This window comes from Vibrio sp. YYF0003 (assembly GCF_036350715.1).
Taxonomy (GTDB): Bacteria; Pseudomonadota; Gammaproteobacteria; order Enterobacterales; family Vibrionaceae; genus Vibrio; species Vibrio natriegens.
The window spans coordinates 345,885-403,555 of sequence record NZ_JAZDWA010000004.1; the positions used below are offsets into that span (position 1 = coordinate 345,885).

The following is a 57,671-nucleotide window of genomic DNA, read 5'->3' on the forward strand; positions in this document are numbered from 1 at the left end:
TGGATTACGTTCAGACTCTTCCATCGCATCTACCTCATCCTGAGTTAAGATAGAATTTCTGAATATAAAGCGATTCATCTTCTGCTGCTCGATATATTCGACATGGGTTTCGTTGGTCTCACCGTATGGTGCTGCATTCATGGTATCAATAAGCATCATGCCGACTTTCTCTTCGAGAGTCATACGACTTACGAGATCAGAAATTCTTTCGGAAGTTGATTTACGCCAATCCTCATACGGATCAAGTTCGCCATTTTTGTTTAGGTCTTTGAACTGATAGCCGTCTTTCTCGAGTACTGTCGCTACTCGTGTCCCTAATATTGGTTGATCATATTTGTCATTGGAGTTGCAGCCACTCAATAAAATAGCTAGCGCCAGAGGAGTAAGGCAGAAGTAAGATTTTTTCATTTGTTGTTTTCCTGTTGTAGGGTTCAGTTAAAAGTTAACAGGGATTAAATATTGCTCAACCAAATTGTTTTGATATTGAGATATTGATCGTCCAATTTATTAATTTGGTAAACCAAAGTATTTTAAGACAACGAAATGAAATTTTGAAGAGATGCGAAAAAGACCTAATTTAACTTAGCTTAACTGGACTTAAATTAAGCCAGCATTTTTCAATGGGTTTAGTACGCTGAAATATATTCAGAATATGGCACCGTAATGAGTTATGTAATAAGGTGTTAGTCTGTAGTAACGACCTGATTTATAGGTTGTTTTTTTCTTATTTCGTACAGCCTGTATATAGTGATTAAATTCGTAATAATAAAACATCCTTCAACCATCGAACCTCCGATAGAACCCAACCAAATATTATGTGTTATCCAACAGAAGGAATTGATTAAAATAAATAGCCTGAGCTTAATACCTTGTTTTGTAAATAGTGCCCAAGTCGCGATAGAGGATCCGAATACTGTAATAAATTCAAAAATACTATCGACATTAGGCAATGTCATCGCCCACATCGATAGAATGAAAAACCACATGACCTTTTTAGATTGAGTTTTAATAGAGGCTAAACTTCTCAAGCCATTAAATATCACTCCAATAGTAGCCACTAATGCACCCATGAGGAAAAAATGAATGGCCATAAAAAAGCAAAATATAACCATTTGAATCCGAAAGCGGCGGTCATTTTTCTGCAAAAATGCGGCTAAGCCTATGATAAAAGCTATGCCGCCAACACTTTGTGCTAGCCACGTTTCCATGTGACATCTCCACATTACGAACGACTTATCGCCTCTCTGACAATAAGTCGTAACAGTCAATACTTCATAATCATTCTGATTAAGGGCTAATCAAGAGTTTTTGCTAATGCTTAATGCATTCCTAAACACTATTAGTGTGCCTTATTAAAAACACTCTGTTTCGAGTTTTAGGATTGAATCAACGCAACTGCTTCACGGGTGAGCCGAGCTAATTCGTCCCAGTCTCCTTTTTCAATTAAGGATTTTTCTACCATCCAGGTACCGCCACAAGCGATTACTCGTGGGATAGCGAGGTAATCGTTGATATTAGAAGGTTTAATACCACCAGTCGGCATCAGTTCCAGATTGGTATAAGGCGCTAGCAAAGATTTGACCATGTTAATTCCGCCAGATGGCTCTGCTGGAAAGAACTTCATGGTGGTAAGACCCATTTCAAGAGCTGCTTCAACAGCGCTTGGGTTATTCACCCCAGGAATGATTTCGATATTGAGTTCTTGACAGGCGCGCACGGTGTTTGGATTAAAACCCGGAGAAACAATGAAGGTTGCGCCTGCTTCTTTTGCTGCAATAACCTGCTCACGGTTAAGTACTGTACCAGCGCCGATTAACATCTCTGGTTGCGACTCGCGCAGCAGGCGAATCGCTTTTTCTGCCGCTTCTGAACGAAAAGTAATTTCGGCGACTGGCAGCCCGTTTTCAACCAACACTTTACCTAAAGGAATGATGTCCTCAGCATTGTCGATGGCAATAACAGGAATAATTTTAAGATCTTTGATTTGTTGTTTAATGTCAGACATTTTTCTTCCTTATTGAGCTTTTAAAGCTGATTGAGTATAAATTTTGTCGATGATCGCGCCACGATGCTGAATTACGGTTCCGGCAAGTTGGTTACCTCTATGACATGACTCGACCAATCCGTTTCCGTCTAGGTATGCCGATAGAAAACCACCATTGAATGAATCACCGGCAGACGTTGTGTCCACCACTTGTTCGACAGGGGTAGTGGTGACGATGCGAGCTTCCTTTTCGGTCTCCTGAACCAAGCATCCATCCGGTCCGGTTTTGACTACACAACGGCGTACACCGAGGCTTATTAATCGGTCAAGTGTGCGTGCCGGTGTCGCATCCCCCCACAATTGTTGCTCGTCATCAAAGGTTACTAGTGCTAAGTCGGTTAACTGGTACATAGTTTCGTAGATGAATTTGACGGTAGCGTTATTGTCATTTGGCCAGAGCGCTTGGCGAAAATTGCTATCAAAGGCTATTTCCACTCCATTCTGACGTAGTTCGGATAATAAGCTCAGAAGCTCGACTCGATCCTCTTCAGGAAGAATGGCAAGGCTAATACCACTGACGAAAACCATGTCGACTTTTGTAAGTGCGGACTCGATATCGGCAATTTGGGGGTGCTGCATGATATAGCGCGCCGCAGATTGATTACGCCAGTATAAAAATGTTCGTTCTCCCTGATCGTCGAGTTGAATCAGATACAGGCCAGGCGAACGATGGTGATCGCGTAGTGTAAACGACGTATCTATCCCTTCTTGTTCCCAACGGTTAAGCATACCTTCGCTAAGAGGATCGGTACCCAGAGCAGTAACATAAGAGACTTTAATTTTTTCAGGGTGCAAATTGGCTTCACGCCCTCTACAAAGATACACGGCAGCATTAAGAGTGTCTCCGCCGTAAGTCTGTTGCATAGGGCCGAACGGCTTGCCGTTCAGCTCAATCATACACTCACCGATAATGGCGATGTGTTTCATTGCTTAAACCCTCTCTTCAAAATAACGTTTGGCATTACCAAAGCAAATATTCTCAACCATTGGGCCAAGCAGTGATAAGTCGTTCGGGACTTCGCCATTTTCAGCCCAGCGACCAATCATGTCACATAGAATACGGCGGAAATATTCGTGGCGGGTGTAGGATAAAAAGCTGCGAGAGTCCGTCAGCATACCGACAAACTGGCTTAGCAGGCCAAGTTGTGAGAGCTGTTCCATCTGACGTTGCATACCGTCTTTCTGATCGTTAAACCACCAACCAGAACCAAACTGAACTTTGCCAGCAATGCCACCGCTCTGGAAGTTACCAATCATGGTCGCCATCATTTCGTTGTCTCTTGGATTGAGGCAGTACAAAATAGTTCTAGGCAGCTCATTGGATTTATCCATCTCATCCAGCAGGTGGGCGAGTTCAAAAGCAAACGGACGATCTCCAATTGAATCGAAACCAGAATCTGCACCCAATAGTTGGAACATGCGGCTGTTGTTATTACGTTGTGCACCAATATGGAGTTGCATCACCCAACCCAATTGGGCATAGCGTTGGCCTAGCCAGACTTGAAGTGCAGTACTAAATTGAGCAACTTCTAGTTCGTTTAAAATGTGACCATTAAGACGACGAGCGAGAATATCGTCTAGGATGTTTTTTTCAGGGATCTTAGCGAAACGAACAACTTCTATACCATGATCTGCGGCTTTGCAGCCGTATTCGTTGAAATACTGTAAACGGATTTCTAATGCATCGCACAGTTCGTCAAAAGTGGCGATATCTACGTCCGCAACTTGAGACAGTTGAAGAATATAATCCGCGAAACCTTCTAGCTCGATCTTAAATGCTTTGTCAGGACGCCAGCTTGGTAATACAGCAATATCGAAACTAGGGTCTTGAGCGATAGTGAGATGGTGTTCAAGTGAATCAATTGGATCATCCGTAGTCCCGGCCATAACAACATTCATTTGCTGCATAATGCCACGCGCGCTGAACTCTGGGGAGGCGAGCATTTCATTACATTGTTGCCATATAGTGTCTGCATTTTCAGGTCCAAACAGCGTATTAGTAATGCCAAATGGGCGACGCAGTTCCAGGTGAGTCCAGTGATACAAAGGATTCCCAAGTGTCTGTGGTACGGTGTTGGCCCAGGCGAGGTACTTGTCGTAGTCGCTTGCATCGCCAGTAATCAGTTGCTCGTCAACTCCCGCGGAGCGCATGCCACGCCATTTGTAATGATCACCGGCCAACCAAATTTGAGTCAGGTTTTCGAAACTACGATCGTTTGCAACCTCGGCAGGATTAAGATGGCAATGGTAATCATAGATAGGTTGTTTACTGGCATGCTCATGGTAGAGGCGTCGAGCGGTTTCGGTTGACAGTAAAAAATCTTCGCACATAAAATCTTTCATCGTTGCGATCCTTATAAAGCTGCAACAGTCTTACGAGCACCGTTGTCCAATAGGGACTGGTAGGCACTACTTACTGCTTCAATTACTGAAGTATTTTGTCCGAGTTCAGGTGGGAAAATTGCTTCCACACTCAGTAAAGCGCGAACGACGGAGACATTGAGTCCATGACGATCGCAGATAGTACGAAGTTGCTCGGCCATAGGGTCGCGCACATCAATTGGTTGCTGGAGTTCATCAATGCCTGAAACGTAACGCATCCATCCGGCTATAGCAGTCGCTATCAATGAGAAATCAGTTCCATTTGCAAGATGGTATTTCAAGCTTCCACCCATTCTTTGAGGGATTTTTTGGCTACCATCCATAGCAATTTGCCATGTACGGTGCTTAAGGCTTGGGTTGGTGAAACGGTCAATGAGAAGCGTCGCGTATGAATGTAGATCCGTTCCTTCAGGCATGCTGAGAGACGGAGCCTGAGCTTTCATCATCATATTAAATGCCGCTCTGCGGTAGCCCTCATCAGTCATAGTATCTGAGATGTGTTCATAGCCACCAAGATAGCCAAGATACGCAAGGAATGAGTGGCTGCCGTTTAGCATTCTCAGTTTCATCTCTTCGTATGGCACCACATCTTCGACAAACTCTGCTCCTGCAATATCCCAATCAGGTCTTCCCGCGACGAAATTGTCTTCGATGACCCATTGACGGAATGGTTCACAGGCAATACCACAAGGGTCATCGCAACCAAGAAGAACTGAAATTTCGGCTAGAGTGTCTGGAGTTGCGGCTGGCACAATACGGTCAACCATAGTGCACGGAAAAGTCACGTTGGTTTCAATCCAATCGCGGAATTCAGGATCAAGTAATTGTGCGAATTCGAGAATCGCTGCTTTAGCAACGTGACCATTTTCCTGAACATTGTCACAAGACATGACGGTAAACGGTGTCAAACCACGATCACGACGAAGTTTAAGTGCTTGAACAATATAGCCAAGAGCAGACTTCGGTGTGTGAGGGCTTTTTAGGTCAGCTTGAACTAGTGAGTTATTCTTATCCAGCGTACCAGTTGCAGGATCAGCGCAGTAGCCTTTTTCTGTGATGGTCATAGATACAATAGCTACTTGCGGTTCGGCCATTTTTTCTAGAACGGTTTGAACACCGTCCAGTTCTGGGTGAAGTGATTCCGTCACTGAACCGATGACTTTAACATCGGTCTTATCTGCACCTTTTTCTGCCACCGTGTACAGATGATTTTGTGCGCGTAATAATTCAATCAAATCTTCGCCCCCAAAAAGGTTCACTTCGCAGATTCCCCAATCACTGCCTGTTTTTGCCAGCATTTCGTTGGTGAATAAAGCCTGATGAGCACGATGAAATGCACCGAACCCCAAATGGACTATGCGGCTTTTTAATGCATTGCGGTTATATTGAGGCAGAGAAACATCAGAATTAAGCGAGGTATTAGCAATATTTTTCATTTTTCGTCCTTTAAACTTCGTCGGATAGACCACCGACGAAGTGGTGTGTAATGAATGGGGAGTTAGTAGCCTAAAACAAGCTTAGGTAAGAATAAGCTCAGTTCAGGGATAAAGGTCACGGCAAGCAGTGCCGCAATTAAAGCACCATAAAAAGGGAGCAGTGGCTTAATGACTTTATCGATCGAAATATCAGCAACAGAACAACCGATAAATAGTGCACTACCTACTGGTGGTGTACAGATACCAATGGCCAGGTTGAATGTCATCATGATCCCGAAGTGCACGGGATCGATGCCCATATCTAATGCGATAGGAAGGAAAATTGGAGTAAAGATCAGTACAGCCGGCGTCATATCCATAAAGATTCCGACGATAAGCAAAATCAAATTGATTATTAATAGGATCATCATTGGGTTTTCAGAGATCGAAAGCAGGGCATCTGAGATCATGTATGGGATATCAGCATTAGCCATTGCCCAAGACATGCCCATTGAAGCCCCAACGAGCAATAAAACAATAGAGGTTGTGACCGCTGACTCAAGAACAATTTTTGGGAGCTGAGTCCACTTCACTTCACGGTAGACTAGAACCGCTAGCATAAAGGTATAAACAACGGCTATTGCTGAAGCCTCTGTTGCAGTAAAAATGCCGCCGATGATGCCTCCCATAATAACGATGATTAGCATTAAAGAAGGCGCAGCTTGTAAGAATGTATTCCACACCGTTGCTAGGGTTGGTTTCTCTGCAACAGGATATCCTCTGCGTTTTGCAATAAATCCTGCGATCAACATAATGCTCAAACCCATCAAAATTCCAGGGATGTAACCGGCTAGAAACAATGCTGCTATTGATGTGCCGCCTGATACCAGAGAGAACACGATTAATGTATTGCTCGGTGGAATCAACAAGCCAGACGGGCAAGAGGTGATGTTAACCGCCGCTGAAAAGTGCTCGTCGTAGCCGTCTTTCTTTTGCAGGGGAGACATCGTGCCACCTACAGCTGCAGCAGAAGCAACGGCTGAGCCGGATATTGAACCGAACATCATATTTGCCATGACGTTAACATGGGCCAGTGAACCTGGTAAGCGTCCACCAAGTACTTTAGCGAAGTTAATTAAACGCAGTGCGATTCCGCCCTGGTTCATAATATTTCCCGCCAGAATAAAAAACGGGATAGCCAGCAAAGCAAAGTTATCTAAACCTGCCGCCATGCGTTGTGCAACAACCGCAATAGCAGGTTCTAAAGGTAGCCCCATCAAAATTGTTGCTAAAGATGAAAGTCCGATTGCAAAAGACACGGGTATACCCAATGTCAATAGCACCGCAAATGTTCCAAATAGGGTCAGTATGACTTGCCAATCCATCGTAGGGTCCTTGTATTAATCAAGTTTAGATTCGGTAGCTAAATTGCGACCACATATAAGTTGCTTCAAATGCTCGTAAGAAAATACGGCAGAATAAAAAATCATCAGAGCGCCGCTGACAGGTAGGCAGAGATAGATATAGCCCATTTGTAGGTTCAACGCTGGAGTGACTTGGCCTGTTGCCAATGTTTTTGACGCCAACTGTATACCGCCGTGAACGAGCACTACGTATGAAAACACTGCAATCGCTATTTGGATAAATAGCTGGTTGATGAGCTTTCGTTTGCCGCTCAGTTTCATTGTTAGTAAGTCAATAGCGAGATGACGCTTGAGACCTGTTGTGTAAGCAGCTCCAATTAGAGCGACCCACATAAAGAGGTAACGTGCTAATTCATCAGTAATCGTACTGGGTTTGCCAACGATGTAACGTGATATGACTTGCCACACTACGCAGAAAACCAGGAAGGTGGATAGAGATATAGTAAAGGCAGCTAGTCCTCTGTTAATAAAACCGACCAGTTTGTTCATGTTCAATCCCTTTAATAAAAGATGCCCACGCTCTAATAATTGGTATACCAAAGTGGGCTCATAGTTACGTATCTTAAATGTAAAACACGTGCTGTAATCGGAAGTGATTATAAGATTGTCAATATATTTTTCACGTGAGCCGCTTCACACTTGGATTGGTTGACCAATATTAATGGTTTTTATGTGATATTGGTCATTTAATTTAATATTTTGGTTTGACGGTTTGTGTGAATGTACTGATTATTGGTTGCAGAACAAACAAACCCTACACAAATGGTAAACCAATAATAAAACGGAGAATGCAATGAACATGCGTAAAACTCTAGTCTTCAGCCTTGTTGGAGCAGCACTGAGTCTTGGTAGTGTTACTTCTGCTTTTGCAGAGACTACTATCAAGTTAAGTCACAACCATCCACGCGATCACGCGGTACATAAAGCGATGACTCAGTTCGCTAAGGAAGTTAAAGAGTTAACTGATGGCGAGGTGAAAATCCGCATTTATCCAGATGCTCAGTTGGGTACACAACGTGAATCTATGGAGTTGATGCAAAATGGTGCGTTGGATATGGTTAAGAGCAATGCCGCAGAACTAGAAGCTTTTTCTCCTGCCTATTCCGCTTTCAACCTACCTTATCTGTTCAGAGATAAAGCGCATTATTACAGTGTTACAGACGGTGAGTTAGGGCGAGAAATTCTTGATTCTTCGGATAAAAGTGGCTTTATAGGTGTAACTTACTACGATGCAGGTGCGCGTAGTTTCTATACCTCCAAACCAATTAAAACCCCCGAAGATTTGAAAGGGTTAAAAGTTCGTGTTCAGCCTAGTCCTACAGCTATAGCTATGGTTCAGTCTCTTGGTGGTAGCCCAACCCCTCTGGCATACGGTGAGCTTTATACCGCTTTGCAGCAAGGCGTAGTCGATGCGGCAGAAAACAATATTCCATCGTTTAGCCTAAGTCGCCATAGTGAAGTATCAAAATACTACAGTTTAGATGAGCATACTATGGTTCCTGATGTTCTTGTTATTTCAACTAAAACATATGACAAGTTGACCGTAGAGCAGCAGGAAGCACTAATGAAAGCAGCCAAAGATTCATCTGAATTTATGAAGGAGCTTTGGGCAGAATCAGAAGCGAAAGAGCGTTCAAAAGCAGAAAGTATGGGGGTAACCTTTGTTCAGCCTGACAAGGCTGCTTTTGTCGCTGCCGTTCAACCAATGTACGCAGAGCTAGAGACCAGCAATCCTGAACTCAGCCAGTTGGTTAAACGTATCCAAGATGTGAAGTAACTCGTTACTGAATATCTTTATTACCTAAGGTGTTGTACACAATTTGCATTTAAGTAGGTTGACCAATTTTATTTGGTCGCTATTATGGTGAAAATAGTTATGGACGTATTGAAAAAGATCATCATGATGCCTTTTGAACCCAAACGACCTTACCAAGAAATAGGGTTGGTACTTAGAAAACAGCTTATTAATGGCCAATATAAGGTCGGAGATAGGCTTCCTCCAGAACGTGATATTGCTGAGCAGTTAGATGTAAGTCGAACGGTGGTTCGTGAAGCTATCATCATGCTGGAACTGGAGAACTTAGTAGAGGTAAAAAAAGGCTCTGGTGTATATGTCCTTAACATTCCAACCGATTCTGGTTCTCGTGAGAATGTCATTACTGATGATGTTGGTCCATTTGAGATGCTGCAGGCTAGGCAGTTGCTGGAAAGTAACATTGCTGAGTTTGCTGCCACTCAAGTTACTCCGGGGGACATCCTGAGAATGCGTGCGGCGCTCGATCTCGAGCGCCAAGAATTCGAAAGTGGTGCCGCTGTGAGTGAAGGAGACGCTAAGTTTCATATGTGTATTGCCCAAGCAACGCAGAATTCTGTCTTGGTCGATATGTTGAAACACTCGTGGGAACGTCGCGAAAGTAGCCCGATGTGGAAAAAGCTCCATACTCGTATTAAAGGCATAGACTATCGCGCGGAGTGGGTGGAGGATCACGCCAAAATACTTTCTGCTCTCCAGCGGAAAGACCCAATATCTGCCAAAAATGCAATGTGGCAACACCTTGAAAATGTTAAACAGTGTTTATTAGAGCTGTCTGACGTTGATGACCCGAATTTCGATGGTTACTTATTTAGTTCTAACCCCGTTGTATCTTTAGGGAATGTAAAACGATAAATAAGTTCTATCGAATCGTGGTTCGGTTTGGGCAACTTAATTAAATAGTTGTCTTTAATAAGTCGTTATAGCATTTAACTTAAAGCTCATTAGCTTTGAGGTGGTTAAGTGCGTCTTAAAAAAGGTGAGTGTCATGGAACAAACTTGGCGTTGGTATGGCCCAAGCGACCCTGTGTCTTTGGACGATATTAAACAAGCAGGCGCAACGGGAATTGTAACCGCATTGCATCATATTCCAAATGGAGATGTGTGGAGCAAAGAAGAAATCTTAAAGCGCAAAGCTATTTTGGACGAAAAAGGTTTCAACTGGTCAGTGGTCGAAAGTGTGCCAGTCCACGAGGAAATTAAAACCCGTTCTGGGAATTATGTCCAATGGATCGAGAACTACAAACAGTCGCTTACTAACCTAGCTGAATGTGGTATTGATACGGTGTGTTATAACTTCATGCCCGTGCTTGATTGGACTCGAACTGATTTGGAATATCAACTTCCTGACGGTTCGAAAGCGTTACGTTTTGATCAAATAGAGTTTGCGGCATTTGAACTCTTTATACTGAAACGTCCAGGAGCTGAAGCTACATATACTGAACAAGAGCAAGCTCAAGCTAAAGCGTGTTTTGAAAACATGACTCAGGCACAAATTGATAAGTTAACATCAAATATCATCGCTGGTTTACCTGGTGCAGAAGAGGGTTATACGTTAGACGAATTCCAAGCTCGTTTGGATACTTACAATGGCATTGATAAAGATAAACTGCGGGAGCATATGGTATTATTCCTTCAGGAATTAATGCCAATTTGTGAACAATACGGCCTGAAATTAGCTGTTCATCCGGATGATCCTCCGCGCCCAATTCTTGGATTGCCTCGTATTGTTTCGACCATTGAAGACATTGAAGCGTTGACGACAGCGGTTCCAAGCATGATGAATGGCATTACGATGTGTACAGGTTCTTACGGTGTACGCGGAGACAACGATTTAGTGAATATGATTGAGACTTATGGCGATCGTATTTATTTTACTCACCTTCGTTCAACGCTTAGAGAAGAAAGTAATCCAATGAGTTTTCATGAAGCAGCGCATTTGGATGGCGATGTAGATATGTACAACGTCATAAACGCACTGCTCAAAGAGGAACATCGTCGTGAACAATCGGGAAATGTTCGCTTGATTCCAATGCGCCCCGACCATGGTCATCAAATGATTGATGATTTGAAAAAGCAAACTAACCCTGGGTATTCCTGTATTGGCCGTCTGAAAGGCTTAGCAGAAATTCGTGGCGTAGAATTAGCATTAAAACGAGCTTTTTATATGGATAAATAAGCTTTCCCCTAGCACTACTACTTTTAAATTTTATATATTTACTATCTATTTTGCCGCCATTAGGCGGCTTTTTTATTGCTAAATTTTAAATTAAGTACTTTATTTATTGGCTAGAAGGTGAATTTAAATTTTTCCAAAATAAGGAAGTGCAATAGATAAATAATCCTATTTACCTCGATATCTACAGTGTTATTACCAGTAACGGCAACATGATCAATCGATCCGAAATGTACTCCATAATTAAAGCTCTAAACAAGATTATGTAACGTGGTGGGGGAGCCAAGGCGATACTTCTTTCACTTTGCATTAGTAGTACGAAGCCCTCTACCAATTTTAACTTATATTCAATGGCTTATGTGTGGGGTTTGTGATTGTTTACTACTGCAATTTTGCACTTGATAATGGTGTGATAGAGGTCTCGGTTATAGATTTATTTATCAGTAATATTGGTTAACCAATTATGCCGAAAGAATAATGAAAGTACAGAATTTGAATAGGAGATTTTATGACTGCCTTTTTGTACCCGCAAGAAACAATGACTCGTCGTGTTAAAGATATAAGCGGCATCTGGCGCTTCAAGCTTGATAAAAGCAATGAAGGTCATCATTGTAATTGGAAAGATGGCTTAACAGATACCATAGATATGGCGGTGCCATCTAGCTATAACGATATCTTTACTGAAAAAGAGATGCGTGATCACTGTGGAGATGTGTGGTACGAAACCGATGTTTTTATCCCATCTGAATGGAAAAATAAAGATATCTTCGTTCGATTTGGCTCTGCTACGCATAAAGCTACGGTTTGGGTTAATGGTATTGAAGTCATTAGCCATGTTGGCGGATACATGCCGTTTGCAGGTTTATTAAATGACTGTGTTGATTTTGATAATAAGAACAAGATTGTTGTTGTAGTAAACAACGAATTATCACGCACTACTATTCCATGCGGGCATGTAGATGAATACGAAGATGGTGTCAGAGAGGTCAAACCTTGGTTTGACTTTTTCAACTACGCAGGTATTCATCGCCCTGTTAAACTAATGGCATTGCCGAAACATCGTTTGAGTGACATCACGGTGGTCACTGATTTTGAGGGTACATTAGGTAAAGTTGATTACACGTTAGAAGCCAGCCTACCTGAAGATGCTCAAATAATCGTAAAACTTTATGATGAAAACGGAACACAAGTTGCTGAAAATATCGGTGCGAAAGGTCAGCTTCGAGTGGAAAATGTACACTTGTGGCAACCAGGCAAAGGTTATCTGTACACATTAGAAACGTCAATCAAAATAGGCGGTGCAATAGTTGACCAATACCCTTTAGAGGTTGGTATCCGTACAGTGAAAGTTGAGGGTACCAAATTTCTAATCAATAATGAACCATTCTACTTTAAAGGCTTCGGTAAGCATGAAGACTCTGAACACAGAGGGCGAGGGTACGATCCGGTCGTTAACTTACGTGATATCGAGCTAATGGATTGGATTAACGCAAACTCAATGCGTACTTCACACTACCCCTACGCAGAAGAGTTTATGCAGTTAGCTAACCGACGTGGTTTGGTTGTAATTGATGAAACCCCAGCGGTCGGACAGTGGGATATGATGTTGGCTGGCGGCGGGATCGCAGGTGCGGGGGCTGGTGGTAAAGCAGCTGTGGAAAAGGTTGAATTCTTCTCTAATGAGGACGTCTTTACTGAAGGTATGGCCGCTCATAAGCATGCAATTGAAGAGTTGTTCAAACGTGACAAAAACCATCCTTGTGTTGTGCTTTGGTCACTATCTAACGAACCTGATACATCGCAAAAACGTTCTGACGAATACTTCCGAGAGATTTTTGATTTTGCCCGTACGCTTGATCCACAAAGTCGTCCACTGACGTTTGTCAATTTCATGAAAGCCCTTTATGGTGACTGCCATGCTCATAAACATGTTGATGTAATCTGTCTAAATCGTTACTACGGTTGGTACTTCATGTCAGGACTCGAGATGCGTGATTCTGGTAAAGCTTTTGCGAAAGAACTCGCTGGTTGGGCTACAGAGGGCAAACCAATCATAATTACTGAGTACGGTGCAGATACAACGGCGGGTGTACACAAACTACCAAGCGTTCAATGGTCTGAAGAATACCAAGTTGAATACTTAGATCAGCAGCACTTTGCGTTTGACAGTTGTGAAGCGGTAGTGGGAGAACAAATGTGGAACTTTGCCGATTTCCAAACTTGGGAAGGTATCATTCGTATGGATGGTAATAAAAAAGGTGCTTTCACCCGAAACCGCCAACCTAAGATGGCAGCCCACCATTTACGTAAACGTTGGGCAAATATTCCTGATTTCCAATTCAAGAAATAATCTAATACTTCAATGGGTGGTTATCATCCAGCTTGGCTTAGCTTGTAGTTAGATTCATGATCAATGCTCCCTTGATTATTAGCTAAGGCAAAAAGGATAAATAACATGAGTAGGTACAGCTAAGCTTCTCACGTATTTTGAAGTTGTCAAAATCATACTATTTCTATTAAGACGTTATAGAACAACGTGTTAAAGAAGTTGGACGGTGCGTTTATGCGCACTGTAGGTAGGGGCCAACTTCTTTAGAAATTGGCCGCTCATTCTTCTGGTTGACCAGTTGTTGTTTTTATAGCTTATTTCTTTTCGGGCGAATTATGAAAGGAGATTAATAGTGATGAACCTTAGAAAAAAATGAGGTTTTTATCACTATTTTTGTAAATAAATCGATGTTTGGTAGTTCAATTTGAGGCTTGTCATTCTTTTGGTTGACCAGTGTGTGTATATTTGAGTGCAACAACGAATTATTAAAAATACCTGCGCACAGAAAGCATTGGTGAACAAAAAGGATTTAGGATGAATAAACTCACAGTCTCAAATAAAGTTGGCTATGCACTCGGTGACTTAGCCAACTCGCTCACCTTTGGCCTGACATCAATGTTTTTATTAGCATACTATACTGATGTACTTGGTATATCCGCGGCGGCGGCGGGTACACTATTTTTAGTTGCGCGTGTGTGGGATGCCATCAACGATCCTATGATGGGTACTTTGTGCGACAAATTATTTGCCAAACATAGCGGGGGTGAAAAATTCCGCCCGTTTCTTCTAAAAGGTAGCTGGCCTGTTATTGTAGCTTCTATCTTGGTTTTCTGGGTACCTGAAGGCCTGTCCGATGTACAAAAACTTATCTGGGCTTATGTAACTTACATTGTTTATGGTATGGCTTATACTTTCATCAACATTCCTTACGGATCGTTGGCGACTGTGATGACTAACGAGCCGTCTGAACGTGCAGCTCTGTCCGGAGCACGAGCTTTTGGCAGCCTGATGGGAATGGTTAGCTGTAACATTATTATGCCAGCACTGTTATCATTCTTTGCCGACGAACTGTCTAAAGCTTACCTATATGGTGTGGTAGCTTTGGGTGTGGTTTCTTTTATCTGCTACCTATGTGCATTTCGTATGACAGAGGAGCACATCCATCATGAAGCGACGGTAAATCAAGATATTTGTTTTAAAGATACTCTTAAAACCTTGGGTAAGAATGTACCATTTCTGTGTGTGAGTTTTGCGTCTATGCTCTTACTGACAGCTTTTCTTGGCCAGTCTAGCGTACTTTATTACTACTTGTCGCTTAACCTAGAAGGGGCTGTGTGGTTCATTTCCTTCACTGCGGGTGTGCAAGTAGTAGCAACGGTGTTACTTGCACCGAGTGCCGGAAAACTATCTGCCCGTTTTGGAACTAAAACTCTCATGTTGGTCGGTTTTGGTGGTGCGAGCATTGCCTCTTTGATCACCTTCGTGTTACCAACGAATCTGTATGGTGCGATTTTTTACTATGTGATTGGTATGCCACTTATGTTGCTGCCTAACATTTTGATTTGGGCTAATGTTGCAGACTGTATCGACCACAATTATAAAATTTCGGGTCAACGTCAAGAAGGTATTATTTACTCCAGTTATTCCTTCATGCGTAAAATGGGCCAGGCTATCGCTGGGTTCATTGCCGGAATGGGACTGAGTGTGGTTGGTTACGACGCTACATTGGATATACAGGCAGAATCAACCTTATCCGGCATCAAAGCGTTTATGTTTGTTATGCCTGGTGTTGCAACGGCTGTATGTTTCTTGCTTTATTACTTCTTCTGGAATTTAAAGCCGATAACAGAAGAAGAAATTTCACAAAATACTTCTCATGAAACTGATGTTCAGTCGGTTAAAGTATGAATATGAATATGAAATAGTGTTACTGATAGTAATGGAGCAAGTACCTAACGCTGTCCTCCATTAGTAATGAGTTAAAACACTTACTCCGTTAGTCATAAGCATTGCAATGTAATCCCAACAGTAAACTCAAGCCAGATTCTACAAAGGTCTAGTCTTCGAGCTAGGCCATTTATTAGTCATTCTTAAACCACCGTCTTGGGTGGTGACTATTGTAATTTGGGGGCTGTTTCCTGAGAGTGCGCTCATGTTAAAGGTTATTTTCTTATCCACAACAGTACGAACTATAAACTGAACTTCTACCGAACAACTGAACTTGGGTTCGTAAAATTCAAATAAATAAGATTAATGTTAATTAAGCCTTACGGTTGAGGTATTAAATCTGCTCCGCAAGGCGTAGTAATTAGTTAATCAAAGAGACTTTGTTAACCAACGAGGCCGGTAGGCGGGCAATTAGAATTTCCCCCTTGCGCACCGAATACAGAACTTCGCCTTGTCTCTTAATCACATCAACATCATCTTGACCTTCTAGGATAATGAAGTTGGCAGGTTTGCCTACTTCGATGCCGTAATTTTCGGCTATATTGAGTGTTTTGGCCCCGTTGTCGGTAATCAAATCCAGAGCTGTACTTAAATCTTCATAACCCATCATATGGCAGGAATGGAGACCGGAGTCCAATACACGAAGCAATTTGCCGTTGCCCAGTGAATACCAGGGATCCTGGATTGAGTCCTGCGCAAAACAGATGTTCATTCCCGCATCGCGAATCTCTTTGACCCGAGTAATACCTCGGCGTTTGGGATAGGTATCAAAACGTCCTTGCAAGTGGATGCTTTCGGTTGGGCAGGAAATAAAGTTAATCTTCGATTTCTTCAGCAGACGAAACAGTTTATAGCAGTAAGCGTTATTGTAGGAGTGCATGGCAGTAGTATGGCTGGCGGTTACGCGTTCTCCCATTCCTTTTTCCAGCGCCACGGTAGCCAGTACTTCTAGAAAACGTGATGCTTCATCATCGATTTCATCACAATGTACATCGACCAGCTTATTATGCTTTTCGGCCAAATCCATTAACCACTCTACCGACTTGACACCATATTCACGAGTGTATTCAAAATGTGGAATGCCGCCGATGACATCTGCACCATGTTCAATCGCTTTTTCCATCAGTTCTGTGCCGTTAGGGTAAGACAGAATTCCTTCTTGTGGAAAGGCTACAATTTGAAGGTCAATGTAGGGTGCCAATTGAGGTCGGAGATCATTGATTGCTCTAAGAGCGACTAAATCCGGGTCGGTGACATCGACGTGAGTCCTGATATGCTGGATACCATTCTCCAGTAATAGTTCGACGGTTTTCAGTACTCGTGTTTGCACGTCGTCGATACTTAACATAGGTTTTCTTTCCGACCAGCGTTCAATTCCCTCAAACAAAGTCCCACTCATGTTCCAATTCGGTTCACCGGCCGTCAGCACTGCATCCAAGTGAATGTGAGGCTCGACAAACGGGGCGCACAGCAAGTTACCTTTTGCATCAATGTCAGCCTGACCATCATAAATTATTCCATTTTGAGCGGTAATTACTTTAAACTTACCGCCTTCACATTCGAGAGAATAGTATCCTGTTTTTCCTCTTAGGCTGGCATTAATTATGATCATTTTTACTCCTTATAAAGTCTATTTAATTGGTCGATAGCAGCAATAGCAAATCCTTTGACAACACTAGACGTTCTACAATCTATGTGGTTTGGATACTTAATCTCGTTGAGCACTATTTAAATTTCGGCCAATGTGCAATTTAACTTTTCGCTAACTGATTGCTGAGTATATTTTGGTGAATGTTGCGCGTCACACTAGGGAACCTAAATGTTGTCTACATAATGCAACGCTGTTTCTAGCTTTCAATGCCCCACGTTTATCAACACCTCTAATATATTGATCCCCCTATATATAAAGAGAACTCAAACGTTATTAGGTAGTGTTAGCTGAGACACTAAAGACTACAAAATATTGTTTCGAACAAGTCCTCTCTTAACGTTAGTACAGAGTTTTCCAAACCGTCGAATATCATCAAAATTTGGAACGATCCCACGTGATATTATATGTTCCCAATAGGAAAGCTCTGACTCTACTAGTTCCATTAGTTTTTTAGGGCAACCAATACATTTACCTTCAATACCACACACAAATGTGTCAGGTTCATAGAGAGGTAGTTCTCGTTTAGCCTGATCAATAATTAGCTTCATAGCTAAGGTTCTGTTGGGTTTTATACTCATAGATATGATCTGTCACTTACTAATTATATTCAGTTGTTTTACGAATAGTTTAAAAGAGGGAGTGTTTAGAGTTATTAACGGTAGCCATGCAATCAGAGCGACACTAATTTAATTAAGGCCCATGTTTCTTCGATTGCATTGTCATATCATATTGATGTTTTTTGGCGCTTTATCTAGACAACGTTACTAATATATCGCGTTAGCAGTTTTAGCGTTTAATAGACATAGTTACCCATCGAGCTATCGATAGCTACCGTACTTCTGTGAAGACTCTCACTCACTGCAATAGATGAAACTGGTTTAGGTTGTCTGCACGACACCGTGTAACTTGAAAGCAGAGTGAACTTCCTTCTTTATTCGCTGTATCTGTTCAAGAAGCGTTGCAGTTCAGAGATCATTTTACAGGAGCCCACGAAGAATGGCGTTCTTTGATGAAGCTCTGTTGGTTCGATATCCAGAATATTCTGCAAGCCATTAACAGCGACTCCTCCAGCTTGTTCCGCTAGAAATGCTAATGGATTACACTCATACAAGAGTCGTAGTTTCCCAGTCGGGTAGTTGGCAAAACTTGGATAAATATATATGCCCCCAATAAGCATATTTCGATGGAAATCTGAAACTAGTGAACCTGTGTATCGTGAGATATATGGCCGCTGGCTTGTTTCATCGATATCCTGACAGTATTTGATGTACTGTTTTACACCATCCGGGAAATAGCGATAGTTACCTTCATTTACCGAATAAATATTGCCGTATTCTGGAATACGGATATTTTCATGCGAAAGACAAAACACTCCCAGAGAAGGGTCAAAGGTAAAGCCGTGAACACCGTTACCTGTGGTGTATACCAACATTGTAGAGGAACCGTAAATAATATAACCGGCAGCAACCTGCTTCGAACCAGGTTGAAGAAAATCTTCTAGTCTAGCCGGGGTCCCTTGTTCTGATATGCGTTCATAGATAGAGAAGATGGTTCCTACGCAGACATTGACGTCGATATTGGATGACCCATCCAGAGGATCCATCAGTACCACGTATTTGCCGTTCTGGTTCATCTCCTTGTTGAAAATAATCACTTCGTTATCTTCTTCACTTCCAACACCACAAACCTGATCACGCGCTTCCAAAGCTGATTTGAACTTCTCGTTGGCATACACATCCATCATTTTCTGTTCTTCGCCCTGAGCATTTGTGTTACCGACCGTCCCCAGAATATCCAGCAAACCAGCTTTATTCAGCTCTCGATTCACAACCTGAGCTGCCAGCTTAATTGAGCCTAGTAAACCGGACAATTCACCACTGGCGCTGGGAAAGTCGTGCTGTTTTTCAATGATAAACTCGTCGAGAGTTTTTATGCGCTTTGCCATGAAGTTCATTCGTCCTTAATCAATTTAGGTTGACATGCTGACAGTATTGGGTGAATTGGTCAACCAATTACTTAAGGTTAGAATAAAAGTTAGGCGGAATTTTAACTCATGGCTTGTTTAATCACGCTATCCAAATGTAAATTTCATCGAATAACCAATGCTTTATACCTATGGCATCTTATCTTGATAGGCGATTTTACTTTAAATTGGAAAACCAATATGGCGATAAACGTCTGAAATAGGGAACGAATGCTTTGAATGAAATTCATGAAGAGGTTTCGTTGAGCAGTGATATGGCAACACAAATTGCGACAGCAGCGGAACAGCAGACACACGTAATAGGTGAGATTACGCAAAACATTACCTCAATTAAAGATGTAGCTGGTTAGCTTGTCATCAATACTCAAGATAGATAGCAAGAGTCAGCCAAGCTGAAACTACAAGTACGATAACTAACGAGTAGGCAACGTTTAAAATTTCGCAATGATAGTCAGTGTTAAAAACGGCGATGCTCAGGGCCTCGCCGTTTTTTAATATAGATATTGTTCCTGATGTGCATGAACAAGCCCGAAACAGAACAATCAGGAATAACTTGGGTTTGATAGTTGAAAAATTTAGACAGCAGTTCTAATCAACTTTTATCCAAAACCAAATTGTGAACATAATCAGCTAAATGTAAGCTGAACTGGTTAAATCGAATACTCATCCTTCAAGAGTAAACGGTCACTCATACTAATTTGGAGCAAATTTACTGGACGCGGGACTATGGCAGGGACATAGAGATGCGCTGAGCAGTATCTTTCAGGACTGGAACAAACTCACTGATCATCCTATCTACCGTGGTCTTACTGGAGTGACAGCTTACATTCAGGGTTAATCGAAGCTTTCCGCTGCGGTTGAATACGGGAACTGCCACGGAACGTAGTCCCAGCTCTAGTTCCTGGTCATTGATGGCATACCCTTGTGCGCGTACCTTGGCAATCTCTGCCTTTAGTTCACTAGGCGATGTCAGCGTGTTTGGTGTCAACTGGATAAGATTGGATTGCGTTAACAGATGATCTAACTCTTCTTCTGGAAGTCCAGAAAGCAGTACTCGTCCCATCGACGTTGCATACGCCGGAAGTCTGGCACCGATCTGTAAGTTAAAAGCCATCAGAGGACGGACGGGGATTCGGGCGATATAAACGATATTTTCTCCTTCAAGTACAGCTGCCGAGCTAGACTCACCAAGCTGTTGAGTGACCAATTCTAATTGGGTCGAGACTGTGCCTCCGACATCCAATGTCGACAGGTAGGAATACCCAAGTTCAAGAACCTTTGCTGTCAGGGAGAATCGATTGCCGTCGGTTTCAACGTAGCCGAGTTTTAGCATGGTCAGTAAGAAGCGTCTTGCTGATGCTCTGGACAGATCGTTTTTTTTGGCGACCTCTGTGAGGGTCATACTCATCGAATTAGGCTCGAATGAACGGATTACATTGAGTCCCTTAGCAAACGTAGTCAGAAAATCTTTATCAGAAGTGCTATGTTCCATCGTAATAGATCCAAAACCGAATAATTGTGCGATTATCGCACTATAGAAAAAGACAATCAATGCCTGTAAAGAAGGAAGAATGGTTGTCGTATCAATGAAAAAATCAGGCCTCGCCATGATCGTGGCGTGCCTGAATATTTCAAATCAACACATGTTCGATAGGAGTATTTTGCTAAACAATGCAGGATTTTCTACCGATGGGACGTGACCGAGCTCATCGAGAATAATAGGTGCATTTGCTTCACTCAGGTCTGCCAGTTGCTGAAGTACCTGAGGAGGAGTCGCGACATCATCAGCGCCTCCAACCAAGACTAATTGCACTGCTTTGTTCAACGATTGCTGACGAAAATCGGTTTTTCCAAGCATTTCACACAGCAGTGCATAACTGCGGTTATCGCACTCTGCGAGTTGATGTTTCCAGACCTCAATCAGGTCTGGTTGTTGTTGACAAGCCAGTTGGCCAAACCAGCGCGGTACTATTTGTTCAGCCATCAAGTCTAGCCCTTTGTCGCGTACATCTATGGAGCGGGCCTGCCAGTTTTCCGGTGTACCAATCACCGCGCCTGTATTGGTTAGCACGGCAGAAATTACTCTCTCACTATGGTTGATCAGCAGTTGCTGTCCAATAACTCCACCAATGGATGTACCCACAAAATGAAAACGCTCTTCTCCGACTTGGTCGGCGAGCGCGAGCACTTCTCCTGCCAAGTCATCAGGCATGATTTCTGTAGCATCTTCTGCCAACGCCTCACTTTTTCCATGACCGGGAAGATCCCAGGTCACAACTTTAAAGTTCTGGATGAGGTAGGGAAGAACTCCGTCCCAGACACTTTGATTCATGCCAAGAGGGTGCGCCAATATCAGCAGCGGATTCCCTTCTTCTCCATGGCTATGGTAGCAGATAGTGCGACCTTGATAGCTCATAAAACCCATGCGATCTCCTTGTTTAAGCTCTTTCGATAAGTGTCGCGATACCTTGTCCAACTCCAACGCACATCGTACATAGGGCATAACGTCCACCTGTTCGTTGTAATTGGTGTGCGGCTGTCATCAGTAAACGGGCACCTGACATACCTAAAGGATGTCCTAATGCAATAGCGCCACCATTGGGATTAACACGAGGATCATCGTCTTCGATTCCTAATTCCCTTAACACCGCGAGCCCTTGCGCTGCAAACGCTTCATTAAGCTCGATAACATCGATATCTTGAATGCTTATTCTGTGTTTCTCCAGCAGTTTTTTCACCGCTGGCACAGGGCCAATACCCATTACTCGAGGCTCCACGCCTGCTGTTGCCATACCCAATATTTTGGCTACTGGCGTTAGGCTATGTTGACTGACCGCGTCCTCACTGGCAACGAGCATGGCCGCTGCACCGTCATTTACACCCGAGGCATTGCCTGCTGTAACACTCCCATCGTTGCGGAATGGGGTTGGCAGGGAGGCGAGCTTTTCCAACGTGCTTGGTCGTGGGTGTTCATCGGTATCGAATATTAACGGTTCCTGGCGTTTGCGCTGAATTTCAATAGGAACGATTTCTTGTGCAAAAATTTGGTCCGCAATAGCTTGTTGCGCTTTTTTCTGTGATCGAAAAGCAAAAAGATCCTGATCTTCACGTGAAACATGATAGGTTTCAGCAACATTTTCCGCTGTCTCTGGCATGGAGTCGACACCGTATAATTGTTTCATTAATGGGTTAACGAAGCGCCAGCCAATCGTTGTGTCTTCAATTTGCTGGGTACGAGTGAACGCGCTGTCGGCTTTACCCATCACATAAGGCGCACGTGACATCGATTCCACACCACCAGCCAGTACCAAATCCATTTCTCCCGCTTTGATAGCCCGGAAAGCCGTTCCGACCGCATCCATCCCTGAGCCACATAAGCGATTAATCGTGGTACCCGGAACGGACGTCGGTAAGCCTGCAAGCAGAGCTGACATACGTGCCACATTTCGATTGTCTTCGCCTGCTTGGTTGGCCGAACCCATGATGACTTCGTCAATTGCTGCAGGATCCATATTGGGTGCTTGTTCTAAGACAGCTTTAAAAATTTGGGCTGCAAGATCATCTGGGCGAACACTTGCAAGGGTACCACCGAAGCGACCGATAGCTGAACGTCGAGGGTTACAAAGGTAAACATTAGTCATAGCGGTACTCACTCTTGGTTGGCATGTTGGCGCTGAGTTCTTTCTTTTAGCTCACGTAATACTTTTAGTTCTAAGCTACTTGGCGCTGGTGTCGTTTCTAGGTTATCGGAAAACTGAATTTCCCAGCCAGTCGCTTCTATGACATCTTCTTGAGTCACTCCAGGGTGCAGAGACACTACTATCAATTCCTTGGTTGCAGGGTCTGGGCGAAGGATACATAAGTCTGTGATGACAACCGTCGGGCCTTTGCCGAGATTAGGGACGTTGTCTCTTGCCTTTCCATCGCGACCGAAGCCTACAGTGGTGATGAAATCAACATCTTTTACAAAGGTACGTTTTGAATGCTTCACTGTGATAAAGACTTCTTTTGCATTGGTGGCAATTTCTGGGGCACCACCACCGCCTGGTAAACGCACTTTTGGTTCGCGGTAATCACCAACCAGAGTCGTATTCAGGTTTGCAAAACGATCGATTTGTGCCGTACCTAAAAATCCTACGCTGACATGACCACCTTGTAACCAATAACGAAACATTTCAGGAACAGATACGGTGCTCAATGCCGAGTGACACAATTCACCGTCACCTATCGACAATGGCAAAACGTTTGGCTTGGTCTGCAACGTACCTGATTCATAAATAAGGGTAATATTCGGCGCATGAGTCAGTCGGGCAAGATTCGCGGCTTCACTTGGCAGGCCGATGCCGACAAAACAAGTCATGTTATCCGTTAGTGCACGAGCTGCGGTGATGCTCATCATCTCTGAAGACGTGTATTCAAAACTCATTATGCTTCTCCCTGTTCGAAAATGTTTTCCTGCACCCAAGCTTGGAAGCTTGCTCGATCGCGTGATATGCCATCCCATTGTTTGTAGAAACTATTGTCGCGTTCATAGTAGCCCAAGGCATAGGAAGGCTTCGCACCTAAAGGAACGTGTGAAATAGCCGTGATTGCCCAAGAGGGAAGAACGCAAGCGTTCACTGACGCATCAAGCTCATCAACAATTTCTTCGACCGTGACGATACTTCGTTTAGCAGCCAGTGCCGCTTCTTTTTGCACACCGAGTATGCCTTCGATCAGTACATTGCCTTTTTTATCGGCTTTTTGAGCGTGAATGACCGTCACGTCAGGTCTAATCGAAGGCACGGCAGCCAACTGTTCGTTGCTAAAAGGGCAGGTAATGAATTTGATCTGTTCATTAACTTTTGGCAGATCACTGCCGACATATCCACGTAGAACTGCGAGGGGCAATCCAGCTGCACCAGCTTCATAAGCGCATGCCATTGCCGCATGGCTATGCTCAAAGAGTTCCAATTGATGTGGCCAGCCTTTTTCTACAGCGTCTCGTAGTCGGTGCAAAGATCCTACTCCAGGGTTTCCTCCCCAAGAAAAGATCAACTTTTTCACACATCCTGCGCCAATTAACTGGTCATAGACCAAATCAGGCGTCATACGAATTAACGTTAAATCCCTTTTTTCCTGACGGATGATTTCATGCCCAGCTGCGAACGGGATGAGGTGGGTAAAACCTTCCATCGCGACAGTGTCGCCGTGGAAAATATGCTTGCTTATCGCTTCTTTGAGAGAAAGGAACTCAGCCATAACAATGTCTCCTTACTGATTATGTGTTTCACGCTGTTGTGCGATATACGCACTAATATTCACTATTCGTACGTAATGTTTGCTCAAAATATCAGCCGTCGTCAAGCGAAAAGAATAAAAAAGTTCGAATATAGTTTATCTTGTGCGTATATCGAACTTTTGGTGAGTGAATTCACCCAGAAAACTAGGGGTATAGAGTGGTTTCAAAACAGAAGTATTTGTGAGGTGAAGTGTGTAGAAAGTGGCATTTAAGCCACATAAACGTTTGATGAATCGGGCAAAAGGTACCTAACCCATTTAAGGGTTAGGAGTATCGGCCCGTTCTGCGGTTTTCAACTAGCTCTTCCAAGATTGTGTTCACTAGTCGCATTACCGCGTTGATGTTTTCTCCTCGTCGGCGAGAGGCGATGACTTGTGTTTTGATACTGGTATCTTGGAGCCGGACGTACTCAATACCTTCTCGGTTTAGTTTACGTACCTGTTCCGGAACCAATGTAAATCCCATCTCAGAAGCAACCAAGGAAAGTGCGGTTTGTAAGTCATTGACTTGTTGGCTGACATTGCTTCTTAAACCACGGTTATAAAATAGTCCCTGAGTAAAATGAGCAAATTGTGCGCCGGGACCAGTGGGGAACGTGATCATTGGAATTTTGGCCAATTCTTGTAAGGAAGGGTTACTTTTCCCTAACTCATGACCACTAGGAATTGCAGCTATTAACGGTTCTTCAAACAGCAGTTCCTGTTCGATTTCAGGGTCATCGATATGGACTCGGCCGAAGCCGATATCAATTTTTCCTGTTTTCAACGCTTCAATTTGGTCACGAGTTGTTAATTCATGTAACACGATTTCTAAATTTTTGTTTTTCCTTAGCCGTCTTACCATCAGTGGTAGCTGGCCGTAAAACACCGAAGGAACAAAGCCGATAGAAAATAATGTTTTGCGTTTTTTTGTTATCTGCTGCGTTCCTTCAATCGTCACCATCACTTTGTCGAGAATTTGTTTTGCATGAACTAAAAAGTACGCGCCGCCATCCGTCAACTCCAACCCCCGGGGCTTACGAATAAACAACTGAACACCAACTATTTCCTCAAGTTGCTTTATCTGCCTAGTTAGCGGCGGCTGGGCAATACATAGCTTTTCTGCGGCTCTGGTGAGATTACCTTCCTCAGCGACAGCGACAAAGTATCGCAGGTGTCTTAACTCCATCATACCTCCTGGGTATTGCTCACTACTTATTTGATATTTGTATCAGCCCACTATTACACATAACCTTCATCAAACAAACGATTCACATCTCATTTACATATTGTTTAACAAAGTTACTTGGAGCCTATATGTCAGCAACCATTCATTCTATTGAGGCGAGTCTGATTGATATCCCAACAATACGTCCGCACAAGCTTTCAGTTACAACCATGGGCGTACAAACGATGGTGATTGTGCGGATTAAAGATTCTGACGGATTCGAGGGGATCGGCGAAGCGACTACCATTGGCGGCTTAGCTTATGGCCCTGAAAGCCCTGAGAGTGTCAAACTGACCATTGATACTTACTTTGCACCTCACCTCATTGGGCAGCCGTCTCACAACATCAATACCTTAAAGGTAAGGCTCAATTCTGCCATCCGGGGTAACAACCTTGCGAAGTCGGCGATAGAAACCGCTTTGTTGGATTTACAAGGGAAGCGCTTAAATCTCTCGGTATCTGAATTACTTGGCGGGGCAGTCCATCAACATCTCCCAGTTCTGTGGACGTTAGCCAGTGGTAATACCAACCAAGATATCGATGAAGCACTGAGTTTAATAGACGCTCAGCGCCATTGTGATTTCAAACTCAAAATTGGTTCTGGAGCATTAAAAGATGACGTTAACCACGTCATTGCTATTAAACAGGCCGTGGGCGATTCGGCGAGTATTCGTGTCGATGTCAATCAGGCTTGGGATGAATCCAGCGCAGCTATTGCTATGGCGAAATTCACTGAAGCGGGTGTTGATTTGGTCGAACAGCCAACACCAATGAAAGACTTTGATGCTTTGGTTCGCTTGTCTCAGAAATTTTCCCTACCGATTCTAGCCGATGAATCAGTCGCAGACGCTAAGGATATGTATCACCTAGCGAAAGGCGGATTCGCAGGTGCAGTTGCTTTAAAAATCGCGAAAGCCGGTGGCCCAATCCAAGCCCTACAACAAGCACATGTTGCTCAAGCTGCAGGCATCGGATTATACGGTGGCACACTTCTAGAAGGCACGATTGGCACAGCTGCTTCCTTGCACGCTTGGTCAACACTAGAAACCTTGCATTGGGGAACGGAGATGTTTGGCCCGTTACTGATGAAGGATGACATCGTGACGAATCCACTCAACTTCCATCATAACGGCGTCGATTTACCGACAGGCCCGGGCCTCGGTATCGAGATTGACGAAGATAAATTTGCCTATTACCGCCGAAGCTAATTTTACGGAGAACCCCTCATGTTATTCAAAGTAGAAATGATCGTGAAAATTCCACACTCGCTGCCGGAAGATACGGTCGCTGAAATCAAAGCAAAAGAGAAGGCTTACGCACAACAACTTCAGCAATCTGGCAAGTGGCGACACTTGTGGCGCGTGGCAGGCAGCTACGCCAACGTCAGCATTTTTGACGTAAAAGATAACGCTGAACTGCAGGACCTAATAAGCCAGTTACCACTGTTCCCCTACATGGATATCAGTGTTTCCCCGTTATGCCGTCACCCTTCGTCGATTCACGAAGATGACCGATAAGTTAATCAAGTAATGTTAACTCACTGAAGAAAAAAGAAAATAAAGCAAGGAGAAGCAATCATGAACGTTAAGACTATGCACACACCGGAAGTCCAGGAGCTACTAGAAAAAGTGGCGGGTTTCAATAACTCTGACGGTAATGAAAGGGTTAAAACCATCCTGCATCGCCTAATGCACGATGTTTACCAGATTATAGAAGATCTGGATATTACACCGGATGAATTATGGTCAGCGGTGTATTACATCAACCAACTTGGTGCGAATGGCGAGGCAGCTTTGTTAGCTCCGGGTCTTGGTATCGACAAGTACTTAGATATTCGTTTGGACGAGGCAGATAAGCAAGCTGGTCTCTACGGCGGAACACCAAGAACGATTGAAGGCCCGCTATATGTAGCAGGTGCGCCGAAGAGTGAAGGCTTTGCTCGCATGGATGATGGCACCGACACAGAATCAGAAGTGATGCTACTGACCGGACAGGTTACGGATCAAGAAGGCAACCCGATTTGCAATGCAGTAGTAGATATTTGGCATGCAAACAGTATGGGAGCGTACTCTTACTTTGATCAATCCCAAAGTGACTACAATCTGCGCCGCCGAATCGAGACGGATGAAAACGGCCGCTACACCGCTCGCTCAATTATTCCGGCAGGTTACGGTTGCCCTCCTGAAGGCTCAACTCAGCAACTGCTTAACCAGTTAGGACGTCATGGTAACCGACCTGCACATATTCATTTCTTTATTTCTAAGCCGGGTTACAAGCACCTAACGACTCAGATCAACCTCGCTGGCGATGAATACACATATGATGATTTCGCTTTTGCAACCCTGGAAGAGTTGGTTGTTGAAGCGCAACGCATCGAAGATCCAGCTAAGGCTGACGCACTAGGCTTGGAAGGTCCATTCACTCAGGTTGAATTTGATATCCAGCTGGTCAGTACAGAAAAGTCAGAGCTTCAAGTTCGCCACTCCCGCCTTCGCGCTCTTGAGGGTCAACAGGCTTAACAAATTTCCCCTACTTATTGCCCTGTGCTAACCACCTCTATGTGGAGGTGGTTACAGCACCCCTGTACCTGAAACCAAGGATGCAAAAGGAATAAATATAATGAATAGCAAACTTAAGCAACTAGCAGACAACGTACGAAACGCCGTTGTTGCCGATCCAGACACCGGACGTTACCAGTGTGACCGTGGCATTTTTACCGACCGCGAACTGTTTGATCTGGAGATGAAGTACATCTTTGAAGGTAACTGGGTTTATCTTGCTCACGAAAGCCAAATTCCAAATCCAGGTGACTACTACTCTGTCACTGTCGGCAGGCAGCCAGTTATCATCACTCGCACCAAAGACGGTGAATTAAAAGCCATCCTAAACACCTGTTCCCACCGTGGTGCCACTCTGTGCCGTAAGAAGCGCGGTAACAAGGCTTCTTTTACTTGTCCGTTTCACGGCTGGACTTTCCGCAACGATGGAAAACTTCTCAAGGCCAAAGACCAGAAAAAGGGTGGTTATCCGGAGCAGTTCAATACTGACGGTTCCCACGATTTGAAGCAGATGGCGAAATTCGGCAACTATCGTGGATTTCTATTCGGTAGTTTGAGCGCCGATGTCCTTCCGTTAGAAGAGCACCTGGGTGAAACGACCAAAATCATCGATAACATTGTTGATCAGGCAGAAGATGGGTTGGAAATACTGCGCGGCAGTTCAACTTACACCTACGAAGGTAACTGGAAGTTAACGGCAGAGAATGGCGCTGATGGCTACCACGTGAGTTCAGTGCACTGGAACTACTTATCTACCATGGGCCAGAGAAACTATGAAAAAGGCGGCACTGAGGCAGTAGATGCAAAAAGCTGGTCAGCTGAAGGCGGTTTCTACTCATTTGAACACGGCCATATGATGCTTTGGACCCGCTTATTGAACCCTGAAGTTCGTCCGGTTTTCGGCCAGCTAGCGCGATTGGAAAAGACCTTTGGTGAGGCAAGAGCTGATTCTATCGTCCGCACTACCAAAAACCTCTGTCTATATCCGAATGTTTACCTGATGGATCAGTTCTCTACCCAAATCCGGGTGAGTCGTCCTATTGATGTGAACAAAACTGAAGTCACTATTTATGCCTTCGCACCAAAGAATGAACCAGCAGAATTACGTGCCAAGCGTATCCGCCAGTACGAAGATTTCTTCAATGTATCTGGCATGGGTACGCCTGACGATCTGGAAGAATTCCGCGCATGTCAGGACGGATATGAGGCAAGAGGTGCACGTTGGAATGACATGAGCCGTGGCGCCTCTCATTGGATGAATGGGCCTGATGACCATGCTAACCAGTTAGATATGAAGCCTTTAATGAGCGGGACTAAGCCGGAAGATGAAGGCTTGTATGTTAATCACCACCGCCACTGGCAGGACGAAATGCTAAGGGCAATTGAAGCTGAATCTAACCAAATCATTCCGGTACTTAACAAGGAGGCTGACGCATGAGTTTTAATTACCAAGATATAGAACAGTTTATCAACCGTGAAGCTCGCTACCTTGATGATAAAGAGTGGGATAACTGGCTAGAGTGTTATCACAAAGATGTGACTTACTGGATGCCAGCATGGGATGACGACGATCAGTTGACTGAGGATCCTCAGACCGAAATATCACTGATTTACTACCCGAACCGAGATGGCTTAGAAGACCGAGTCTACCGATTGAAGACGGAACGTTCCGGTGCAAGCTCATTGCCAGAACCACGCACTAAACACTTCATCAGCGGGTTGGAGATCTTGTCACATGAAGGGAATGAGTTGCAGCTGCGTTTCAACTGGCTGACTAAGTCTTATCGCTATAAGAAGACACAGGAATACTACGGTACTTCTTTTTACACCTTAGATATCAGCACCGATACCCCTCTGATCACATTCAAAAAAATCGTGCTGACTAACGACTGCATCAATCAGGCAGTTGATGTTTACCACTTGTAATGGATTGCGGGAGTATCAATATGACTTATAACATTGCACTCAATTTCGAAGATGGCGTCACCCGTGTCATTAACTGTAACGACGGCGAGACGGTTCTCGATGCGGCATACCGCGCACAATTGAACTTACCTATGGACTGTTCAGACGGAGTTTGCGGTACGTGTAAGGGCACTTGCCGTCAAGGACAATACGATTTAGGCGAAGAGTATATCGACGAAGCGCTAACGGATGAAGAAGCTGAAAAAGGGCTTATCCTAACCTGTCAAATGGTGCCGTCCAGTGATTGTGTCGTCGAAATTCCAGCGGTTTCTTCAATGTGTAGCAAGGCTGCAAACAGCACAGTTGCGGGAACCGTCGGTGTGGTCAATCTTATTTCGCCGACTGCCATCGAGCTAAAAATAACCGCTCAAAGTGATATCGGCTTCCTTCCTGGGCAATACGTGAATATACAGGTCCCGGGCAGTAATGAAACCAGAGCCTATTCATTCAGCTCACTGCCTGGAAGTCGGGAATTGAGTTTCTTGATCCGAAATGTCCCGGGCGGTCTGATGAGCTCTTGGTTGGTCGGCAAAGCCAAGTCCAACGATACAGTCACGTTAACTGGTCCAATGGGCGTGTTCTATTTACGTCCGGTTGAGCGTCCCGTTGTTATGCTCGCTGGTGGTACGGGATTAGCTCCATTCCTTTCTATGCTGGAATATCTAAAGGAGAAAGGGTGCGACCAACCGGTACATCTGATCTACGGCGTCACAAACGACGACGATCTGGTATGCGTATCTGTCTTGGAATCCTTTGCCGCCAGTATCCCTAACTTCAGTTTTAAAACGGTTGTCGCGAGTGAAGAAAGCGATCACCCGCGCAAAGGATACGTGACCAATCACATGGAAGACGCGCCTTTCAATGATGGTGATGTTGACGTCTACCTTTGCGGGCCACCACCAATGGTGAATGCGGTATTAGGACACTTCGAATCTCAGGGAATCAAACCGAATTCTTTCCATTACGAGAAATTCACTGCGAGCGTCACTCCCGCTTCTGAGGAGGCTGCATGAGTGCCCGTTTTATTAATAAGGTCATGATTGTCACCGGGGCTGCGCAAGGTATTGGTAAACGCGTAGCCGAACTGGCCGCGAGCGAAGGTGCAACGCTGGTTCTGGTCGATATCGCCGACTATGTGCATGGCGTGGCTTCGCAGCTGCAAGAGCAAGGAACGGAAGTACTGGCGCTTCAAGCTGATTTGGAAACATGGCAAGGCGCACAATCTGTTATGGAGAAAGCCTACGCGCAATATGGTCGTATCGATATTCTCATCAACAATGTGGGCGGAACCATTTGGGCTCAGCCATTCGAATATTACCAACCAGAGCAAATCGAAAAGGAAGTGCAGCGGTCACTGTTTCCTACGCTTTGGTGTTGCCGGGCTGTGATTCCTTACATGTTGGAGCAAAAGGGTGGGGCTATCGTCAATGTCTCATCCGTCGCTACCCGAGGATTGATGCGTGTTCCCTATGGCGCTTCTAAGGGAGGCGTCAATGCTCTGACAGTGAATATGGCATTCGAATATGCCGAGCGCGGGATCCGAATAAACGCCACAGCACCCGGAGGCACAGAAGCGCCAGCAAGGTTAACTCCACGCAACCGTGAACCCCAGCAGGAAAGGGAAAAAGGGTGGTATCAAACCCTTATAGACCAGACGAATGACACCAGCTTTATGCATCGCTATGGAACGCTTGATGAGCAGGCTGAACCAATCCTGTTTTTGGCTTCTGATGCAGCCGGTTACATCACTGGAACAGTGCTTCCTGTGGCAGGAGGAGATTTAGGTTAGTAAAGAAAAGGAACAGGTTTTAATAACGTAAAAACACAAAATAAAGAACATGCAAGGAGAGCACAATGAACAACGAATTCCAGCATCTTACCAACTCAAAAGGGGTAGCTGCGTATGAGTAACATTAATGTAAATGAAGCTGTCGACAACGCGAAATTTAACCAATTCCATTGGAAAGTACTCTTTTGGTGTACTTTGATTATCATTTTTGACGGCTATGACCTTGTTATTTATGGCGTTGTTTTGCCTAAATTAATGAGTCAGTGGAACCTCGACCCTTATGTTGCAGGCATGCTGGGAAGCGCCGCATTATTTGGTATGATGTTCGGCGCAATGGGTTTCGGCATGTTATCGGACAAGCTTGGCAGAAAAAAGACCATACTGATGTGTGTGGTACTGTTTAGTGCCGTTAGCGCGATTAATGGCTTAGCTAGCACACCATGGCAGTTCGGTATTCTGCGTTTTATTGCTGGCTTGGGTATAGGTGGCGTGATGCCTAACGTCGTTTCACTCATGACAGAATACTCGCCGAAAAAAAGCCGAAGTACATTAGTGGCGTTGATGTTTTCTGGTTATGCTGTCGGCGGGATGATGTCAGCAGGGTTGGGGATTTGGATTGTACCTCGCTTCGGCTGGGAAATTATGTTCTTCCTTGCAGCGGTCCCTCTAGCACTGCTTCCGCTGATGATTAAATATTTACCGGAATCGCTGACATTCCTAATTACGCAGAATCGTGAGCAAGAAGCCCGAGAGCTACTCGCTAAGGTAGAGCCTAGCTGCGATATTAATCAGGACTCAGTACTCGTTGTCTCATCAGCTGCAAAAGCACAAGCTCCGGTATTAGAACTATTTCGTGACGGACGAATGTTTAGCACCCTGATGTTTTGGACGGCATTTTTCTGTTGTTTACTGATGGTTTACGCACTAGGTTCTTGGCTGCCAAAACTTATGTCCGTGGCTGGCTATGGATTAAGTTCAAGCCTGATGTTCTTAATGATCCTCAATGTTGGTGCGATTATCGGGGCTGTCGGTGGTGGATGGCTTGCGGATAGGTTCTCTTTACGTTCTGTACTGGTATGTTTCTTTATTCTTGGCTCTATTTCGCTGGTAATGCTTGGCTACAACAACCCAACTTGGGTGCTTTATACTCTCGTAGGTATCGCTGGAGCTGCAACCATCGGTTCTCAGATTTTGTTGTATGCGTATGTCGCTCAATACTACCCAACAAACATCCGCTCTACAGGCTTAGGTTGGGCATCTGGAGTTGGTCGTAATGGTGCTATTTTTGGTCCTATGGTGGGTGGCACACTTTTAGCTATGGCTCTTCCTCACCAAGTGAACTTCCTAGTTCTTGCTGTTCCTGGGATCATCGCTACTATTTCTATGATTTTAGTTGACCGTAACTTTAGTAGTAAGCCACTTTCCGTAGAGGCTTAATTAGAAATACATTAACCCGGCACGCATGTGCCGGGATTTTTAGTTGGATAATGGTGATTATCCACTTGGAATTCAGTTCAGTGGAGCTACCTGAATCAGATACTGACGTGATAGTACGGAGCGGCGATATACACTTAGGGACTCAGTCTATAAATTGGACTTCCAATTTAATATGTCCTTTAGAATAAATGACATTCAAATCTTCAGTGCCTACTGGCTAATATGACGCCGGAACAAGTTGGCAAGTTTCTGTGCCCCCGGACTCAGGGGTGTCCCCTTGAGCTTGAGCAAGCCCAAAGCATGTGACGGAAAGGTAGGCAATCCGTCAAAACCCGCTAAACCACAACCGGAGAGGGGGTCGGTAAAGAAGATACGGGGACCAAAACCCACCAGATCTGTGCGGCGGATAAGTTCAGTCATCAGGAAAGGAGAGTCACAGTGGACAATACGCTGTGATAAAGGCACACCTGCAGATTCAAGCCAGCTCACTAACTGCTGGGCCGAGCTGCCTGTTGCGAGGCTGAGTACCCACCGGGCAGATAACATCTGCGACCAGTCAGAGGCTCCTAGTAGAGGGTGCCCCTCCCGCGCCACAGGTTCAGATAAAATTTGGGTCAAGGGTTCGAAGACGATCTCGTATGGTAACTGCTCCGGCTCGGCGACGGCAATGGCAAAGTCAAGGTCGCCTTCCATCAAGCCGGGTAGCACTGTAGGCAGCATACCCTCGACAAATCTAAGGCTGACATCGGGTAACTCTTTCTCAAACTCATTCAGCACCGTTGCCAGTGCGGTAGTGGCAACGGAAGAGGTCACAGCTACGTTTACCCGCATTCCAATCCCGCCCTGTAACCAGCGTATCTCATCTCGTGCTTTATCTAGGGTTGATATCGCTAGGCGCGCCCGAGTCAATAAGGTTTTTCCCGCTGGGGTGAAGTCGACACCGCGATAACTGCGAATCAGCAACTGTGCACCCAGATCTGCTTCTAATTCACGTAAGGCCTTAGTTAGCGCGCTCTGGCTGAGATGAAGCGCTTTTGCAGCTGCGCGAATCGAGCCCTCTTCAGCGACTTTCAATAAAGCTTTGAGTTGATGATCTTTCATTTTATGTGAACACCATAGGTTGTCACCAGGCAAAATTTTCTGCCTTTTTACTATCACTATAGACGGATACTATTACGCCATGATCATGAAAGTCTATATTTACAGGTGGTTATTATGATAATTCACTCAAAGATTACACCAGATAATGAGCAGATGAGGGATTGGCGCCGCCAAATTCATCAGTATCCGGAGCTAGGGTTTGAAGAGTTCGCAACCAGTCAGCTGGTGGCTGAGCTGCTTAAGGACTGGGGTTATGAGGTCCATACCCGTATAGCGGGTACTGGAGTCGTTGGTGTATTGCGCTGGGGAGAGGAGCCTGAACTAAGCTTGGGACTGCGTGCCGACATGGATGCGCTGCCTATTCAGGAAGCCACCGGACTGCCTTGGGCCAGCCAAGTCGCGGGCAAAATGCATGCTTGCGGTCATGATGGCCACACCGCCATCTTGTTGGGGGTTGCCGAGACGATCGCACGCTTACACCGTACCAAGCAGTTGCCTGGCAGTGGCACCCTCCATTTAATCTTCCAACCTGCTGAGGAGATGGGGTTTAATGGTGGGGCTGAGCGAATGATAGAGGACGGCCTGTTCGAACGTTTCCCCTGTGATGGACTCTTTGCACTGCACAACTTCCCTGGTATCCCCACGGGCAAACTCTGTTTTCGTGAAGGAGCCTTTATGGCTTCATCAGACACGGCTAAATTGACCTTTACCGGAAAAGGGGGCCACGCTGCTCTGCCGCATCTAGCGCAGGATCCAACCTTGCCAGCTGCAGCTACGCTTTTGGCGCTTCAGAGTATTGTTGGGCGCAATGTAGATCCCAATCAGATGGCGCTGATTAGTGTGGGTCGAATTCAAGCCGGGACCTCGGCCAATGTAATTCCCAACACGGCTGAGCTGGAGCTCAGTATCCGTACCTTGGCCCATGAGGTTCGCGATGCCCTCGAACGCCGAATTCATACTCTAGCCCAGTCACAGGCTGAAGCCTTCGATTGCCAATGTGAGGTTGAATATGACCGTGGCTACCCTGTGTTGAAAAATGATCCAGAGATGACCCGGTTGGCCATCGATACAGCCAGGAAGTTATTCGGTGACGACTGCGTCGATGCATCCATACAACCCCTAACCGGTAGCGAGGACTGCGCCTATCTACTGGAGCGGGTGCCCGGTTGTTATTTCCTGGTCGGTAACGGCGACAACGGTCACAACGCCGGCGTCAGGACGGGACCATGCTGCGTGCACAATCCGCATTATGATTTCAACGACGACTGCATGCCAGCCGCGGCCAATTTCTTGGTCGGCCTTGTATCTCGCTATTTTAGCGAAAGCCCCCACGCTGAAGCGTAAATTAATAATATGAAGATTATACCCGACAATCAGGAGGTCACCATGAATCCAAAATCACCCCAGCCGCTGCACGGTGGATACGTAAAAAAACGCCGTTGGTTCAGCGAATTTCCTGACCCCATGGTGCTTATCTTTCTTGTGTTGGTCGGCGTGTACCTACTGACTTTTATCATTCCGGCGGGTCAATTCACACGGGAGCTAGTGGATGGCTACAACCGTGTAGTTCCCGGTTCTTTTGAGTATTTGGAGGGTGTTGCAACGCTGAGTTTTTTCCAATTGTTCCTGGCTATTCCTCAAGGGATGATTAATGCAGCCCAGTTTCTGTTCATCGTGTTTATCGCTGGCGGTATGTTCCATGTTCTCAAGGGTACCGGTGCACTGGAAAATATGATTGGTGTTATCGCCAATAATCTGGGGGCAAACGACAGTATCAAAAGCCGTAACTTAATTCTCACACTGGGAACCTTCATTTACGGTTTTTTCGGTGTTGCGGTAGGCGGTGAAAATAATATCGCTCTTGTACCTATAGGGGCGCTGATTGCTTCCGCCATTGGCTGTTCACGATTGGTTGGGGTCACCATGGCAGTTGGTGGCATCGGAGTGGGATTTGCCCTGTCGCCAATCAGTCCTTATACCGTGGGTGTAGCCCAGAGCATAGGTGAATTGCCGCTTTTCTCAGGCTGGGAGCTACGTATGCTGATGGTCGTGACCTGTCTGGCAATCCTATCGGCCTATATTTGTTTCCGTGTGGTCAAGATGGAGTTCGATGATGATCAACCGGTAGAAATGAGCAAGGCACTGCATGAGTACCGAATATCACGTCAGGATGTGATCATTCTGGTAATTTTCTTGGCCGGGCTGGCGATCATGCTAACCGGGGTATTCTCGCTTGGCTGGTATATTAAGGAAATCACTGCAATTTTCTTGATGATGGCGATTGTCATCGGTCTCGCTTCAGGCCTGAACGCCAATCAACTGGTCCGTCAAATGATGGATGGTGCGGCATCTGTGACCTCGGGAGCACTAGTGATTGGCCTAGCGGCCTCGATACAGGTCATTCTTAACGATGCTTACATTGTCGATACTATCGTAAGCTCCCTGAGTTCTATTCTTGAAGGGACACCTGTGGCCCTGGCTGCCGTTATGACCAGCGTCATTCAGGGAGTGATCAACCTATTCATTCCTAGCGGCTCGGCCCAAGCACTGGTTACTATGCCGATCCTTATTCCGGTGGCTGATTTGATCGGCATGAGTCGCCAGTTGATGGTCACCGCGTTCCAAATTGGCGACGGCCTGACCAATCTGTTTATCCCTACGGCTGGCGGTATCTTGGCCATGTTGGCTCTGGGGCGTGTATCCTACGCTCGCTGGCTACCTGTCATTCTGCCGATCATAGTTCCCATGTACGTCATATGCTGGATCATGATGGTGGCCGCCTCCTATATGGGCTATTGATCGAATAAGTACTTGCCCCTCCGAAAGAGTAAAAGCGTACGGAGGGGCGGGCTTCAGCAAAAGTTTGGTCGGCGCGTTTAGTTATTAGGCCAACATGCTTAAAACCGTTCGTTACGGTCATGTTTATTCTCCAATATTAGATATAAATTGAGACATGATTTTGTTAAGCGTTAAGCGTTAAGCGCTAAGCGGTTGCATTACCGATATCAAACTCAGGAATATTATCGGCGCTGAACCAACCTGGACGATAATCTGTCCAGCAGAAGTTCCACTGACCAGATTCCAGCTTTCTGGCCAGAAGCTGATAGTGAGCACCGTAAAGCGTATTACCAGCCTGATCGACAGGTCGCTCAGGAATAATACGTGCAACAATCAGTTTTACATGTATACCGTCGTCCTCTTCTTCATAGCGGACAACCTCTGCAAAATGTTGCCAGACCGATGCAAGATGGCGGAAGTTTTTGAGTGTCCCGATTACCTTATCTCGACCTGAAAGATTGCCCACTGGCGCGAAACCACCGGAGATATCTTCACTGTAAGAGGCTTTTAGTAGCCCCATATCATTTTGATCGACCGAAAACGCGTAGCGGTAGTAAAGCTCCTCTAGAGCTTCTTGCAGATTTTCTGGTGGTGGAACATCAGGCATGACTGTCCAAGGGGAATGTAATTCACTCACCAGCGCCGGGGCTTCAAACCCCATCTCCCAGCCATGTTCTCCCGGTAGGTTCTGCCAATGCGGAACCTGATTCACATTACCTTTGGACCAGTTTATGACTAACCTGATTGTATCTATACACCAACGTCCATTGATCTTCGATAACTGCACTACTTGAGTACTACCGAAAAGAAACAGGTTTCGGTTACTATTACCGAGTAAACCGAACAAGTAAAAGCTCGCGACCGCATGTTCACTGGCGGTTGCTACATATAAGTTAGTCAGCTTGCCCTGCATCGGGCTATTGGCCGTATCTTGTTTTAATTTTGCAGTGATATTCGTAAAGCCTTCTGCATTACCATGATGACTACTGAAAAGTTGACTAACGTGACTGAAATCTTCGGGTTTCAAATCACCATCGCCAACCATCCAGAATGAAGTCAATCGTGCCACAAGTTCTTTGACTGCAGCACGATCCGTAGGATGATTTGTCATTTCAGCCCCTTACAGCCAAGCATTAGCAATGACTTGGTGAGAGTAAATGCGTGCTTGTGGATCATGAATCCAAGAGTTGACCATAATTTCATCGGCACCCGTACGTGTGACCAAATCATCGAGACGCTGGCGAATCACCTCTTTGGAACCCCAGATAGACTCTCTCAGCTGATTCTTAATCTGTACCGCTTCCATCGGGCTCCAGATAGCATTCATATCTTCAACTGGCTTAGGAAGAAATTGTTCTACGCCTCGACCTAGTGAAAGGAATTTTTGCAGCTCGGTTGTCGCTAGGTATTCAGCCTGCTCTTGCGTATCAGCACCAACAGCATTAATACAAACAATCACATACGGTTCCGGGAATTGTTCAGACGGCTGATAATTTTTTCGGTAATGACTAATGGCTGCCTGCATCGCGTCTGGCGCAAAGTGCGCTGCAAATGCTAGCGGTAGACCTTTTTGTGCTGCTAGTTGAGCGCTGAATGTACTTGAACCTAAAAGCCATAGTGGAATAGATGCCCCAGCTCCTGGTACTGCTTTGATTGATTCTGTAGCACTTTCTTTAGAGAAGAAATACTGTAGTTCTTCCAGCATTTCAGGAAAATCTAAGCCCTTAGTGGTCATATCTCTTCTCAGTGCACGAGCGGTTTGCATATCAGTCCCAGGAGCGCGACCAAGGCCAAGATCGACGCGTCCAGGATAAAGCGCATCAAGCGTTGCAAATTGCTCTGCGACAATTAGTGGTGCATGGTTCGGTAACATAATACCGCCCGAACCAATACGAATGGATTTCGTTTTTGCACCAATGTGGCTAAGGATAACTGACGTTGCAGCACTGGCAATGTCTTTCAGGTTATGGTGTTCTGCTACCCAATACCGGGAGAATCCCGCTTTTTCCGCAGCTTGCGCCAGGCGAGTGCTGTTAGCGATAGCTTCACTAACGGAGAAGCCTTCTCCGATTGGCACTAAATCTAATACGGATAGGGGGACTTTTTTATCTGACATATACTTTCTCCAAATACGTTTTTGTTATATTCGGCAAGTATTGTCTGTGTAAATTCTCGTTCGATAAACAAGCCCTGAGTACACTTTATGTGGAAATAAATTCTACAATAAACATGTTATCGTCTACGCAGAATGTAATTTATGTGTTGAGATAACCGATTATGAATAATGACCATTTTCCTCTGCGTGATGAACTGGCGATAAAAGAAGCCATTCATCACTGGTTTGCGTTTTTCGAGGGAGAGACAGTGTCTACATACTCTCAACTCGCGCTGTTTGATGACGAGATTGAGCTAGTACATGCTGGTGAGCATCTGTTAGCTAAAGGGAACGAGCAAATGAAGCAGTGGCTGAACTCTATTCCTCCAGAAATCAGTTCGCATTTTGTTAAAAACATAGAAGCTAAAAAGATACGAGGTGATGTTTATCAGGTATCTTGGGAAACGCCTTATCAGGCTGTGAGGGATAGTGGTGATGTTGGTGGTGCCATTATTCGCTATCAAACACTCGTTCGTGTGTCTCTAGAAGGCGTGGCTAAATTTATTGTTATTCAAAAAACGCCCTTTAAAAACAATCCCGAGACGGTTTTTCACGAAAGCTTTGGTCAACATCGGGCCAGCGCGTTATCTTGTCGTTTACAAAGATGGCTGGAATCCGATGAAACGGCTTTACCAGCAACAATTAACGCATTAGGTGAAGCTTCGCAAATGTTATCAAATATCCAACAAATATCTGGAGATAAAAGGCTAACTTTGCAGAGCTCTAGTGATGGTGAGAATCCAGGTTTGTTGATGACTACAGACGCTGAGACTTATTATCTGTCTTTACAGCAGCAGCCTGGTTGGTATCCGGCGATTGCTAATGTTGTAGCCATTAAAAATAGTTAAAGGAAAAAGTGTGCAAAAATCAGATAGTCTCGGAGGAATAACCGCATTTGTAATGACTGCCAAAACTGGCAGCTTTACAGCCGCAGGCGAGCGATTGGGTTTAACAAAATCTGCGGTCGGTAAATCTGTGGCTCGGTTAGAGGAACGACTGGGGATTATTCTGTTTAACCGCACAACCCGTAGTTTAAGTCTGACAGCCGATGGCGAGCGCTATCTGGCTAGCTGTCAAAGTGCATTACACATTCTTGAGCGCGCAGAGCAGGAACTGACCTCCCATATCAGCCGTCCATCAGGCAGACTAAGAGTTGATCTGCCTGCCGCTTTTGGACGAAAACGTTTATTGCCGATTTTGCTTGAGATCGCTAACCAATATCCGGAGCTAAAGCTGACACTTTCCTTTGATGAACGTTATGTCGATATTATCGAACAAGGTATCGATCTCGTGGTACGTATTGGTGAACTGGAGGACAGTAGCACACTGGTCGCCCGTCGCCTGACGACTCAAAAATTGGTGGTATGCGCATCACCTCATTACTTAAACTTTTACGGTACGCCTCAAACTCCGAGTGATTTGGCCCATCATCGAACCGTAGTGGGTTTTCGTCGCAACCAGCCATTTTCTTGGTTATTGAAAAATGAACAAGGAATCTTAAGACGTTTTACGCCTCCCGTGACCCATGAGTTTGCAGATGGAGATGCAATGCTCAGCGCGGTATTAAATGGTGCCGGTTTATCCCAGTTACCACGTTGGCTGGTCGGCCAATATATTGATAGCGGCGAATTGGTGACTGTACTGGATGAGTATGGAGGTGGTGAAATTCCAATTAACGTTGTTTGGCCTAAAAGTGGTCAGTTATTACCTAAGATCCGTTTTGTTGTTGACGAGCTAGTACAAAAGGCACAACAAGGTTGGTTGGATTAAGCACCGGCGTTGATGACGAACCGACCATTATAGAATTTAATTCAACATTGTCTGTCCTTAACCGCTATTTATTTGAGTTCAATATTATTCAATAGTAAAGGATAAAATCATTAAAGATATATTCAATATTGGGCTCAAAATGAATAAGTTATTTACTCCGGTCAAAGTTGGCCATTCACAGTGTGTAAACCGAATAGCAATGGCTCCGATGACTCGCGCGCGAGTTCATAATGCAGAGGATGCTGCAGACGAAAATACTGCCGTGTACTTTGCTCAGAGAGCTTCGGCTGGCCTATTGATTACTGAAGGTTCACCTATTTCTAAGCAAGGGCAAGGTTTTCTTTATATCCCGGGTATCTATAGCCAGGCACAGGTTGAAGGATGGAAAGCTACGACTAAAGCTGTTCACGATAAAGGTGGTAAAATCTTTATTCAGATATGGCATGTTGGTCGTATGTCGCACACTTCATTGCAGTCTAATGGTGGTTCACCAGTGAGCAGTGTTGATACTAAAGCAAACGGTACCTGCTTTGCGTACGACGAAAATGGTGATGCGGGTAAAGTTGAGGTTTCTGCTGCAAGAGGCCTTACTATCGATGAAATTCAGCAAGTGAAACAAGACTATATTCAAGCTGCCCGAAATGCGATGGAAGCGGGGTTTGATGGGGTGGAGATACACGCAGCAAATGGTTATTTGATAGAACAATTTATCAATGCAGGTCTGAATACTCGCGGCGACCAATATGGCGGTGAAACGATGGAGAATCGTCTGCGCTTTGCCCTGGAAGTGACTGATGCGGTGTGTGAGGCTATTGGCGCTGAAAATACGGGAATTCGTATCTCACCGTTTGGACGATATGGTGACATGCCAGAATTTGATGGTGAAGAAGAGACCTGGCTAGCACTAGGAACTGAGCTATCCAAACGTAAATTGGCTTATGTTCATTTAAATGACCAAGATGTTCCTCAAGGTGGAACAACAATGCCATCAGGATTTGTGGAGAAATTCCGTAATTCATATGCTGGTGTACTAATGATCGCCGGTGCTTTCGACAAAAATAAAGCAGACGATTACCTAGAAAAAGATCTCGTTGATATAGTTGCATTTGGCCGACCATACATAAGCAATCCAGACCTAGTTGAACGTATGCAGAATAATTGGCCTCTGAGTGAAGCTCAACGTGAGTATTTTTACGGCGGTGACGAGAAAGGCTACATTGATTATCCGAATTATCAGGAATGAACGAATATTATAAACGCAGCAAAGTATTAGTTGATGGATCTACTCTGCATCCCTAGAGGCAAACCGTTTTTTGTTTCCAAGCATCGCAGTGTAGGGCAATCTATCAGCGACTCGTTTTATCGTTCAATTATCCGAAACTAGGCTATTCAAAGCTTGATAATACTATTCGTTACCTTGGCGTTTAACTGGAAAACACGCTAAGACTCTCAGAGCAAACGGATTGCTAAAAAGTACCGCCCCAGGCTTTTCAAACCTCTGAAAAGCCTGTGTCTATAGTCTTTTAGACGAAAAGCTTATTCAGACTTACTGATGTAACTTTGCCTTATCTGAACCTAACCGAAAAAGTTTGAAAATCGATATCCCAAAAAATTATACAGTAGAGAGTTGTCGCAGGTTCCTCTACTGAGAAATCAAATGATGTTTAGCCATCTAAGTTGTGTGTTTGTCATGAGTGCGATCTGTTGGAGTGAGGCGAACCGTATCCTGGTTAAGATGCCGTTAATCCAATAACTCCAAGACTAAATGCCTATATACTATTTGTTTGTATGCTTAAATGCTTCAACAAAGGCCAAGAATGCGGGAGAGGACTGTCGTCGATTAGGATAGTAAAGATGAAATCCTGGGAAATGAGGTGTCCAATCTGTGAGTACGGTTTTTAATTTGCCATCATCAAGATACGGTCTTGCCAATTCTTCTGGTACAAAACCCAAGCCAATGCCGTCAACTGCAGCATTCAATACGTGAATGATACTATTGAATACAATCTGACCTTTTCCTTTGACAGTAAATTCTTTACCGTCTTTTTCAAACTCCCACGCATAAACCGCACCCTCGGGGCGATGGCGGATATCAATGCAGGCGTGGTTGGGTAAATCATAAGGTGTTTTGGGTTCACCGTATTTGCGCAATTCAATCTTCACCGTCATGGTGTGTCCAACTAAGATGACAATGAGGCGGCTTACTGAGGTTTTAGCTTGAACGATATTGCGCGTGTTCTTAAAAGACTAGGCATCTGTTACTGACAGAGCTTCCCACTTGGTATTATGGATAACGTTCAAACGTTCATGTGTTGAACGAATTTTCGCTGTTAACACATCGTGTAAAGTTTCAATCACCGCTTTCCTTGGACTTGATTGTCGCTCCACTATACCTATTTGCCTTTTAATCTGAGGGGCTCCAAAAGGGACTCGGTAAATATTAGACATTTCAGGCCTGATAGACATTTGAGGGACGACTGAAACACCAAGACCATGATGGACACAAGTGATGATCGACTCAATGTTATCCACTTCGGCGACGTCAAGGGTCGAGATTTCCATTCTGGATAATTCGGTATTAATGAGGTTTGCGAGAGGTACATTGCTGTTAAAGCGGATGAATGGAAATTGCGAAAGAATTTCTCGCAATGTCATACCGCTAATCTCATGAGAGGAGATTAACCAAAGAGGCTCATTGATAAAGGGGCTCCACTTTAAGTTTGGCGGTATTTTGATATGTTCAGCAACAATCGCTGCATCCAATTGTCCTGAAGCAACGTCAGAGACCAGATCTTTTGAAAGGCCTACTTTTAAGCTTGTTTTAAGGTTCGGATAACCTTTATTCATTTCGACCATTGCGGAAGGCAGCAAATTTAGAGCACTTGAGCGCACAGCTCCAATCACAAATGTCCCTGAAACCAAATCGCCCTTTAACGATAGTTTTGTATCTTCTTCTAACCTCAGTATTTGGCTTGCCATTTCTACCGTTTGCATGCCCTGTGGAGTGAGTTTGGGAGGGCGACTGGTTCGGTCAAATAATATGATATCGAGTTCTTGTTCCAGAGCAGCGATTTGCTGACCGACGGCAGCTGGGGTTAAGCAGACATCATTGGCAGCTTTTGCGAAAGTACCATGCTTCCAAATTGATACTAAGGTTTTGAGCTGTCTTGTGTCCATTATGTAAACCTTTCTTTTACTAAACGTTAAATTTTTTTTGCTACCATAAGATTTTTTTGTTTTGTAGTCTACGTTTCAAGGTCGAGAAGGTAGAGAAATGATTCATGTATCACCAATTTCGTTTCTAAAACCTTCATGGACTGCTGATACCTCTACGACAAAGACAATAAAATATGGAAAAAACGATAATTGTTACAGGTCCTGATTTAGCAAGCTCAGCTATCGAGATGTTAAATGCAAAAGGATTCAAGTTGGTGCATACCGCGCCATATAGTGAAGAAAAAGAACTAATAGATTTAGTTAAGAATACCCAAGCAGTAGGGATTATTTCTCGTATGGGAAAGATCACACCAGCGATTATTGATGCAGGTATTCCTCACCTTAAAGTGATTGCGAAACATGGCGTCGGCGTTGATAACATCGATATTCAAGCGGCGGCTGAACATGATATTCCGGTTGTTGTTGCATCCGGTGCGAATTCAGTCTCAGTTGCAGAACACACTATTGCTTTAATGTTAACCGTAACTAAACAAATTCAGCCGTTGGACAAAGGTCTACGCAGTGGTCTTTGGGAAAAGCCTGGATTTTTCGGTTACGAAGTTGCCACTAAATGTCTAGGCCTGCTTGGAATGGGATCTATCGCCCAGGAGACGGCAAGAATTGCTAAAGGTTTGGGCTTGAACCTGTTTGGCTATGACCCATACGCAGACGAATCTGTATTTAAAAAGTTCGGCGTGCAACGCTGTGAGACGTTGGATGAGTTGTTATCTAAAAGCAATATTTTGAGTTTGCACTCTCCGTTGACTCCGGAAACTCGCCACATCATCAATAAAGATACTATTGATAAAATGCCGTCAGGCAGTTTCATCGTGAATACTGCACGTGGTGGACTGATCGACGAAGCCGCATTATTAGAGGCGATCCAATCTGGTCATCTTGCTGGAGCGGGGCTTGATACTTTCTCAGTAGAACCGCCTGCTCCTGATCATCCATTTTTCCAAGAAAGAAATATTGTGGTAACGCCGCACATCGCCGGAGTTACCAATGAAGGGAGTACACGCGTGAGTGAAAGTGCTGCACAAGGCATCATTTCAATCATTGCAGACGAAAAACTACCTACTTATCGCGTAATCAACCACAAGTTGATGTCGGGCGCAGACAAATTCGTAAAGATTGGAGAATAAAGAATGACATTAGGATTTAAGATAAATACTCGGGATCAGAAGGCATCTGATGAGTTATTAAGCGCATATAAAAAGCTACCTGTTGCAAACGTATCAGATTCTATGAACCGTTTATTTGCGGCTGGTCCCACTCTTCGCCCTATGCATACCTCTGGTCAATTGATAGGATCAGCAATAACAGTAAGAACTCGTCCTGGTGACAACTTAATGCTTCATAAAGCGATTGATATGGCAGTACCAGGTGATGTGATTGTTGTTGATGGTGGTGGCGATATCTCGAATGCCCTAATGGGTGAGTTGATGCTTGCTTACGCGATTAAAAAAGGTGTGGTTGGATTCGTTATCAATGGTGCAATTCGTGATTTGGATGCATTCCGAGAAATAAACCTACCGACTTTTGCTGCTGGTGTGACTCACCGAGGACCGTTTAAAGATGGACCGGGGGAAATTAACGTTCCAATTAGTATTGACGGTATGCACATTAGCCCTGGGGATATAATCATTGGTGACTCGGATGGTGTTCTAGCCGTGCCACTGGATGACGCTGAATGGATACTTGAAAGTACGCTTGTTAAGCAAGACAAAGAAGTTAAACAGATGGCGGCGATAAGCGAAGGCTTGAACGATAGAACTTGGGTTGATAAAGCTTTAAAAGAGAAAGGTTGCCTAGGAGTATAAGCAATTACTTTCTATTAAATATAATTATTACTATTAGATTAAAAGTTTAGTTTAAAAAAATAACGTGAATTCACTGTTTAAATATATAACGTGAATATATAAAGAAGGGAAATGTTTCCTGTTCTAATTATTGATTTTATACATCGTGGGTAATGACTACCCATATGTCTTGAATACGATTAGATTATTTTTTGCTCTTCCTGAGTTTAAAGAGCATGAGGTAATGTCGTATCTCCAATCAATTGAATAAGAAACTATGAAAATATAACAAGACGGAGAAAATGGATGTTTAATTCGATACTTAAATCTGCATTAACAGTTACCTGCTGCCTTACTTCTACATTTGCAATGGCAAATTATCCAGAAAAGCCAATTACTTTAATTGTGGGTTTTTCTGCTGGTGGTGGAACTGACGTTATGGCTCGTAACGTAGTTCCATATCTAGAAAAATATCTCGGTGATGATGCTACGATTGTAGTAAAAAACGTACCTGGAGCAAGTGGTCAGATCGGCATTACAGAGGTCGCACATTCCGACCCAGACGGTTATACAATTGGTACGTATAATTTGCCTGGCATGATGGCGCGTACTTTAGATCGCGAAGCTAAATACAGTGCAGAGAGCTTCACGTATCTAGCCAATATCGTAAATGACCCTAATGTCATTGTTACCTCAAAAAGAAGCGGTATCGATAATCTTCAAAAATTCATAAGCGACGTAAAAGAGTCTTCACGTCCATTGGCTATCGGCATGTCCAGTTTAGGTGGTGATGACCACTTGGGGCTGATTAAGTTTGAAGGTTTAACCGACACTAAATTTAATATTATTCCATTCAAAGGTTCTTCAGCTGCACGTACTGCCGTTTTGGGCGGACACGTAAAGGCGGCGGTACTTAACATCTCTGAAGTGACAGAGTTTAAAGATGAATTGAATATTATTGGTATTTCTGATCAAGAAAGATCCGAGTTTGACTCTTCTGTAGCAACGTTTAAAGAACAAGGCGTTGATATGGTGAATGGCTCAATGCGTGGATTTGTTGCGCCAGAAGGCCTACCTGAAGAAGTTAAAAATAAACTGATCGTCGCTTTTGAAAAACTCGCTAAGGATCCTGAATTTCTTTCGAAAATGAAATCAACAGCGAACCCTGTCGCTGTGTCTATTGGTGAAGATTTTGAGTCTCTAAACAATGAGACTTATAAATTAGCAAAAGATGTTTGGGAAAAAACACCTTGGAAATAAAACAACATGTGGGTGTAAAAGCCCACATTATTTAATTTTAGAACTGAGGTATATATGAGTAACGTAAGGGAAGTATTACTTAAACCAATATCATTAGTATATTTTTTGATAGTTTTTTCGGCATTGTTTTTATTCACCCCAGCCGTTGATCTTAGCGCTGAGGCGGGTATGTTGTCTAAATTAATGTTGGTGCTCTTGGTATGTTTGTCATTGTTTTCTTTATTAAGAATTGCAAAGCAAGCATATAATGGAGAAATAACTCAAAAAGCGGTGTTAAAATCACCGATACGTGTTTTTGCATCACTATTAGCAATGGTAGTTTTAGTAGCATGCATCGATGCTATTGGGTTTTATCCAACAATAATAGTATTTGTACCTTTAATATCTTATTTCTTTGGCTGCAAAAACGTAAAAGTTTTAGCTATATCAACAGTTATTTTCGTATCGTTAATCTATTTAGTATTTAGTTTCGCTATGTCGAAGGAATTTCCGACCGGTTGGATAATTTAAGGATGAATAACTATGTATCTTGATTTACTCTCTGCCTTATCCAATGTCGCTTCGATGAGCAACTTTTTAGCCATCACGATTGGTGTCCTTGCGGGTATTGCGGTTGGTGCGATGCCTGGGCTAAGTGCAACGATGGCTATTTCCGTATTAGTCCCTTTTACTTTCGGCCTAGATCCTCTGGTGGCTTTGGGATTAATGGCAGGCATTTATAACGGCGCAATGTATGGAGGCGCTATTCCAGCGGTCCTGTTGAGAATTCCTGGCACACCGGCAGCAGTGGCGACTAGTTTTGACGGATATCCAATGGCTCAAAAAGGGAAGGGCGGCTTTGCGTTACAAGTGGCGGTCATTTCTTCTTCAATAGGCGGCATTGCAAGCGCATTAGCTCTAATGCTTTTGGCACCACCGTTGGCTAAAGTGACACTCTTATTTGGTCCTTCAGAGGTATTCTGGGTTGCAGTGTTTGGTTTGTGCAGCATCATCTTCCTGCTAGGAGAAGATCCGCTTAAAGGGCTAATTGCGGCGTGTTTTGGTGTTCTGGTTTCGATGGTTGGCGTTGATCCAATTTCTGGTGAAGATAGATTTACCTTTGGCTACCTCGAACTGGTTGATGGGATAAATATTGTTATCTTATTGGTTGGCCTGTATGCACTGCCACCTGTGATTGACTTGTTGGAAACGCCTCTCGAAACCAAAGGTTTAAATAAGTCCTTACAAACTGAATCTCTGCTTCGTTCTTTACCGAAAATGTTTAAGTTTTGGGCTACTTGGCTGCGTTCATCATTCATTGGTATTTGTATCGGTATTCTGCCTGGAGCTGGTGGTTCGATGGCGGCTTTCATGTCATACAATGAAGCGAAGCGCGCAAGTAAAACGCCAGAGACTTGGGGTAATGGAGAGCCTGAAGGCATCGCAGCGTCTGAAACTGCAAATAACGCCGATACTGCTTCAGCGCTGATTCCTGCGCTAACACTAGGCATTCCGGGTACAGCAGTTGCCGCTGTTATGTTGGGTGGTTTATTGGTTCACGGGCTTCAGCCGGGTCCTATGCTATTTAGAGATAACCCAGATATCGTATTCGGATTTATGTGGCAGTTTCTTTTTGGTGCGATACTGTTGATTTTCTTGGGCGGTACACTTGCGACGAATAGCTTCGCGAAACTGCTTAAGTTACCACGGCCTGTTTTAGGTTCCATCATAATGGTACTGATGTTTATCGGCGTATATTCGATAAATGAGCGTATGTTTGATGTTTATCTAATGTTGGGGTTCGGCTTGATCGGATATGTGATGGATAAGTTCAAGTTCCCTCTGCCTCCTGTCGTGCTTGGTCTTATTCTGGGAGGATTCGCAGAAGAGAACTTGAGACTTGCGCTACTTATCGGCGGTGGTGATTGGCGCATATTATTCGAAAATACGACTAGCTTAGTGTTAGTTGGCTTGACTATTGCCGTAGCGGTAGGGCCTACATTGAAGAAAGCCATTCGTAAGTAACGAAACTTGTATTTTGCTAGTGTTAATAAGAGTGAATGATCCAAATCATTCACTCTTTTTTATGTGTATTTATTTTAACGAGGAGCGCTTTGTTAGATACGCTTGGTTTGTCATCCAATCACCCATTATTCGTAAACGACTTTAGATCTTATCTTCAATTATTCCCTCCTCTATGTTTTATATTTCTCCTTGATACCTGTGCTCTTGCAGACATTTAAACAAAAGCATTACGTTGGCTGTTAGGTGATGAATGGGAATATGCTAGACACCTAAGATTCACTAATGGACTGACACCATAAACTTTTCTCCTCCATCCTTGATAAGAAATCCAATTGCTGGATTAGTGAGCAATGATTAAACAGAAATAGGCAAAGGGTTTTCGTACGGTTTCTTCTACTATAGCTGTACAGAGTTTTATAGCGTCGGCTTATACATTTTCTTAGTGTGGGTAAGTGTTGGGTAAGTTCAACACTGAGCGCTGAATGATAGATTTTTAGCGGTTTACGGTTAGCGAAATGAGTTCTTGTCGAAGCGATAAACAGTTAAGGAGTGACTTTAGTGTTAAGTTTCAAACGGAATCCGTCTTTGTTATGTCTTGGTTTATTATCACTTTGTTCCTCAGCATGGGCTGGTGGAGAATTAGTCCAGTTTCCTGATAACTACGCTGATGGTGTGCTTTATACCACAGTTAACCGGGGGAATATAAAAGAAGACGTTTATGTAAACCAGATCGCTAGTGAAGCGGTAAACAAGGGTATGCCACTCCCAAGCGGAACCGTCATTACATTAGTTGATTATCGTGACGATGAGCTATATCGATATGTCGTGATGGAAAAGAGAACTGGTTGGGGAAGTCAATATTCAGATGAGCAGCGCAACGGTGAGTGGGAGTATCAGGCGTTCAATGCGGATCGTTCTGTGAATACGGAAGAAAATCTATCACGCTGTTTTAATTGTCATAAATCTCAAGTTGATAACGATTATGTGTATACATTAAGTCAAATGAAAAATAACTAATATCCATTATTTTACACATTGGATAATGATATTTCTGAAAGGGGAGAACCCATATTATGGCAAATGTTTTCGTCATTGGATCAACCGGAGGAGTGGGTAAACACTTGTGTCCCATGCTTATCGGCAATGGTCATAAGGTAACTGGCTTACACCGCTCACAAGAGCAGGCTGAAGCGCTCCGTCACCAAGGTGTTTTTCCTGTTGAAGATGACTTAATGGATATAACTTCTGACCAACTCACGGAGATGACAAAAGGCAGTGACGTTATTGTGTTTACTGCCGGTGCTGCAGGTAGCGGTGTTGATAGAACGTCTATGATTGATGGCCAAGGCCCAGTAAAAATGATTCAGGCTGCGGCTGCGAATGGTATTAAAAGGGTTTATCTGGTGTCGGCTTTCCCTGAGTCTGCCCGAAACGCCAATCTTGGCGATGCTTTTGAACATTACATGCGAGTAAAGAAAGAAGCCGATGTGGCTGTGGCTAATAGTGGACTGGAGTGGGTGATTGTTCGGCCAGGAACTCTATTAAATGAAGAAGCCGATAATCTCGTTACGCTCGGTCCTGCTATCCAGTACGGAACCGTTAAACGAGGCAATGTTGCATCTGTCATTGCTACGTTGATAGATACACCAACCATCCGACGTGAGATTCTGGAGTTGACCGATGGGGATCTTTCCGTTGACGAAGCCATCCATGAAATAGCTCATCTTCGTTAATTTACTCATGGCTACGACAAACAGTAGCCAGCAAAATTGTAATTATGTGCATTGATCATAGAGGTATAGGCAAGCGTAACTTCGCGGTATTCATTTAATATACGTGGGTACCATATTGCGAAATATGAGTTGTGATTAAAGATATTCTAATTAAGTCACTTCCTTCATTTTTGTCATTAATGTTTCTCTATTGAACGCAGATCTACAAACGTAATTAGTTTACTAAACGGCAGCTTAGAGCTGTCTTTTTTGTCTGTGGTCAAGTGACTATTTTGAATTTCAGAATCTAGTCTGAATACTATAAAGGTAAATTAAAATTGGCTTCCAATTCAACTTCCGTTAACAAGTCATTATTAGCTCTTGGGTTAGGCTCTTTCGCTATTGGAACGACCGAGTTTGCTCCGATGGGATTACTGCCAAATATTGCACAAGGCTTAGCTGTTTCTATTCCTGATGCCGGGATGATAGTGACTGCCTATGCCATTGGAGTCATGATCGGAGCACCGATTATTACCCTACTGTTGAGCCGATTAAGCAAGCGAACGGCCTTATTAGGACTTATGGGAGTTTTTATTGTTGGGAACATTGCTTCAGCGATCGCGCCTAGTTTTCTGTCTCTGATTGCAGGACGAGTCATTACCAGCTTGTGTCAAGGCGCGTTTTTTGGTTTTGGCGCAGTGGTAGCGACCAGTGTTGTACCAAAAGAAAAGCAGGGTAGTGCAATTGCGACCATGTTTATGGGGTTAAGCATCGCCAATATTATCGGTGTTCCCGCTATTGCTTACATCGGTCAGCAGGCAGAGTGGAGAATAGCGTTCTGGGGTATTACCCTTCTTGGTATTTTTACGTTCTTTGGCCTATTTAAAAACTTGCCTCAGGATGAAAAACAACAAACTGTCGACTTTTCTTCAGAAGTAAAGGCAGTTCTGAACACTGATATGCTGGTAGCAATGACCGTTACCGTGCTGTTTGCTGGCGCATTCTTTTCTCTGTACACCTACATCGCGCCATTTTTAGAAAACAAAATAGATGCCACAAGCAATTACATCACCATGGCTTTGGTGATCATTGGGTTAGGTCTTACTCTGGGTAACTATTTAGGTGGGAAGCTAAGCGACTGGTCACTGGATGGCTCAACCATCATTGGCTTCACGCTATTAATGGCCTCGCTTATTCTTATGCCAAGCCTCGCGGTTAACCACTGGATTGCTGTCATTGGCATGTTTATTTGGGCTGTGGCGGCTTTTGTTATTGTCCCTCCATTGCAAATAAGAGCGATGAATGCGGCGTCAGGCGCACCAAGTCTTGCGGCGTCCATCAATATTGCTGGTTTTAACTTAGGAAACGCAGTGGGAGCAGGAGTCGGCAGTGGAGTCCTGAAAGCAGGTTTAGGCTATTCCTACGTCTCCTATGCTGGTGGTTTGATGGCTGGCGTTGCTTTACTGCTCCTAATAGTATTGAAATCGCGTACAACCACGCAAAGTGAGCCGTTATTAGATAGTAACTCTTAATGGGTGCTGGCCCTATGTTAGTAGACGGAGATATTCGGTTTAGATACAAGGCGAGTACATGATATGGGTATGAGTGTTTATGACAGGAGTCACGCACTCTAATGAATTAACCGACTCTGTATTTTCAGCCTGGTCATTCAATATTATTAAGCAAGAATTGAACACAATCGTGTAATGTAAATTCTTTAGATTTCTCGCATTATATTCTTCATCCAAACAAGATGCTTTTCAGCAAATATTTTTGTGTGTGACTAAGCTGATAGATGAAATCCAGTCATAGGGGAGAATGAATTATGGTTATAAATGAAAACTTCACACTTTCAAATGGTGTTGAAATACCTAAGCTGGGGTTCGGAACCTGGCTGATAACTGGTAGTGATGCGGAAAGAGCAGTAAAAGAAGCAATTGAAGTTGGCTACCGTCATATTGATAGCGCGCAAGATTACGGCAATGAAGCAGAGGTCTCTGCCGCGATTAAAGCGAGTGGTGTTAAAAGGAAAGATATTTTTGTTACGACAAAATTAGCCGCCGGCTATAAGACTTATGAAGAATCTGTAGATGCTATTAACCGCTCACTGGACATCATGGGGTTGGATTATATTGATCTTATGATCATTCACGGATCTCAGCCATGGCCTGACTTTGGCAGTGAAGACCGATTTGAAGAAGGTAACCGACAAGCTTGGAAAGCATTAGAAGAGTTTTATAACGCGGGTAAAATTCGAGCGATAGGTTTATCGAACTTTACTCAGTACGATCTCGATAATATTTTGGCGAGCTGTACCGTCAAACCTATGGTACATCAAGTCTTAGCGCATGTGAGCAATGTGCCTACAGAGCTCATCGAATATTCACAAAGTCATGGAATGCTGGTTGAAGCCTACTCGCCAGTCGGCCATGGTGAATTATTTAAAAATGCAGAAATCGCTGAAATGGCGAACAAATACAACGTGTCTATTCCGCAGCTTTGTATTCGTTATGATTTGCAACTAGGTCTTTTACCGTTACCTAAAACAGCAAATCGTGCTCACATGGAAAACAACGCAGACATTGATTTTGTGATTTCAGATGAAGACATGCATGTTCTGAATAATATGCAGAAAATCCAGGATTATGGAGATGCCAGCGTCTTCCCTGTCTACCAGCAAAAATAGCCGATAACTTCAGTGACTATTAATCCCCAATAGGTCCTAGTCCTATTGGGGATTAAGTAAGCGTTAAACACTTAAATGCATTGATATGATTCGATGGCGTTGATATCTCCTTTACCTTTGTATGTCGCTACTTGAGGGTAGGCACAAACAGGCATATTTTTTCCAGGGAAACTTTTTCCTTTGGCAGGCAAATAATCAGGTGACTGCTGTTTTTCAACCCAATTCTGCATTGCAGTTAGCGGGTCAAGATCATCAAGGGCAGGGCCACCACCACAATGTGTCATTCCCGGCACCATGAATAATCGATTCCACTCATTCATAGCAGATTGATCGCCATTTGATGTTGTTTGCCTGGTTTTTAAGTACCAATTTTCAATATCGTCAGCAGAGAATACAGGGTCAGATACACCTTGGATGATCATCAGCTTACTACCATTTTGGACGAAGGTGTTTAGCATGGTTGAAGTTGCATCATTTAGTGCGCCTGTTTCTTTCACAAGTGATTCGGCTTGGTCAAAATCAAAATCAGCCAGGTCGGCTTGTGGATTAGGGGGCGTCATAAAATAAAACATCAATGAGCCCGCTCCGAGAACCGCATTTAAAGCATCAGGCTTCGCGGCATCCTGGGAAAAGCCTAGTTTCCACGCTCTCCATCCTGGAGCGGTAATTCCTGCATCGTAAGGCCAAGTGCTGTAAAGAAGGTTACCTTGGCTATCTTTAGCTCCGCCAAAAATCTTTTTGACCGCCGTAACTTTTTCTTCACTAAGACATGCACCATCGGGTGAGGCCTTGCAGATGAGGTTATCTGGATTGAAATCACAGTTCCTATAGTCGTTTATAAGCCCATCTTTAACACCGTCTCTGGCATCACATTGAGCGACTACTGCGTCAGATATTGTTTGTAGATCTTTATTGGTGAGCGCATTGGCCAGTACTTTCTGCCCGTTCTCATTTGCTGGCGCGATACCCATTAATGTTTGAGTATCCCAAACTTCACTAATTGCCGCCCGGCTTAAATGAAAACCAGGATTTGCTGCTATTACACCGTTATATTCACCAGGGTAGCGCTGTGCCGCGATCATTGCTTCACGTCCACCATTCGAACAGCCCATAAAATAAGAAAATGCGGGCTGTTTATCATAGAATTTATTAACAATGGTTTTAGCCGCTTGAGTGACTTTACCGACAGCTGCGTAGGCATAGTCTAATCTCGCTTGCTGATCTAAACCAAAGGTAGGGTCAACACCATCGTGACCACCGTTCATTGAGGTGACCGCGTATCCTCGGTTAAGGGCAGGGGTCGCCGTGGAGCCTGAAATGGGTGTTGTACCAATAGCGTTAGCTAAAAATCCGTCTGTACCGCCACCACCTTGGAAAATGAATCGATTCTGCCAGTCTTGCGGCAACCGAACTTCGAATCTGAGCGCATTTTCTTTGCCAGTTGCTGTCATGCGTGGTTCGATTTCTCCACGAACTAAACAGTGAGCAGGTAAGTCAAACTCAAGGTCTGGCGCACCAGTAAACATTCTAAATGGATCTTTTCCAGATTTACCAGCGGTAATATATTCCGCTTCTGTAATTTTTCCGTTGTAGATAGGGTAAGAAGTTAGGTTCTCACAATCTTGCTCTGGGGTGGCATGGGCAACATTTATACTAGCGCAGACCGCTAAAGCGCATAATGTCGTTCTACATAGCTTTTGGTTTTGTATTAGATGATGGATTTTCATCAGCATTTCCTATGTAACATTATTCCAACTAAGAGTAGTGCAGGGAATGGTTTTGTTTATGAAACCTACCCATCAAAGAGTGTGTGCGAAGGCTACGTCGACGAGAAGATATGTTTGTATTGAATTATTGCCTATTTGTACATATTTGATTTGAATGTGAGGCAGTTTAGTTTGGCAAAAGATAAAAAAGAGCGGGGAACCCCGCTCATTGAAAATAATATTAGAATGTTTGTGTCAACTTAGCGTGCGGTTGCGCCGCCATCCACAGGTAAAGCTACACCCAATACAAAGGATGAAGCATCGCTGCTTAGCCACATTACTGCTGCTGCCACTTCCTCTCCTTTACCCAGACGACTGATTGGCTGGATGCCGGCGATGATCTCATCGCTCAATACGCCTTTTTCTTTCATATCTGCGACCATCGGGGTATCGATAGCTGCCGGACAAACCGCATTTACGCGGATACCGCGCGTAGCGTATTCCAGTGCAGCACTCTTTGTTAGGCCGATCACACCGTGTTTCGATGCATGGTAAGACGCTAATTTACCCAGCCCAACCAAGCCGCCGATAGAAGAACAGTTCACGATAGAGCCGTGGCCTTGCTCACGCATGTATTTAAGCTCGTGCTTCATGCTTGCCCAAACTCCACGCAGATTGATCGAATTTACTCGGTCAAAGTCATCGGCCAGCTCATCAGCAGCGTCGATTGCAGGAACTTGAATGCCAGCGTTGTTGAACGCCATGTCTAAACCACCAAATTGTTCAACCGTTTGTTTGACAAGTGCTTCAACTTGCTGTTCTTTGGTCACGTCACACACAAAACCAGCCGCTTTACCGCCTGCCTGAGTGATTTCTGCTACCGCTGCATCCAGTGCGTGTGGATTTACGTCGGACAGCATCACGGCTGCGCCTGCTTCCGCGTACGCTTTCGCAGTAGAAAAACCCATACCTGATGCTGCACCCGTCACTAGCGCAACTTTACCGGAAAAATCATAAGAGACTGACATATTACCTCCTCGGTAATGAAGATTATTATTGCTTGAGTTGGAGTTAGAAAATAATGCTAAGCAGAGCCGTAGAATATGATTAATATTCACATCCAGACACTGAAAGGTGACATCATTTACATGACTTAATAGGCGCGTAACTCTATGATGAAAATAGTTTTATGACGAAATTTGATAGCCAATACACTTATATTTAATCAGCTTATTCAGTCCAGCTACGCAGAGTTCAGAATGTGCGAATGTTGAGCATTTATAGAACACACTCCAAACTGATGAGGTAATTCTATCGGTTTTAGCTTTAATTGAGATGAGGCTAAACTCCTTAATCCTTGCCTGATCATCCGTTGATGAAATGGAAGGAGAAAGGGATGAAAAATATTTAATGTGTAAATTTGGTCTGATGATACAAATAGAAAATATTTGATGTTTTTTAAGATAGATTTTTATGTTACGAATAGTACTGTTGAATAAACGATTTTCGAATCTGTAATCATCATAAGTGGAGGCAATTATGGCATTTAAAACTCCGCCTTTAACAACGACAGAAGCTAAAGAAGTTCGCCGTGTTGGGTTTGAGATCGAATTTACTGGTTTGACCATAGGGGACGCTACCCAAATACTGCAAACGGTTTTTGGTGGTGAGCTAGAGCAAAAGTCCGCTGTAGAATACGTTTTACATACGCCTGAATACGGTAAGTTTAAAGTTGAATTAGACTGGGAATTTCTTAAAAACACAGCGCTGGAAGCGAAAGTTAAAGATGATGGCCACGAGTGGGTGGATTTTTTACATCAACTGGCGTTATCCGTGGTTCCATTGGAAATCGTTTCTCCGCCATTCCCAATTGATAAGCTGGAAAAGTTGGATGCACTTATTCCAGCATTGCGTGATGCTGGTGCTAAAGGAACCGATGATTCAGTTGTTGCGGCTTTTGGCGTCCATATTAACCCAGAACTACCATCGCTAGATGTTCAGACGGTTCACTCCTATTTGC

Annotated in this window: 53 protein-coding genes (2 of these 53 cut by a window edge); 29 read left to right on the top strand and 24 right to left on the bottom strand. The window is 44.2% G+C overall.

Annotation, left to right across the window (positions count from 1 at the left end; all coding sequences use genetic code 11):
* The 8 genes from V1U08_RS14360 to V1U08_RS14395 form a co-directional block, all read right to left on the bottom strand.
* Nucleotides 1–408: the 5' portion of a glycoside hydrolase family 3 protein gene (locus V1U08_RS14360; RefSeq protein ID WP_330470864.1), read on the bottom strand. The gene continues 1,854 nt to the left of window position 1, outside the view; only the first 408 of its 2,262 coding nucleotides appear in the window; it begins with the start codon at nucleotides 406–408; the stop codon falls past the left edge of the window.
* A 275-nt stretch (nucleotides 409–683) separates the two neighbouring features.
* Nucleotides 684–1,208 (bottom strand): YgjV family protein, encoded by a 525-nt coding sequence (locus tag V1U08_RS14365; protein ID WP_330470865.1) that lies wholly within the window; start codon nucleotides 1,206–1,208, stop codon nucleotides 684–686.
* A gap of 167 nt (nucleotides 1,209–1,375) precedes the next feature.
* Nucleotides 1,376–2,005: a bifunctional 4-hydroxy-2-oxoglutarate aldolase/2-dehydro-3-deoxy-phosphogluconate aldolase gene (locus tag V1U08_RS14370; protein ID WP_268669269.1), complete on the bottom strand. Its 630-nt coding sequence runs from the start codon at nucleotides 2,003–2,005 to the stop codon at nucleotides 1,376–1,378.
* Between the two features lie 9 nt (nucleotides 2,006–2,014).
* Entirely contained in the window at nucleotides 2,015–2,971 is a 957-nt protein-coding gene (locus V1U08_RS14375) for a sugar kinase (protein ID WP_065297760.1), read from the bottom strand.
* Nucleotides 2,972–2,974: 3 nt separating this feature from the next.
* A complete protein-coding gene (uxaC, locus tag V1U08_RS14380) occupies nucleotides 2,975–4,387 on the bottom strand; it encodes a glucuronate isomerase (protein WP_268669270.1) in 1,413 nt (470 codons plus the stop codon).
* 11 nt (nucleotides 4,388–4,398) lie between these two features.
* On the bottom strand, nucleotides 4,399–5,862 hold the full coding sequence (locus V1U08_RS14385; RefSeq protein WP_330470866.1) for a mannitol dehydrogenase family protein: 1,464 nt from the start codon (nucleotides 5,860–5,862) through the stop codon (nucleotides 4,399–4,401).
* 62 nt (nucleotides 5,863–5,924) lie between these two features.
* Nucleotides 5,925–7,226 (bottom strand): TRAP transporter large permease, encoded by a 1,302-nt coding sequence (locus V1U08_RS14390; protein ID WP_065297757.1) that lies wholly within the window; start codon nucleotides 7,224–7,226, stop codon nucleotides 5,925–5,927.
* Nucleotides 7,227–7,241: 15 nt separating this feature from the next.
* On the bottom strand, nucleotides 7,242–7,754 hold the full coding sequence (locus tag V1U08_RS14395) for a TRAP transporter small permease (RefSeq protein ID WP_065297756.1): 513 nt from the start codon (nucleotides 7,752–7,754) through the stop codon (nucleotides 7,242–7,244).
* Nucleotides 7,755–8,058: 304 nt separating this feature from the next.
* Here V1U08_RS14395 and V1U08_RS14400 point away from each other — a divergent pair, with 304 nt between their 5' ends.
* The 5 genes from V1U08_RS14400 to V1U08_RS14420 all read left to right on the top strand — a co-directional run bounded on the left by V1U08_RS14400 (nucleotide 8,059) and on the right by V1U08_RS14420 (nucleotide 15,491).
* Nucleotides 8,059–9,042, top strand: a complete 984-nt coding sequence (locus tag V1U08_RS14400; RefSeq protein WP_065297755.1) for a TRAP transporter substrate-binding protein — start codon at nucleotides 8,059–8,061, stop codon at nucleotides 9,040–9,042.
* A 99-nt stretch (nucleotides 9,043–9,141) separates the two neighbouring features.
* Nucleotides 9,142–9,933, top strand: a complete 792-nt coding sequence (locus V1U08_RS14405) for an FCD domain-containing protein (RefSeq protein WP_065297754.1) — start codon at nucleotides 9,142–9,144, stop codon at nucleotides 9,931–9,933.
* Nucleotides 9,934–10,066: 133 nt separating this feature from the next.
* Nucleotides 10,067–11,257: a mannonate dehydratase gene (uxuA, locus tag V1U08_RS14410; RefSeq protein ID WP_268669273.1), complete on the top strand. Its 1,191-nt coding sequence runs from the start codon at nucleotides 10,067–10,069 to the stop codon at nucleotides 11,255–11,257.
* A 505-nt stretch (nucleotides 11,258–11,762) separates the two neighbouring features.
* A complete protein-coding gene (gene uidA / locus V1U08_RS14415) occupies nucleotides 11,763–13,604 on the top strand; it encodes a beta-glucuronidase (protein WP_330470867.1) in 1,842 nt (613 codons plus the stop codon).
* 513 nt (nucleotides 13,605–14,117) lie between these two features.
* The gene (locus V1U08_RS14420) at nucleotides 14,118–15,491 is read left to right on the top strand and encodes an MFS transporter (RefSeq protein ID WP_330470868.1); all 1,374 of its coding nucleotides are present in this window, start codon (nucleotides 14,118–14,120) and stop codon (nucleotides 15,489–15,491) included.
* A 400-nt stretch (nucleotides 15,492–15,891) separates the two neighbouring features.
* Here the strand turns inward: V1U08_RS14420 and codA are convergent, their stop codons facing one another.
* The 3 genes from codA to fbp all read right to left on the bottom strand — a co-directional run bounded on the left by codA (nucleotide 15,892) and on the right by fbp (nucleotide 19,126).
* Nucleotides 15,892–17,142 (bottom strand): cytosine deaminase, encoded by a 1,251-nt coding sequence (codA, locus tag V1U08_RS14425; RefSeq protein ID WP_065297750.1) that lies wholly within the window; start codon nucleotides 17,140–17,142, stop codon nucleotides 15,892–15,894.
* Nucleotides 17,143–17,483: 341 nt separating this feature from the next.
* Nucleotides 17,484–17,759 (bottom strand): hypothetical protein, encoded by a 276-nt coding sequence (locus V1U08_RS14430; RefSeq protein ID WP_065297749.1) that lies wholly within the window; start codon nucleotides 17,757–17,759, stop codon nucleotides 17,484–17,486.
* Nucleotides 17,760–18,112: 353 nt separating this feature from the next.
* Nucleotides 18,113–19,126: a class 1 fructose-bisphosphatase gene (gene fbp / locus V1U08_RS14435; RefSeq protein ID WP_065298856.1), complete on the bottom strand. Its 1,014-nt coding sequence runs from the start codon at nucleotides 19,124–19,126 to the stop codon at nucleotides 18,113–18,115.
* A 254-nt stretch (nucleotides 19,127–19,380) separates the two neighbouring features.
* Between fbp and V1U08_RS14440 the strand changes: the two genes are divergently transcribed.
* Nucleotides 19,381–19,515: a hypothetical protein gene (locus V1U08_RS14440; protein WP_257740688.1), complete on the top strand. Its 135-nt coding sequence runs from the start codon at nucleotides 19,381–19,383 to the stop codon at nucleotides 19,513–19,515.
* Between the two features lie 374 nt (nucleotides 19,516–19,889).
* On the opposite strand, the gene V1U08_RS14445 is transcribed toward V1U08_RS14440, so the two are convergent.
* The 6 genes from V1U08_RS14445 to V1U08_RS14470 all read right to left on the bottom strand — a co-directional run bounded on the left by V1U08_RS14445 (nucleotide 19,890) and on the right by V1U08_RS14470 (nucleotide 25,613).
* The gene (locus tag V1U08_RS14445; protein ID WP_330470869.1) at nucleotides 19,890–20,657 is read right to left on the bottom strand and encodes an IclR family transcriptional regulator domain-containing protein; all 768 of its coding nucleotides are present in this window, start codon (nucleotides 20,655–20,657) and stop codon (nucleotides 19,890–19,892) included.
* 144 nt (nucleotides 20,658–20,801) lie between these two features.
* Entirely contained in the window at nucleotides 20,802–21,590 is a 789-nt protein-coding gene (locus tag V1U08_RS14450; RefSeq protein ID WP_330470870.1) for an alpha/beta fold hydrolase, read from the bottom strand.
* A 13-nt stretch (nucleotides 21,591–21,603) separates the two neighbouring features.
* Complete coding sequence (gene pcaF, locus V1U08_RS14455; protein ID WP_330470871.1) at nucleotides 21,604–22,806, bottom strand: 3-oxoadipyl-CoA thiolase; 1,203 nt, start codon at nucleotides 22,804–22,806, stop codon at nucleotides 21,604–21,606.
* A gap of 8 nt (nucleotides 22,807–22,814) precedes the next feature.
* On the bottom strand, nucleotides 22,815–23,591 hold the full coding sequence (locus V1U08_RS14460; protein ID WP_065303379.1) for a CoA-transferase subunit beta: 777 nt from the start codon (nucleotides 23,589–23,591) through the stop codon (nucleotides 22,815–22,817).
* Nucleotides 23,591–24,406 carry a CoA transferase subunit A gene (locus V1U08_RS14465; RefSeq protein ID WP_330470872.1) on the bottom strand — a complete coding sequence of 272 codons (816 nt, stop codon included), beginning with the start codon at nucleotides 24,404–24,406 and terminating at the stop codon, nucleotides 23,591–23,593. Before V1U08_RS14465 ends, V1U08_RS14460 begins: the two co-directional genes overlap by 1 nt.
* Nucleotides 24,407–24,710: 304 nt before the next feature.
* Nucleotides 24,711–25,613, bottom strand: coding sequence for a LysR family transcriptional regulator (locus V1U08_RS14470; protein WP_065297745.1), 903 nt, complete (start codon nucleotides 25,611–25,613; stop codon nucleotides 24,711–24,713).
* Nucleotides 25,614–25,741: 128 nt separating this feature from the next.
* Here V1U08_RS14470 and V1U08_RS14475 point away from each other — a divergent pair, with 128 nt between their 5' ends.
* From V1U08_RS14475 to V1U08_RS14510, 8 genes are all read left to right on the top strand, one after another.
* Nucleotides 25,742–26,860, top strand: coding sequence for a muconate/chloromuconate family cycloisomerase (locus V1U08_RS14475; RefSeq protein WP_065300937.1), 1,119 nt, complete (start codon nucleotides 25,742–25,744; stop codon nucleotides 26,858–26,860).
* 18 nt (nucleotides 26,861–26,878) lie between these two features.
* A complete protein-coding gene (gene catC / locus V1U08_RS14480) occupies nucleotides 26,879–27,169 on the top strand; it encodes a muconolactone Delta-isomerase (protein WP_014233845.1) in 291 nt (96 codons plus the stop codon).
* A 60-nt stretch (nucleotides 27,170–27,229) separates the two neighbouring features.
* On the top strand, nucleotides 27,230–28,171 hold the full coding sequence (catA, locus tag V1U08_RS14485; RefSeq protein ID WP_065303381.1) for a catechol 1,2-dioxygenase: 942 nt from the start codon (nucleotides 27,230–27,232) through the stop codon (nucleotides 28,169–28,171).
* Between the two features lie 100 nt (nucleotides 28,172–28,271).
* Entirely contained in the window at nucleotides 28,272–29,648 is a 1,377-nt protein-coding gene (locus V1U08_RS14490) for a Rieske 2Fe-2S domain-containing protein (protein WP_330470873.1), read from the top strand.
* Nucleotides 29,645–30,136 carry a benzoate 1,2-dioxygenase small subunit gene (gene benB / locus V1U08_RS14495; protein WP_065297742.1) on the top strand — a complete coding sequence of 164 codons (492 nt, stop codon included), beginning with the start codon at nucleotides 29,645–29,647 and terminating at the stop codon, nucleotides 30,134–30,136. Before V1U08_RS14490 ends, benB begins: the two co-directional genes overlap by 4 nt.
* A gap of 20 nt (nucleotides 30,137–30,156) precedes the next feature.
* A complete protein-coding gene (benC, locus tag V1U08_RS14500) occupies nucleotides 30,157–31,188 on the top strand; it encodes a benzoate 1,2-dioxygenase electron transfer component BenC (protein ID WP_330470874.1) in 1,032 nt (343 codons plus the stop codon).
* Nucleotides 31,185–31,964 (top strand): benzoate diol dehydrogenase BenD, encoded by a 780-nt coding sequence (gene benD, locus V1U08_RS14505; protein WP_020334210.1) that lies wholly within the window; start codon nucleotides 31,185–31,187, stop codon nucleotides 31,962–31,964. The genes benC and benD overlap by 4 nt, the downstream gene beginning before the upstream one ends.
* 114 nt (nucleotides 31,965–32,078) lie before the next feature.
* A complete protein-coding gene (locus V1U08_RS14510; RefSeq protein WP_065303383.1) occupies nucleotides 32,079–33,401 on the top strand; it encodes an MFS transporter in 1,323 nt (440 codons plus the stop codon).
* Nucleotides 33,402–33,611: 210 nt separating this feature from the next.
* Here V1U08_RS14510 and V1U08_RS14515 read toward each other — a convergent pair whose 3' ends face one another.
* On the bottom strand, nucleotides 33,612–34,502 hold the full coding sequence (locus tag V1U08_RS14515) for a LysR substrate-binding domain-containing protein (protein ID WP_020334212.1): 891 nt from the start codon (nucleotides 34,500–34,502) through the stop codon (nucleotides 33,612–33,614).
* 114 nt (nucleotides 34,503–34,616) lie between these two features.
* Here V1U08_RS14515 and V1U08_RS14520 point away from each other — a divergent pair, with 114 nt between their 5' ends.
* Both V1U08_RS14520 and V1U08_RS14525 read left to right on the top strand, forming a co-directional pair.
* Nucleotides 34,617–35,846, top strand: a complete 1,230-nt coding sequence (locus tag V1U08_RS14520; protein ID WP_330470875.1) for a M20 aminoacylase family protein — start codon at nucleotides 34,617–34,619, stop codon at nucleotides 35,844–35,846.
* A 42-nt stretch (nucleotides 35,847–35,888) separates the two neighbouring features.
* A complete protein-coding gene (locus V1U08_RS14525; RefSeq protein ID WP_330470876.1) occupies nucleotides 35,889–37,301 on the top strand; it encodes a YfcC family protein in 1,413 nt (470 codons plus the stop codon).
* 184 nt (nucleotides 37,302–37,485) lie between these two features.
* On the opposite strand, the gene V1U08_RS14530 is transcribed toward V1U08_RS14525, so the two are convergent.
* Both V1U08_RS14530 and V1U08_RS14535 read right to left on the bottom strand, forming a co-directional pair.
* Complete coding sequence (locus V1U08_RS14530; RefSeq protein WP_330470877.1) at nucleotides 37,486–38,451, bottom strand: nuclear transport factor 2 family protein; 966 nt, start codon at nucleotides 38,449–38,451, stop codon at nucleotides 37,486–37,488.
* A 9-nt stretch (nucleotides 38,452–38,460) separates the two neighbouring features.
* Nucleotides 38,461–39,456, bottom strand: a complete 996-nt coding sequence (locus V1U08_RS14535) for an LLM class flavin-dependent oxidoreductase (RefSeq protein WP_330470878.1) — start codon at nucleotides 39,454–39,456, stop codon at nucleotides 38,461–38,463.
* 161 nt (nucleotides 39,457–39,617) lie between these two features.
* On the opposite strand from V1U08_RS14535, the gene V1U08_RS14540 reads away from it, so the two are divergent.
* The 3 genes from V1U08_RS14540 to V1U08_RS14550 all read left to right on the top strand — a co-directional run bounded on the left by V1U08_RS14540 (nucleotide 39,618) and on the right by V1U08_RS14550 (nucleotide 42,508).
* Nucleotides 39,618–40,343, top strand: coding sequence for a hypothetical protein (locus tag V1U08_RS14540; protein ID WP_330470879.1), 726 nt, complete (start codon nucleotides 39,618–39,620; stop codon nucleotides 40,341–40,343).
* A gap of 10 nt (nucleotides 40,344–40,353) precedes the next feature.
* Nucleotides 40,354–41,265: a LysR family transcriptional regulator gene (locus tag V1U08_RS14545; protein WP_239947373.1), complete on the top strand. Its 912-nt coding sequence runs from the start codon at nucleotides 40,354–40,356 to the stop codon at nucleotides 41,263–41,265.
* 139 nt (nucleotides 41,266–41,404) lie between these two features.
* Complete coding sequence (locus V1U08_RS14550) at nucleotides 41,405–42,508, top strand: alkene reductase (protein WP_330470880.1); 1,104 nt, start codon at nucleotides 41,405–41,407, stop codon at nucleotides 42,506–42,508.
* A gap of 533 nt (nucleotides 42,509–43,041) precedes the next feature.
* Here the strand turns inward: V1U08_RS14550 and V1U08_RS14555 are convergent.
* Both V1U08_RS14555 and V1U08_RS14560 read right to left on the bottom strand, forming a co-directional pair.
* Complete coding sequence (locus tag V1U08_RS14555; RefSeq protein WP_330470881.1) at nucleotides 43,042–43,434, bottom strand: LysR substrate-binding domain-containing protein; 393 nt, start codon at nucleotides 43,432–43,434, stop codon at nucleotides 43,042–43,044.
* Nucleotides 43,435–43,512: 78 nt separating this feature from the next.
* Entirely contained in the window at nucleotides 43,513–44,442 is a 930-nt protein-coding gene (locus V1U08_RS14560) for a LysR family transcriptional regulator (RefSeq protein ID WP_330470882.1), read from the bottom strand.
* 173 nt (nucleotides 44,443–44,615) lie between these two features.
* Here V1U08_RS14560 and V1U08_RS14565 point away from each other — a divergent pair, with 173 nt between their 5' ends.
* The 9 genes from V1U08_RS14565 (at nucleotide 44,616) to V1U08_RS14605 (ending at nucleotide 53,945) form a co-directional block, all read left to right on the top strand.
* Nucleotides 44,616–45,626: a hydroxyacid dehydrogenase gene (locus tag V1U08_RS14565; protein WP_330470883.1), complete on the top strand. Its 1,011-nt coding sequence runs from the start codon at nucleotides 44,616–44,618 to the stop codon at nucleotides 45,624–45,626.
* Nucleotides 45,627–45,629: 3 nt separating this feature from the next.
* On the top strand, nucleotides 45,630–46,304 hold the full coding sequence (locus V1U08_RS14570; protein ID WP_330470884.1) for an RraA family protein: 675 nt from the start codon (nucleotides 45,630–45,632) through the stop codon (nucleotides 46,302–46,304).
* Nucleotides 46,305–46,589: 285 nt separating this feature from the next.
* Nucleotides 46,590–47,543 carry a tripartite tricarboxylate transporter substrate binding protein gene (locus tag V1U08_RS14575; RefSeq protein WP_239947366.1) on the top strand — a complete coding sequence of 318 codons (954 nt, stop codon included), beginning with the start codon at nucleotides 46,590–46,592 and terminating at the stop codon, nucleotides 47,541–47,543.
* Between the two features lie 54 nt (nucleotides 47,544–47,597).
* Nucleotides 47,598–48,053: a tripartite tricarboxylate transporter TctB family protein gene (locus tag V1U08_RS14580; protein ID WP_239947358.1), complete on the top strand. Its 456-nt coding sequence runs from the start codon at nucleotides 47,598–47,600 to the stop codon at nucleotides 48,051–48,053.
* Between the two features lie 12 nt (nucleotides 48,054–48,065).
* Complete coding sequence (locus V1U08_RS14585) at nucleotides 48,066–49,547, top strand: tripartite tricarboxylate transporter permease (protein ID WP_239947356.1); 1,482 nt, start codon at nucleotides 48,066–48,068, stop codon at nucleotides 49,545–49,547.
* A gap of 558 nt (nucleotides 49,548–50,105) precedes the next feature.
* Nucleotides 50,106–50,564 carry a cytochrome P460 family protein gene (locus tag V1U08_RS14590; RefSeq protein ID WP_330470885.1) on the top strand — a complete coding sequence of 153 codons (459 nt, stop codon included), beginning with the start codon at nucleotides 50,106–50,108 and terminating at the stop codon, nucleotides 50,562–50,564.
* Between the two features lie 56 nt (nucleotides 50,565–50,620).
* Entirely contained in the window at nucleotides 50,621–51,280 is a 660-nt protein-coding gene (locus V1U08_RS14595; RefSeq protein ID WP_330470886.1) for an SDR family oxidoreductase, read from the top strand.
* Nucleotides 51,281–51,597: 317 nt separating this feature from the next.
* Nucleotides 51,598–52,791 carry an MFS transporter gene (locus V1U08_RS14600; protein WP_330470887.1) on the top strand — a complete coding sequence of 398 codons (1,194 nt, stop codon included), beginning with the start codon at nucleotides 51,598–51,600 and terminating at the stop codon, nucleotides 52,789–52,791.
* A 293-nt stretch (nucleotides 52,792–53,084) separates the two neighbouring features.
* Nucleotides 53,085–53,945 (top strand): aldo/keto reductase, encoded by an 861-nt coding sequence (locus V1U08_RS14605; RefSeq protein ID WP_330470888.1) that lies wholly within the window; start codon nucleotides 53,085–53,087, stop codon nucleotides 53,943–53,945.
* A gap of 71 nt (nucleotides 53,946–54,016) precedes the next feature.
* On the opposite strand, the gene V1U08_RS14610 is transcribed toward V1U08_RS14605, so the two are convergent.
* Together V1U08_RS14610 and V1U08_RS14615 are read right to left on the bottom strand one after the other, a co-directional pair.
* Nucleotides 54,017–55,672 (bottom strand): tannase/feruloyl esterase family alpha/beta hydrolase, encoded by a 1,656-nt coding sequence (locus tag V1U08_RS14610; protein ID WP_330470889.1) that lies wholly within the window; start codon nucleotides 55,670–55,672, stop codon nucleotides 54,017–54,019.
* A gap of 239 nt (nucleotides 55,673–55,911) precedes the next feature.
* Nucleotides 55,912–56,679, bottom strand: a complete 768-nt coding sequence (locus V1U08_RS14615) for a glucose 1-dehydrogenase (protein WP_330470890.1) — start codon at nucleotides 56,677–56,679, stop codon at nucleotides 55,912–55,914.
* 511 nt (nucleotides 56,680–57,190) lie between these two features.
* On the opposite strand from V1U08_RS14615, the gene V1U08_RS14620 reads away from it, so the two are divergent.
* Nucleotides 57,191–57,671 carry the beginning of an amidoligase family protein gene (locus V1U08_RS14620; RefSeq protein ID WP_330470891.1) on the top strand. Its footprint extends 494 nt past the window's final position, so only the first 481 of its 975 coding nucleotides appear in the window; the start codon lies at nucleotides 57,191–57,193; its stop codon lies off the right edge, out of view.

Excerpts from the sequence above, each read along its gene's own strand:
- V1U08_RS14540 (WP_330470879.1), top strand. The coding sequence starts at position 39,618 with ATGAATAATGACCATTTTCCTCTGCGTGATGAACTGGCGATAAAAGAA.
- V1U08_RS14550 (WP_330470880.1), top strand. The coding sequence starts at position 41,405 with ATGAATAAGTTATTTACTCCGGTCAAAGTTGGCCATTCACAGTGTGTA.
- V1U08_RS14575 (WP_239947366.1), top strand. The coding sequence starts at position 46,590 with ATGTTTAATTCGATACTTAAATCTGCATTAACAGTTACCTGCTGCCTT.
- codA (WP_065297750.1), bottom strand. The coding sequence starts at position 17,142 with ATGATCATAATTAATGCCAGCCTAAGAGGAAAAACAGGATACTATTCT.
- benC (WP_330470874.1), top strand. The coding sequence starts at position 30,157 with ATGACTTATAACATTGCACTCAATTTCGAAGATGGCGTCACCCGTGTC.
- V1U08_RS14610 (WP_330470889.1), bottom strand. The coding sequence starts at position 55,672 with ATGAAAATCCATCATCTAATACAAAACCAAAAGCTATGTAGAACGACA.
- V1U08_RS14465 (WP_330470872.1), bottom strand. The coding sequence starts at position 24,406 with ATGGCTGAGTTCCTTTCTCTCAAAGAAGCGATAAGCAAGCATATTTTC.
- V1U08_RS14510 (WP_065303383.1), top strand. The coding sequence starts at position 32,079 with ATGAGTAACATTAATGTAAATGAAGCTGTCGACAACGCGAAATTTAAC.
- V1U08_RS14365 (WP_330470865.1), bottom strand. The coding sequence starts at position 1,208 with ATGGAAACGTGGCTAGCACAAAGTGTTGGCGGCATAGCTTTTATCATA.
- V1U08_RS14615 (WP_330470890.1), bottom strand. The coding sequence starts at position 56,679 with ATGTCAGTCTCTTATGATTTTTCCGGTAAAGTTGCGCTAGTGACGGGT.
- uxaC (WP_268669270.1), bottom strand. The coding sequence starts at position 4,387 with ATGAAAGATTTTATGTGCGAAGATTTTTTACTGTCAACCGAAACCGCT.
- V1U08_RS14580 (WP_239947358.1), top strand. The coding sequence starts at position 47,598 with ATGAGTAACGTAAGGGAAGTATTACTTAAACCAATATCATTAGTATAT.
- uxuA (WP_268669273.1), top strand. The coding sequence starts at position 10,067 with ATGGAACAAACTTGGCGTTGGTATGGCCCAAGCGACCCTGTGTCTTTG.
- uidA (WP_330470867.1), top strand. The coding sequence starts at position 11,763 with ATGACTGCCTTTTTGTACCCGCAAGAAACAATGACTCGTCGTGTTAAA.
- catC (WP_014233845.1), top strand. The coding sequence starts at position 26,879 with ATGTTATTCAAAGTAGAAATGATCGTGAAAATTCCACACTCGCTGCCG.
- V1U08_RS14525 (WP_330470876.1), top strand. The coding sequence starts at position 35,889 with ATGAATCCAAAATCACCCCAGCCGCTGCACGGTGGATACGTAAAAAAA.
- pcaF (WP_330470871.1), bottom strand. The coding sequence starts at position 22,806 with ATGACTAATGTTTACCTTTGTAACCCTCGACGTTCAGCTATCGGTCGC.
- V1U08_RS14430 (WP_065297749.1), bottom strand. The coding sequence starts at position 17,759 with ATGAGTATAAAACCCAACAGAACCTTAGCTATGAAGCTAATTATTGAT.
- V1U08_RS14470 (WP_065297745.1), bottom strand. The coding sequence starts at position 25,613 with ATGGAGTTAAGACACCTGCGATACTTTGTCGCTGTCGCTGAGGAAGGT.
- V1U08_RS14385 (WP_330470866.1), bottom strand. The coding sequence starts at position 5,862 with ATGAAAAATATTGCTAATACCTCGCTTAATTCTGATGTTTCTCTGCCT.
- V1U08_RS14390 (WP_065297757.1), bottom strand. The coding sequence starts at position 7,226 with ATGGATTGGCAAGTCATACTGACCCTATTTGGAACATTTGCGGTGCTA.
- V1U08_RS14530 (WP_330470877.1), bottom strand. The coding sequence starts at position 38,451 with ATGACAAATCATCCTACGGATCGTGCTGCAGTCAAAGAACTTGTGGCA.
- V1U08_RS14515 (WP_020334212.1), bottom strand. The coding sequence starts at position 34,502 with ATGAAAGATCATCAACTCAAAGCTTTATTGAAAGTCGCTGAAGAGGGC.
- benB (WP_065297742.1), top strand. The coding sequence starts at position 29,645 with ATGAGTTTTAATTACCAAGATATAGAACAGTTTATCAACCGTGAAGCT.
- V1U08_RS14490 (WP_330470873.1), top strand. The coding sequence starts at position 28,272 with ATGAATAGCAAACTTAAGCAACTAGCAGACAACGTACGAAACGCCGTT.
- V1U08_RS14370 (WP_268669269.1), bottom strand. The coding sequence starts at position 2,005 with ATGTCTGACATTAAACAACAAATCAAAGATCTTAAAATTATTCCTGTT.
- V1U08_RS14595 (WP_330470886.1), top strand. The coding sequence starts at position 50,621 with ATGGCAAATGTTTTCGTCATTGGATCAACCGGAGGAGTGGGTAAACAC.
- V1U08_RS14460 (WP_065303379.1), bottom strand. The coding sequence starts at position 23,591 with ATGAGTTTTGAATACACGTCTTCAGAGATGATGAGCATCACCGCAGCT.
- V1U08_RS14560 (WP_330470882.1), bottom strand. The coding sequence starts at position 44,442 with ATGGACACAAGACAGCTCAAAACCTTAGTATCAATTTGGAAGCATGGT.
- V1U08_RS14585 (WP_239947356.1), top strand. The coding sequence starts at position 48,066 with ATGTATCTTGATTTACTCTCTGCCTTATCCAATGTCGCTTCGATGAGC.
- V1U08_RS14535 (WP_330470878.1), bottom strand. The coding sequence starts at position 39,456 with ATGTCAGATAAAAAAGTCCCCCTATCCGTATTAGATTTAGTGCCAATC.
- V1U08_RS14420 (WP_330470868.1), top strand. The coding sequence starts at position 14,118 with ATGAATAAACTCACAGTCTCAAATAAAGTTGGCTATGCACTCGGTGAC.
- V1U08_RS14445 (WP_330470869.1), bottom strand. The coding sequence starts at position 20,657 with ATGGAACATAGCACTTCTGATAAAGATTTTCTGACTACGTTTGCTAAG.
- V1U08_RS14475 (WP_065300937.1), top strand. The coding sequence starts at position 25,742 with ATGTCAGCAACCATTCATTCTATTGAGGCGAGTCTGATTGATATCCCA.
- V1U08_RS14405 (WP_065297754.1), top strand. The coding sequence starts at position 9,142 with ATGGACGTATTGAAAAAGATCATCATGATGCCTTTTGAACCCAAACGA.
- V1U08_RS14400 (WP_065297755.1), top strand. The coding sequence starts at position 8,059 with ATGAACATGCGTAAAACTCTAGTCTTCAGCCTTGTTGGAGCAGCACTG.
- V1U08_RS14570 (WP_330470884.1), top strand. The coding sequence starts at position 45,630 with ATGACATTAGGATTTAAGATAAATACTCGGGATCAGAAGGCATCTGAT.
- V1U08_RS14565 (WP_330470883.1), top strand. The coding sequence starts at position 44,616 with ATGGAAAAAACGATAATTGTTACAGGTCCTGATTTAGCAAGCTCAGCT.
- V1U08_RS14555 (WP_330470881.1), bottom strand. The coding sequence starts at position 43,434 with ATGACGGTGAAGATTGAATTGCGCAAATACGGTGAACCCAAAACACCT.
- catA (WP_065303381.1), top strand. The coding sequence starts at position 27,230 with ATGAACGTTAAGACTATGCACACACCGGAAGTCCAGGAGCTACTAGAA.
- V1U08_RS14375 (WP_065297760.1), bottom strand. The coding sequence starts at position 2,971 with ATGAAACACATCGCCATTATCGGTGAGTGTATGATTGAGCTGAACGGC.
- benD (WP_020334210.1), top strand. The coding sequence starts at position 31,185 with ATGAGTGCCCGTTTTATTAATAAGGTCATGATTGTCACCGGGGCTGCG.
- V1U08_RS14605 (WP_330470888.1), top strand. The coding sequence starts at position 53,085 with ATGGTTATAAATGAAAACTTCACACTTTCAAATGGTGTTGAAATACCT.
- V1U08_RS14450 (WP_330470870.1), bottom strand. The coding sequence starts at position 21,590 with ATGGGTTTTATGAGCTATCAAGGTCGCACTATCTGCTACCATAGCCAT.
- V1U08_RS14395 (WP_065297756.1), bottom strand. The coding sequence starts at position 7,754 with ATGAACAAACTGGTCGGTTTTATTAACAGAGGACTAGCTGCCTTTACT.
- fbp (WP_065298856.1), bottom strand. The coding sequence starts at position 19,126 with ATGGCAAAGCGCATAAAAACTCTCGACGAGTTTATCATTGAAAAACAG.
- V1U08_RS14520 (WP_330470875.1), top strand. The coding sequence starts at position 34,617 with ATGATAATTCACTCAAAGATTACACCAGATAATGAGCAGATGAGGGAT.